The sequence below is a fragment of the Nocardia sp. NPDC050630 genome, from assembly GCF_044457245.1.
Classification (GTDB): Bacteria; Actinomycetota; Actinomycetes; order Mycobacteriales; family Mycobacteriaceae; genus Nocardia.
In genome coordinates, this window is sequence record NZ_JBITGN010000028.1 from 1 (window position 1) to 57,671 (window position 57,671).

Annotated in this window: 48 protein-coding genes and 2 tRNA genes (1 of these 50 running past the window's edge); 31 read left to right on the forward strand and 19 right to left on the reverse strand. The window is 65.0% G+C overall.

Features of this window, described 5'->3' with window-relative positions:
* The first annotated feature begins 118 nt into the window (after positions 1-118).
* Positions 119-1,471 carry an MFS transporter gene (locus ACIBG0_RS37845; RefSeq protein WP_397039750.1) on the forward strand — a complete coding sequence of 451 codons (1,353 nt, stop codon included), beginning with the start codon at positions 119-121 and terminating at the stop codon, positions 1,469-1,471.
* Here ACIBG0_RS37845 and ACIBG0_RS37850 read toward each other — a convergent pair.
* On the reverse strand, positions 1,461-1,964 hold the full coding sequence (locus tag ACIBG0_RS37850) for a hypothetical protein (protein ID WP_397039753.1): 504 nt from the start codon (positions 1,962-1,964) through the stop codon (positions 1,461-1,463). The genes ACIBG0_RS37845 and ACIBG0_RS37850 overlap by 11 nt on opposite strands.
* A gap of 182 nt (positions 1,965-2,146) precedes the next feature.
* On the opposite strand from ACIBG0_RS37850, the gene ACIBG0_RS37855 reads away from it, so the two are divergent.
* The 3 genes from ACIBG0_RS37855 to ACIBG0_RS37865 all read left to right on the forward strand — a co-directional run bounded on the left by ACIBG0_RS37855 (position 2,147) and on the right by ACIBG0_RS37865 (position 8,424).
* Positions 2,147-3,733 (forward strand): DUF4185 domain-containing protein, encoded by a 1,587-nt coding sequence (locus tag ACIBG0_RS37855; RefSeq protein ID WP_397039755.1) that lies wholly within the window; start codon positions 2,147-2,149, stop codon positions 3,731-3,733.
* Positions 3,734-3,818: 85 nt separating this feature from the next.
* Positions 3,819-7,403 carry a hydantoinase B/oxoprolinase family protein gene (locus tag ACIBG0_RS37860; RefSeq protein WP_397039757.1) on the forward strand — a complete coding sequence of 1,195 codons (3,585 nt, stop codon included), beginning with the start codon at positions 3,819-3,821 and terminating at the stop codon, positions 7,401-7,403.
* Positions 7,404-7,491: 88 nt separating this feature from the next.
* Complete coding sequence (locus tag ACIBG0_RS37865; protein WP_397039760.1) at positions 7,492-8,424, forward strand: NAD-dependent epimerase/dehydratase family protein; 933 nt, start codon at positions 7,492-7,494, stop codon at positions 8,422-8,424.
* On the opposite strand, the gene ACIBG0_RS37870 is transcribed toward ACIBG0_RS37865, so the two are convergent.
* Positions 8,412-8,702 carry a TOBE domain-containing protein gene (locus ACIBG0_RS37870; RefSeq protein WP_397039763.1) on the reverse strand — a complete coding sequence of 97 codons (291 nt, stop codon included), beginning with the start codon at positions 8,700-8,702 and terminating at the stop codon, positions 8,412-8,414. The genes ACIBG0_RS37865 and ACIBG0_RS37870 overlap by 13 nt on opposite strands.
* On the opposite strand from ACIBG0_RS37870, the gene ACIBG0_RS37875 reads away from it, so the two are divergent.
* Positions 8,650-9,465, forward strand: a complete 816-nt coding sequence (locus ACIBG0_RS37875; RefSeq protein ID WP_397039765.1) for a hypothetical protein — start codon at positions 8,650-8,652, stop codon at positions 9,463-9,465. The genes ACIBG0_RS37870 and ACIBG0_RS37875 overlap by 53 nt on opposite strands.
* A gap of 19 nt (positions 9,466-9,484) precedes the next feature.
* Here ACIBG0_RS37875 and ACIBG0_RS37880 read toward each other — a convergent pair whose 3' ends face one another.
* On the reverse strand, positions 9,485-10,897 hold the full coding sequence (locus ACIBG0_RS37880) for a CCA tRNA nucleotidyltransferase (RefSeq protein WP_397039848.1): 1,413 nt from the start codon (positions 10,895-10,897) through the stop codon (positions 9,485-9,487).
* A gap of 387 nt (positions 10,898-11,284) precedes the next feature.
* Between ACIBG0_RS37880 and ACIBG0_RS37885 the strand changes: the two genes are divergently transcribed.
* The 8 genes from ACIBG0_RS37885 to ACIBG0_RS37920 all read left to right on the forward strand — a co-directional run bounded on the left by ACIBG0_RS37885 (position 11,285) and on the right by ACIBG0_RS37920 (position 23,798).
* Positions 11,285-11,821 carry an NUDIX hydrolase gene (locus tag ACIBG0_RS37885; protein ID WP_062981726.1) on the forward strand — a complete coding sequence of 179 codons (537 nt, stop codon included), beginning with the start codon at positions 11,285-11,287 and terminating at the stop codon, positions 11,819-11,821.
* Positions 11,818-14,490 (forward strand): DUF6049 family protein, encoded by a 2,673-nt coding sequence (locus tag ACIBG0_RS37890; protein WP_397039767.1) that lies wholly within the window; start codon positions 11,818-11,820, stop codon positions 14,488-14,490. The genes ACIBG0_RS37885 and ACIBG0_RS37890 overlap by 4 nt, the downstream gene beginning before the upstream one ends.
* An 853-nt stretch (positions 14,491-15,343) precedes the next feature.
* The gene (locus tag ACIBG0_RS37895; protein WP_397039770.1) at positions 15,344-19,087 is read left to right on the forward strand and encodes a murein biosynthesis integral membrane protein MurJ; all 3,744 of its coding nucleotides are present in this window, start codon (positions 15,344-15,346) and stop codon (positions 19,085-19,087) included.
* A gap of 342 nt (positions 19,088-19,429) precedes the next feature.
* Complete coding sequence (gene sigM / locus ACIBG0_RS37900; RefSeq protein ID WP_397039773.1) at positions 19,430-20,062, forward strand: RNA polymerase sigma factor SigM; 633 nt, start codon at positions 19,430-19,432, stop codon at positions 20,060-20,062.
* Between the two features lie 96 nt (positions 20,063-20,158).
* The gene (locus ACIBG0_RS37905; protein WP_397039776.1) at positions 20,159-20,974 is read left to right on the forward strand and encodes a hypothetical protein; all 816 of its coding nucleotides are present in this window, start codon (positions 20,159-20,161) and stop codon (positions 20,972-20,974) included.
* Between the two features lie 108 nt (positions 20,975-21,082).
* On the forward strand, positions 21,083-22,069 hold the full coding sequence (trxB, locus tag ACIBG0_RS37910; RefSeq protein ID WP_397039779.1) for a thioredoxin-disulfide reductase: 987 nt from the start codon (positions 21,083-21,085) through the stop codon (positions 22,067-22,069).
* A 32-nt stretch (positions 22,070-22,101) separates the two neighbouring features.
* Positions 22,102-22,428 (forward strand): thioredoxin, encoded by a 327-nt coding sequence (gene trxA / locus ACIBG0_RS37915; RefSeq protein ID WP_364496984.1) that lies wholly within the window; start codon positions 22,102-22,104, stop codon positions 22,426-22,428.
* Positions 22,429-22,601: 173 nt separating this feature from the next.
* Positions 22,602-23,798 carry an N-acetylmuramoyl-L-alanine amidase gene (locus ACIBG0_RS37920; protein WP_397039782.1) on the forward strand — a complete coding sequence of 399 codons (1,197 nt, stop codon included), beginning with the start codon at positions 22,602-22,604 and terminating at the stop codon, positions 23,796-23,798.
* A 92-nt stretch (positions 23,799-23,890) separates the two neighbouring features.
* Here the strand turns inward: ACIBG0_RS37920 and ACIBG0_RS37925 are convergent, their stop codons facing one another.
* From ACIBG0_RS37925 to rpmH, 9 genes are all read right to left on the reverse strand, one after another.
* A complete protein-coding gene (locus ACIBG0_RS37925; RefSeq protein ID WP_397039785.1) occupies positions 23,891-24,622 on the reverse strand; it encodes a GNAT family N-acetyltransferase in 732 nt (243 codons plus the stop codon).
* A gap of 215 nt (positions 24,623-24,837) precedes the next feature.
* Entirely contained in the window at positions 24,838-25,866 is a 1,029-nt protein-coding gene (locus ACIBG0_RS37930; protein ID WP_397039788.1) for a ParB/RepB/Spo0J family partition protein, read from the reverse strand.
* A gap of 25 nt (positions 25,867-25,891) precedes the next feature.
* Entirely contained in the window at positions 25,892-26,845 is a 954-nt protein-coding gene (locus ACIBG0_RS37935; RefSeq protein WP_397039850.1) for a ParA family protein, read from the reverse strand.
* Positions 26,846-27,656: 811 nt separating this feature from the next.
* Entirely contained in the window at positions 27,657-28,385 is a 729-nt protein-coding gene (gene rsmG / locus ACIBG0_RS37940; protein ID WP_397039791.1) for a 16S rRNA (guanine(527)-N(7))-methyltransferase RsmG, read from the reverse strand.
* A gap of 118 nt (positions 28,386-28,503) precedes the next feature.
* The gene (locus ACIBG0_RS37945) at positions 28,504-29,058 is read right to left on the reverse strand and encodes a protein jag (RefSeq protein WP_397039793.1); all 555 of its coding nucleotides are present in this window, start codon (positions 29,056-29,058) and stop codon (positions 28,504-28,506) included.
* Positions 29,059-29,155: 97 nt separating this feature from the next.
* Positions 29,156-30,250, reverse strand: coding sequence for a membrane protein insertase YidC (gene yidC, locus ACIBG0_RS37950; RefSeq protein ID WP_397039796.1), 1,095 nt, complete (start codon positions 30,248-30,250; stop codon positions 29,156-29,158).
* 4 nt (positions 30,251-30,254) lie between these two features.
* On the reverse strand, positions 30,255-30,608 hold the full coding sequence (yidD, locus tag ACIBG0_RS37955; RefSeq protein ID WP_397039798.1) for a membrane protein insertion efficiency factor YidD: 354 nt from the start codon (positions 30,606-30,608) through the stop codon (positions 30,255-30,257).
* Positions 30,605-31,036, reverse strand: coding sequence for a ribonuclease P protein component (rnpA, locus tag ACIBG0_RS37960; protein WP_397039801.1), 432 nt, complete (start codon positions 31,034-31,036; stop codon positions 30,605-30,607). The genes yidD and rnpA overlap by 4 nt, the downstream gene beginning before the upstream one ends.
* Positions 31,037-31,057: 21 nt before the next feature.
* Positions 31,058-31,201, reverse strand: coding sequence for a 50S ribosomal protein L34 (gene rpmH, locus ACIBG0_RS37965; protein WP_084483849.1), 144 nt, complete (start codon positions 31,199-31,201; stop codon positions 31,058-31,060).
* A 620-nt stretch (positions 31,202-31,821) separates the two neighbouring features.
* On the opposite strand from rpmH, the gene dnaA reads away from it, so the two are divergent.
* From dnaA to ACIBG0_RS38015, 10 genes are all read left to right on the forward strand, one after another.
* Entirely contained in the window at positions 31,822-33,786 is a 1,965-nt protein-coding gene (dnaA, locus tag ACIBG0_RS37970) for a chromosomal replication initiator protein DnaA (protein WP_397039805.1), read from the forward strand.
* An 844-nt stretch (positions 33,787-34,630) separates the two neighbouring features.
* A complete protein-coding gene (gene dnaN / locus ACIBG0_RS37975) occupies positions 34,631-35,806 on the forward strand; it encodes a DNA polymerase III subunit beta (protein ID WP_397039808.1) in 1,176 nt (391 codons plus the stop codon).
* A 136-nt stretch (positions 35,807-35,942) separates the two neighbouring features.
* The gene (recF, locus tag ACIBG0_RS37980) at positions 35,943-37,130 is read left to right on the forward strand and encodes a DNA replication/repair protein RecF (RefSeq protein ID WP_397039810.1); all 1,188 of its coding nucleotides are present in this window, start codon (positions 35,943-35,945) and stop codon (positions 37,128-37,130) included.
* A 222-nt stretch (positions 37,131-37,352) separates the two neighbouring features.
* Positions 37,353-37,913, forward strand: coding sequence for a DUF721 family protein (locus tag ACIBG0_RS37985; RefSeq protein ID WP_397039812.1), 561 nt, complete (start codon positions 37,353-37,355; stop codon positions 37,911-37,913).
* Between the two features lie 408 nt (positions 37,914-38,321).
* Entirely contained in the window at positions 38,322-40,370 is a 2,049-nt protein-coding gene (gene gyrB / locus ACIBG0_RS37990) for a DNA topoisomerase (ATP-hydrolyzing) subunit B (RefSeq protein ID WP_397039814.1), read from the forward strand.
* A 47-nt stretch (positions 40,371-40,417) separates the two neighbouring features.
* Positions 40,418-42,940: a DNA gyrase subunit A gene (gene gyrA / locus ACIBG0_RS37995; RefSeq protein ID WP_397039815.1), complete on the forward strand. Its 2,523-nt coding sequence runs from the start codon at positions 40,418-40,420 to the stop codon at positions 42,938-42,940.
* Between the two features lie 198 nt (positions 42,941-43,138).
* Positions 43,139-44,077 carry a DUF3566 domain-containing protein gene (locus ACIBG0_RS38000; RefSeq protein WP_397039852.1) on the forward strand — a complete coding sequence of 313 codons (939 nt, stop codon included), beginning with the start codon at positions 43,139-43,141 and terminating at the stop codon, positions 44,075-44,077.
* Positions 44,078-44,211: 134 nt separating this feature from the next.
* Positions 44,212-44,285: transfer RNA gene (locus tag ACIBG0_RS38005), tRNA-Ile, on the forward strand.
* Positions 44,286-44,314: 29 nt separating this feature from the next.
* The gene (locus ACIBG0_RS38010) at positions 44,315-44,422 is read left to right on the forward strand and encodes a DLW-39 family protein (protein WP_397039816.1); all 108 of its coding nucleotides are present in this window, start codon (positions 44,315-44,317) and stop codon (positions 44,420-44,422) included.
* 24 nt (positions 44,423-44,446) lie between these two features.
* A tRNA-Ala gene (locus ACIBG0_RS38015) sits at positions 44,447-44,519 on the forward strand.
* A gap of 498 nt (positions 44,520-45,017) precedes the next feature.
* Here the strand turns inward: ACIBG0_RS38015 and ACIBG0_RS38020 are convergent.
* The 3 genes from ACIBG0_RS38020 to ACIBG0_RS38030 form a co-directional block, all read right to left on the reverse strand.
* Positions 45,018-45,248 (reverse strand): hypothetical protein, encoded by a 231-nt coding sequence (locus ACIBG0_RS38020; protein ID WP_397039818.1) that lies wholly within the window; start codon positions 45,246-45,248, stop codon positions 45,018-45,020.
* Positions 45,249-45,923: 675 nt separating this feature from the next.
* Positions 45,924-47,168 carry a hypothetical protein gene (locus ACIBG0_RS38025; RefSeq protein WP_397039820.1) on the reverse strand — a complete coding sequence of 415 codons (1,245 nt, stop codon included), beginning with the start codon at positions 47,166-47,168 and terminating at the stop codon, positions 45,924-45,926.
* 39 nt (positions 47,169-47,207) lie between these two features.
* The gene (locus tag ACIBG0_RS38030) at positions 47,208-47,918 is read right to left on the reverse strand and encodes a YoaK family protein (protein WP_397039822.1); all 711 of its coding nucleotides are present in this window, start codon (positions 47,916-47,918) and stop codon (positions 47,208-47,210) included.
* Between the two features lie 154 nt (positions 47,919-48,072).
* Between ACIBG0_RS38030 and ACIBG0_RS38035 the strand changes: the two genes are divergently transcribed.
* The 3 genes from ACIBG0_RS38035 to ACIBG0_RS38045 all read left to right on the forward strand — a co-directional run bounded on the left by ACIBG0_RS38035 (position 48,073) and on the right by ACIBG0_RS38045 (position 51,564).
* The gene (locus tag ACIBG0_RS38035; protein ID WP_397039823.1) at positions 48,073-49,014 is read left to right on the forward strand and encodes an acyl-CoA dehydrogenase family protein; all 942 of its coding nucleotides are present in this window, start codon (positions 48,073-48,075) and stop codon (positions 49,012-49,014) included.
* 694 nt (positions 49,015-49,708) lie between these two features.
* The gene (locus ACIBG0_RS38040) at positions 49,709-50,713 is read left to right on the forward strand and encodes an ATP-binding cassette domain-containing protein (protein WP_397039825.1); all 1,005 of its coding nucleotides are present in this window, start codon (positions 49,709-49,711) and stop codon (positions 50,711-50,713) included.
* 32 nt (positions 50,714-50,745) lie between these two features.
* Positions 50,746-51,564: an ABC transporter permease gene (locus ACIBG0_RS38045; RefSeq protein ID WP_397039853.1), complete on the forward strand. Its 819-nt coding sequence runs from the start codon at positions 50,746-50,748 to the stop codon at positions 51,562-51,564.
* 21 nt (positions 51,565-51,585) lie between these two features.
* On the opposite strand, the gene ACIBG0_RS38050 is transcribed toward ACIBG0_RS38045, so the two are convergent.
* Positions 51,586-51,798 carry a hypothetical protein gene (locus ACIBG0_RS38050; RefSeq protein WP_397039827.1) on the reverse strand — a complete coding sequence of 71 codons (213 nt, stop codon included), beginning with the start codon at positions 51,796-51,798 and terminating at the stop codon, positions 51,586-51,588.
* A 267-nt stretch (positions 51,799-52,065) separates the two neighbouring features.
* On the opposite strand from ACIBG0_RS38050, the gene ACIBG0_RS38055 reads away from it, so the two are divergent.
* Both ACIBG0_RS38055 and ACIBG0_RS38060 read left to right on the forward strand, forming a co-directional pair.
* Positions 52,066-52,593, forward strand: coding sequence for a peptidylprolyl isomerase (locus tag ACIBG0_RS38055; RefSeq protein WP_397039829.1), 528 nt, complete (start codon positions 52,066-52,068; stop codon positions 52,591-52,593).
* 4 nt (positions 52,594-52,597) lie between these two features.
* Complete coding sequence (locus ACIBG0_RS38060) at positions 52,598-53,470, forward strand: rhomboid family intramembrane serine protease (RefSeq protein ID WP_397039830.1); 873 nt, start codon at positions 52,598-52,600, stop codon at positions 53,468-53,470.
* 55 nt (positions 53,471-53,525) lie between these two features.
* Here the strand turns inward: ACIBG0_RS38060 and ACIBG0_RS38065 are convergent, their stop codons facing one another.
* Positions 53,526-53,927: a PH domain-containing protein gene (locus ACIBG0_RS38065; RefSeq protein WP_397039855.1), complete on the reverse strand. Its 402-nt coding sequence runs from the start codon at positions 53,925-53,927 to the stop codon at positions 53,526-53,528.
* 193 nt (positions 53,928-54,120) lie between these two features.
* Positions 54,121-54,384 (reverse strand): cell division protein CrgA, encoded by a 264-nt coding sequence (crgA, locus tag ACIBG0_RS38070; RefSeq protein ID WP_040697865.1) that lies wholly within the window; start codon positions 54,382-54,384, stop codon positions 54,121-54,123.
* A gap of 206 nt (positions 54,385-54,590) precedes the next feature.
* Here crgA and ACIBG0_RS38075 point away from each other — a divergent pair, with 206 nt between their 5' ends.
* From ACIBG0_RS38075 to ACIBG0_RS38085, 3 genes are read left to right on the forward strand one after another with little or no spacing between them, the layout of a single operon-like run.
* Positions 54,591-55,235: an aminodeoxychorismate/anthranilate synthase component II gene (locus tag ACIBG0_RS38075; RefSeq protein ID WP_397039833.1), complete on the forward strand. Its 645-nt coding sequence runs from the start codon at positions 54,591-54,593 to the stop codon at positions 55,233-55,235.
* Entirely contained in the window at positions 55,232-55,921 is a 690-nt protein-coding gene (locus ACIBG0_RS38080; RefSeq protein WP_397039834.1) for a RibD family protein, read from the forward strand. Before ACIBG0_RS38075 ends, ACIBG0_RS38080 begins: the two co-directional genes overlap by 4 nt.
* 26 nt (positions 55,922-55,947) lie before the next feature.
* Positions 55,948-56,406, forward strand: a complete 459-nt coding sequence (locus ACIBG0_RS38085; protein WP_397039835.1) for a deaminase — start codon at positions 55,948-55,950, stop codon at positions 56,404-56,406.
* 254 nt (positions 56,407-56,660) lie between these two features.
* Here the strand turns inward: ACIBG0_RS38085 and pknB are convergent, their stop codons facing one another.
* Positions 56,661-57,671 carry the 3' portion of a Stk1 family PASTA domain-containing Ser/Thr kinase gene (gene pknB, locus ACIBG0_RS38090; protein ID WP_397039837.1) on the reverse strand. It continues 894 nt past the right edge of the window, so 1,011 of the gene's 1,905 nt are visible here — the last part of the coding sequence; its start codon lies off the right edge, out of view; its stop codon occupies positions 56,661-56,663.

Here is a 57,671-nt window from a genome sequence, read left to right on the forward strand (position 1 = left end):
AGCCGTCGAAGCGCATGCGCCGCAGGCGCGAGTCTCGACGGCTCGGACGCGAGACACCAGGGGGCCGCGAACACGCCGCGCCGAAGGCGCGGCAAATCAAACACAGTAGCCTCTGGGCGTGTCTACTGGTCGGCCCGACGGCTCCACTCCTGCGGATGAGCGGCCGATTTCGCTGCAGGCGGCGCTGCGTCAGAGTCCCGGCGTATTGCGGTTGGCGCTGATCCGCTTTACCGGCCAGTTCGGCGATGGCATGTTCCAGGCGGCGCTGTCCGGTGCCATTCTGTTCAACCCGGAGCGGGAGACCGATCCGCTTGCCATCGCGGCCGCGTTCGCGGTATTGCTGCTGCCGTATTCGCTGATCGGGCCGTATGCCGGTGCGCTGCTGGACCGCTGGGATCGGCGGGCGGTGCTATTGGTCGCCAATGTGCTGCGGGCGGTGCTGATCGGTGCGGTGACTGTCGGACTGATGGCGGGCAGTACTGCGACGCCGTTGTTGTTGCTCGCCCTCGCTGTGGTGGGGGTCAGCAGGTTCGTGCTTTCAGGCGTCTCCGCGGCGCTGCCGAGGGTGCTCGATCAGCACTGGCTGGTGCCCGCGAATTCGGTGCTGGCCACGGTGGCGTCCGGATGTGCCGGTGTCGGTGCGGCGGCGGCGGTCGCGATCATCGGGTTGATCGGCGCGGGTGATTTCGCGTCGGCGGTCGCGGTGGCGATCAGTGCCGTGTGGTCGGTCTGCGGTGCGGTATTCGCGGCCGGATTCGGGGCAGGGGTGCTCGGTCCGGAGCCTGGGACCGCGACGCGCGGCAGTGCTGTGCGAGCGATCGCGACGGGTCTGCGTCACGGTGCGGCTGCGGTCTGGGGAGCGGTTCAGGTCACGACCGCGATGGTCGGCATCGGCACGCACCGGATCGTATTCGGCACCAATACGCTGATCATGGTGCTGGTGCTGCGGCAGGCGCCCGTCGACGGCGGCGGCGCGAATACCGGGCTGACCCGGTTCGGACTCGCCATCGGCTGCACCGCGGGGGGGATGTTGGTGGCGGCGGTGGTCGCACCGGTATTGATTCCGCGGCTCGGCCGGTCGCGCACAGTGGTGCTCGGGTTGTTGACCGCGACGGTGGTGCAGTTGGCACTGGTTACCCCGACCGCGCTCGCTTCCTCCGGAAGCGCGGCGCATCGGGCACATCAACTGCTGCTGGTCGCTGCCTTCCTGTTCGGGCTCGCGGGCCAGATCATCAAACTTACCGGCGACGCGACCATGCAGATGGATATCGACGACACCAGACGCGGTCAGGTTTTCGCCTTGCAGGACACCGTATTCAATATCGCGTTCGTGCTTGCGATCGCGCTCACCGCATTGGTGATCCCGGCCGACGGGCGCTCGATCGCAGTGGTGCTCCTCGGCGCCGGAATCTACGGCGCTGGGATCGGGGCCATTGCGTTGAACAATCGGCGCTCGCCGGTCACTGGCTGAACGGCGTTGTCGGGTAGCCGGATGCATCGACCGACCAGGTGCGGTGATCTCGTAGCGCGGCGACCTGTTCGATCGGGGCATGCGGATCCGACCAGCGCGAATCCTGCATAGGCTCAGCATGATTCGGCACGGTTGCGCCGAATTCGGCGGCGGCGAGGTGATCCGGCTCCGGCTCGGTGCGCTCGATCCAGGCCAGCTGTTCGCTGTTCGCATCGGCCGGGTTGCCGGTGATCTGGTGATTCCAGGTGCCGTTGCCGGAAGGGTCGGTGAAGAAATGGTCGGATACACCGTTGTCGTCCAGATCCAGCCCGGCCACATCGGCGATTCCGGTGCCGTGTGAATCCCACAGCATGTCATCGACCAGGCCGTCGCCATCGAAGTCGAGCGCCACCGCATCGACCAGACCCGACCCGGATAGATCCAGGTCCGCCTGACTGGCCCAGACGTGGACCGTGCCGTCACCGGTCCCGAATACGTACTCGATCTCGCTCATATCTGATTGGACGCGACTGCGCCCTATCCGGTTCCACCCTCCGCGCGACTCGGTCGGGTAAGTTGATCTCCCATCGACCCGAATCGACAGGAAGTCAACAAGGAATGGGATTTCGGCCGAGCGGTACGCGTGCGTTCGCGTCGGCGGCCAAGTATCCCTGCGCGCCCGTAATCCTCGGTGTAATGCTCGCCGCAGCGCTGACCGTACCGGCTCCCGTCGCGCAGGCCGCGCAGCATCCGTGGGCGCCGCCGCCGGTGAACAGTTGTGGCGAGATCGGATTCGACCCGTTGAACCGGGCACCGGACCCCAACGCACCGCCGCCTCCGCCGCTGCCGGAGTTGCCCCCACAGATCGATATACCGGTGCCGATTCCCGAGATCACGCCGGTCCCCGTCCCCGATCCGCCGCCGGACAACACTCGGATCGATCCGGAGCCACTGCCACCGGACCCGTGTCGCAACCCGTGCCCGGATATTCGAGACACGTCGAAACCGCCGGACCCCGCCACGGAACCGAAACCGTCCGATCCCGCCACGGAGACGGAACCGGAAGTCGCGCCCGACACCGGATCGAGTTCCGGCTCCGGCTCCGGCTCGAGTTCAGGCTCAGGATCGAGTTCGGGTTCCGGCGCGCTCCGCCTGCCGCGCATAGAGTTCCGCCCGGAGATCGAACCCGTTCCGATCCCGGTGCCCGGCCCCGATGGAATCGAGCCGCAACCCGCGCCGCCGCCAATCGTGCACCCCGCCGAGCCCGGACCGCTGACCGCCGCCATCGCCCCGCCGCTGGTGGAGTCGGTGGAGTTGGTCGGTCAGGTGACCGGGCACGGTTCGGCGAACCGCACCGATATGCGCTGGCAGGTCGATGGCACCGATCTCGGCATCATGTGGGAGACCAAACCGGGCGAGGTCGCCGTGGCCTTCGGCGACACCTTCGGCGAGGGCTGGGAAAGTGGCGGTGTCGGCGGTCCGGACTGGCGCAGCAATGTGCTCGGCTACAGCACCGACCGTGACCTCTCCGATGGCCTCGACATCGACACCATGGTGCAGGACAGCCGGTGTCACGCCACCGAGCTGCTGTCCAGCCGCAAGATCAAGAACTGGGAGACGACCACCATCCCGACCTCCGGGTTCGCGATCGGACAGCGCCAGTTCATGAGTTATATGTCGGTCAACCACTGGAGTCGAATCCCCGGCATGTGGTCGACCAACTACGGCGGACTCGCCTACTCCGACGACAACGGCCGCACCTGGGTCAAGGATCAGCACGCCAGGTGGGACAACTTCTTCGGGCTCGGCCGGTTCCAGGTGACGGCGATGGTGCCGCGGGGCGATTACGTCTATATGTTCGGCACGCCCAACGGCCGGGTCGGCGTCATCGGCCTGGCGAGGGTGCCGAAGACCGAGGTGCTGAACAAGACGGCCTACCAGTACTGGGTTGGTGGAACCTGGGCCCCCGCGGCCGAAAACCAGGCAACGCCTTTGATTCTCGGTATGGCCAGCGAACTGTCGGTGCGCTTCGACAAGGTCACCCGGCAATGGCAGATGGTCTATCTGGATTCGGCGCGCGGTGCGATCGTGCTGCGCACCGCGGCGAGCCCACAGGGCAGCTGGACCGATGGTGTCCAGTTGGTCTCCACCGACGACTATCCGAAGGCCTACGGCGGCTTCATCCATCCGTGGTCGACGAGCGAGGATCTGTACTTCACCATCTCGGCTTGGGATAGCTACAACGTGTATCTCATGCACGCGAAACTCGATCCGCCGCACTGATCGCGCTCGAATCGGGGCCGACCGCGATTCGGTATGGTGCGGATGTGATCGACCAGCGCATACGCATTCCGCACGGGCGGCTCCGGTGACGAGCGAGACACCGGGCTGGCAATTCTGGATCGATCGAGGCGGCACCTTCACCGATGTCGTGGCCCGCCGACCCGACGGCAAGCTCGTCACGCACAAGCTGCTCTCGGAGAATCCGGCGCGCTATGCCGATTCCGCGGTGGCGGGCATTCGCGAAATCCTTGCCGACGCGAAGGGCTCCGCCGGGATCGATGCCGTCCGGATGGGCACAACGGTCGCGACCAACGCGCTGCTCGAGCGCAAGGGCGAACGCACCGTGCTGGTCATTACGCGCGGCTTCCGCGATGCACTGCGTATCGCCTATCAGAACCGTCCGCGGATCTTCGCGCGCGAGATCGTGCTGCCGGAGTTGTTGTATGAGCATGTGCTCGAGGTGGACGAGCGCGTCACGGCGGACGGCACCGTACTGAACCCGCCGAATCTGGACGCGCTCGCCGCCGAATTGAAGCCGCTGTACGACAGCGGTATTCGCGCGGTCGCCATCGTCTGCATGCATTCGCATCTGTATCCCGAGCACGAACAGGCGATCGGCCGGGTCGCCCGCGATATCGGCTTTCCGCAGGTCTCGCTGTCCAGCGAGGTGAGCCCGCTGATGAAGCTGGTGCCGCGCGGTGACACGACGGTGGTGGACGCCTATCTCTCACCGGTACTGCGTCGGTATGTCCAGCAGGTCGCCGACCAGCTCACCGGTGTGCGGCTGATGTTCATGCAGTCCAATGGCGGACTCACCGAGGCCGGGCAGTTCCGCGGTAAGGATGCCATCCTGTCCGGTCCGGCGGGCGGCATCGTCGGCATGGTTCGGATGTCCGAACTCGCGGGATTCGACCGCGTCATCGGCTTCGATATGGGTGGTACATCCACGGACGTATCGCATTTCGCGGGTGAGTACGAGCGGGTGTTCATCACACAGATCGCCGGTGTCCGGTTGCGCGCGCCGATGCTCGATATCCATACCGTCGCGGCGGGTGGCGGTTCGATCCTGCACTTCGACGGCAGCCGCTACCGCGTCGGACCCGATTCCGCCGGGGCGGCACCGGGACCGGCCTGCTATCGCGGCGGCGGACCGCTGACCGTCACCGATGCCAATGTGATGCTCGGCCGAATCCAATCCGCGTATTTTCCACAGGTTTTCGGCCCCGACGGCGAAGAACCGCTCGATGACGCGCTGGTGCGCAACCGATTCGCGGAACTGGCCGCCGAAATCGCGGAACGCACCGGTGACGATCGCACACCGGAGCAGGTCGCCGAGGGCTATCTCGACATCGCGGTCGCCAATATCGCCGCCGCCATCAAACGGATCTCGGTGCAGAAGGGCCACGATGTGACCCGGTACGCGCTGACCACCTTCGGCGGTGCGGGTGGCCAACTCGCCTGTAAGGTGGCCGATTCCCTCGGCATTCGCACGGTTGTAGTGCCGCCGATGGCCGGTGTGCTCTCCGCCCTCGGCATCGGTCTCGCCGATACCACGGCCATGCGCGAGCGTTCGGTGGAGTTGCCGCTGCGCGAGGAGTCGATGGAGCGTGTCATCGAGATCGCCGATGACCTGGAGGCCATCGCGCGCGCCGAACTACTGGGTGAGGACGTACCCGCACATCGGGTGCGCATCGTGCGCCGTGCCCAATTGCGCTACGACGGCACCGACACCACGCTCACCGTCGAACTCACCGAACCGCCACAGATGGCAACGGATTTCGGCGAACGTCATCGCCGCACCTACTCCTTCGTGTTGGACCGCCCGATCGTGATCGAGGCGCTTTCGGTCGAGGCGACCGGACTCACCGAACCACCGGATCTCGCCGACCTCGCCGGGCCGCGCGCGGTCACCAACGAGCCTGAGTCGGTGTGGCTGCATACCGGTGGCGCTCGGCGCGAGGTATTCCTTTATCAGCGTGCGGAATTGGTGCCGGAGAAGGCGGTGCGCGGACCCGCGATCATCACCGAGGCCAACTCCACCACGGTCGTCGACGATGGTTGGCAGGCCGTGGTGAACGACCTCGGCCATCTGATCATGGAACGGGTCGCAGCCGTGGCCGGACCGGAGGCGGGAACCGAAGCGGATCCGGTGCTGCTGGAGGTCTTCAACAATCTGTTCATGTCCATCGCCGAGCAGATGGGGGCACGGCTGGAGTCGACCGCGCAGTCGGTCAATATCAAAGAGCGCCTGGACTTCTCGTGCGCACTCTTCGATCCCGACGGCAATCTCGTCGCCAATGCGCCGCATATTCCGGTGCATCTCGGGTCGATGGGCACCAGTGTCAAGGAGGTCATCCGGCGCAGGCAGGCAGGGGGCATGCGTCCCGGCGACACCTATGCGGTCAACGATCCCTATCACGGCGGCACCCATCTGCCCGATATCACGGTGATCACGCCGGTATTCGATACCGCGGGCACCGAGATCCTGTTCTACGTCGCCGCACGCGGTCATCACGCCGAGATCGGCGGTATCGCGCCCGGTTCGATGCCCGCCAACAGCCGTCGCATCGAAGAGGAGGGCATCATCTTCGATAACTGGCTGCTGGTTGAGGACGGGCGGTTCCGAGAGGACGAGACGCTGCGGCTACTCACCGAAGCGCCGTATCCCTCCCGTAATCCGGCCACCAACCTCGCCGATCTGCGGGCCCAGATCGCCGCCAATGCCAAGGGTGTCGAAGAAGTCCGGAAGATGATCGAGCACTTTGGACTCGATGTCGTCGAGGCGTATATGCGGCATGTGCAGGACAACGCGGAGGAATCGGTGCGGCGCGTCATCGATGCGCTCGACGACGGCGAATACGCCTATGAGACCGATCTGGGTGCGACAATTCACGTTCGGGTCACGGTGGATCGGGAAAACCGTAGCGCCACCATTGATTTCACTGGTACCTCGGCACAGCTCGAAGGTAACTTCAACGCGCCCTACGCCGTTGCGAATGCCGCCGTCCTGTATGTCTTCCGCACGCTGGTCGCCGACGATATTCCGCTCAACGACGGCTGCCTGCGCCCGCTGCGGATCATCGTGCCGCCTGGTTCGATGCTCGCACCCGAACCGCCCGCCGCGGTCGTCGCGGGCAATGTCGAGACCTCCCAGGCGATTACCGGCGCGCTGTACGCGGCACTCGGGGTGCAGGCCGAGGGTTCGGGCACGATGAACAACATCACCTTCGGCAACGATCGCAACCAGTACTACGAAACGATCGGATCCGGATCCGGTGCGGGCGACGGCTTCGACGGCGCGCCGGTGGTCCAGACCCATATGACCAACTCCCGGCTCACCGATCCAGAAGTGCTGGAGTGGCGACTGCCGGTACTGCTCGAGGAGTTCTCGGTGCGGACCGGTAGCGGGGGCTCCGGGCGATGGCGCGGCGGTGACGGGGCGGTGCGTCGACTGCGGTTCACCGAAACGGTGACAGTCTCGACGCTGTCGAGTCACCGCAGGGTGCCGCCGTACGGTATGGCCGGAGGCGCGCCAGGTGGCCTCGGCCGAAACCGGATCGAGCGTGCCGATGGCACGGTGCATGACCTGCGCGGTGCCGATTCGGCGCAGCTCGAGCCCGGAGACGTGCTGGTCATCGAGACGCCTGGCGGGGGAGGGTACGGGAACTGATCACGTTCGGGGTCGTCTCCTGGCATGCTCTCCAGAGTGAGGTAGCTCACATTCGAGTGTGTCACGTCGGAAGGAGCTCAGCTGTCTGATGGACATGAACGACACCAAGAACGTCTTGCTGGCCGGGGCGAGCGGAGTACTCGGCGGCCACATCACCACCGCGCTGCGGCAGTCCGGCTACACCGTGATTTCGCTGTCCCGCGGCGCCGGGGCCGATATCCAGGCCGATCTGATGAATCGCGACCAGTTGTTGCGCGCGGTCGAGGGCCGCACTATAGACACCGTGGTGCACGCGGCGACCGCGCTGCGTAAGGCGCCCATGCGGCACAAGGATATGTACGCGACCAATGCGCTGCGGATCACCGGCACCGCGAACCTGCTGGAGGCCGCACGCGCCGTCGGCGCTCGGCGGGTCATCGCCGAATCCATGGTCTTCGGTTACGGCTACGGCGATTTCGGCGATCACGTGGTCACCGAGGACGACACCTTCGCGCCAACCGGCGACAAGGCATTGGAACCCCACCTCGAAGGCATGCGGGTCAAGGAAGAGCTGATGCTGAATGCCGATGGGATCGAAGGCATCTCATTGCGCTACGGCCTTTTCTACGGCGCGGGCGGCACGGAGGCAATTGTCGAGATGCTGCGCAAACGCCAACTGCCGGTGGTGAAAGATCACGGGCGGGTGCTGCCGTGGGTCGACCTGGCCGATGCGGGCGCGGCAATGGCGCTGGCCGTCGAAGGTGGAAAGCCCGGTGCCGCATACAACATCGTGGACGACGCCCCGCTCAGCTTCAGCGGACACGTCCGGTTGGTCGCCGAAACCTTCGGCACACCAAAGCCATTCACGGTACCCGCCTGGATGATGCGGCCCATGTCATATGCCTACCGCATGACGCAGGCAAACATGCGAGCATCCAACGCCAAGGCGAAGGCGGAACTCGGTTGGACACCGCGCTACCCGTCCTGCGCCGACGGCCTGCGCGCCTTGGCGGCCGACTTGTACAGCGATCAGCAGGGATAGACCTGGACTTCCGTCGCCTTGACCGCGAAGTACACCGAGCGGCCGGGAGCCAGGTCGAGTTCAGCGACAGCCCCCGGGGTGATGTCGGCGTGATCGATCCGTGTATACGGATGAGGATCGCCGCCAGCCCGAGGCGCGTCATTCCGTGGATACGCACAATTGCCCACTTCGTCACAGCCGCGTCCGTGGTCGAGCGCGCCGACGCCAAGTACGCTCGGACCAATCATGGCCACGTACTTCGATCCGACGTCATGGTCACCGATGCGGGCCGTCGACATGGGTAAACGCCTCTTCGATCAATCACTACTCGAACAGTGGATCGCCTACACCACCGCCTGGGTGGATCCATTGGCTGATTTCGGCGCGGGCACGGTGACCGCACTCATGCCGGACGTGCTGATGACCGTGCTCAGCGAGGGCATTCTGAGCCGATTCGGCGGCCAGGAGGTCAGCGCCACCCTGCTCGGCCACGATCTGGACGCGACCCTGCAGGTGCTCAAGGTGCGCAGGCGCGGTGCGCATTTTCAGACCAAAACCGTGCTGTCCCGGCTGCGCTGGGACGATCACCCGATCGAACAGGTCACCGTGATCGCGCACGGCGTTCGGCTGGTGCCCGGCGTGCCGACCAAGGCACGGGTGCAGCAGCTGGATCTGAACGGGACTGTCACCACCGCGGCGCTGGTGGGCTGGCTCGATACCCAGCAGCGCGATTGGAAACTCGACGTCGACCCGAGCGGATTGATCCGGGCGAAACATCGAAGGCGTCCGATCAACGCGTTGGTGGACGCGCAGGTGCGTGACAACCTGCTGACCGTCGATATCCACCGGGCGAACTGGTTGGGCATCAGGATCCCGCGAAAGCTGGTGACCGCACCGGCCGTCCTGCTGGATCGGCTACCGAATGACGCGCGCATCGTGCACGCCACCCGCGAGGGCGATCTGGTCCGATTCCGTGTGGAGCTGCCGGGAATCACCGGATCGTTCGATCTGGCTCAGATCCGCTCGGCCATCGTGGCGGGCACCACGCTGATCATCTTCTGATCGAGGCGGCGAATCCGCGTCAGACCTGGGCTTTCCACCATTCCAGCAGCGCGGCCTCGGCCTCATCCCTGCTGAGCGGGCCGCGGTCGAGGCGCAATTCCTTGAGGTACCGCCAGGCTTTGCCGACCTCGGGACCAGCGAGAATGCCGAGAAGTTCCATGATCGCGGTGCCGTCGAGGTCTGGACGCACCCGATCCAGATCCTCCTGCTCCTGCAGTCTGGCGATCCGCGTCTCCAGCTCGTCATAGGTGGCGCGCAGTGCCGCGGCGCGTCGCTTATTGCGGGTGGTGCAGTCGGCGCGGACCAGTTTGTGCAGCCGAGGTAGCAGCTCGGCGGCATCGGTGACGTACCGGCGCACCGCCGAATCGGTCCACTGCCCCTTACCGTAGCCGTGAAAACGCAAGTGTAGGAACACCAGTCGCGCCACGTCCTCGGTGAACTGCTTGGGATATTTGAGCGCACGCATCCGCTTGCGCACCATTTTCGCGCCGACCACCTCGTGATGATGGAAGCTGACCCCGCCGCCCGGTTCATTGCGCTTGGTATCGGGCTTGCCGATATCGTGCAGCAGCGCGGCCCAGCGCAACACCAGATCCGGATCGCCTTCCTCTAGGTCGATGGCCTGCTGCAACACGGTCAGCGAATGCCAGTAGACATCCTTGTGCTGGTGGTGCTCATCGATCTCCAGCTTCATCGCGGGCACCTCGGGCAGCACCAGCTGGGCAAGCCCGGTCTCGCACATGACATTGATGCCGTCGATCGGATGCTCGGAGGCGATGAGCTTATCCAGCTCGGTGCGCACCCGTTCCGCGGTGATCCGCTCGATCTCGCCCGCCATCTCGGCTATCGCTGCCCGCACCCGCGGCTCCAATTCGAAGCCGAGCTGCGCGACGAACCGCGCCGCACGCAGCATGCGCAGCGGATCGTCGTGGAATGAATCCTGCGGCGCCGCAGGCGTATCCAGCATTCCGGCGAGCAGCGCATCCATTCCGCCGAGCGGATCGACGAATTCCAGCGACCCATCGGCACCGATCTTCACCGCCATCGCATTGACCGTGAAATCGCGCCGCACCAGATCGCCCTCGAGCGAATCACCAAAGGTCACCTCGGGATTGCGCGACACCCGGTCATAGGTATCGCTGCGGAAGGTGGTGATCTCCAGCTGCTGATCGCCCTTCGACGCACTCACCGTGCCGAATGCGAACCCGCCGGTATCCCACAGATGATCGGCCCACCCGCGCAACAACTCCTGCACCTGTTCGGGCCTGGCATCGGTGGTGAAATCCAGATCCGTCCCCAACCGCCCGAGCACCGCATCGCGCACACTGCCCCCGACCAGGTAGAGCTCATACCCCCGCGCGGCGAACAACTCGCCGAGCGGGGTCAACACGTCGGACAACCGGCCCAGCGTGACCGCGGCCGCGGCCAGCAATCGGGTACGTCGATCCAATGCTGCATCCTCGGACTTGGGCGAAACCACGAAGCAGCAGCTTACCGAGCCCGCACAACCGATATTCCAGCGCAACCCACGCAGCGCGCAGATATATAAGGCCAGACGCATCCGGTGCGTCGGAGGTCCCGAGTCGTCGAACATCCAACACCTCCTCGGACACGAACACTCAGGTCGCGACCTCGGCACCCACGCAACTCCAAAGGAGCGAGTCTCACGAGCGAGGAGTTCGCGGCCCGTCTCGCGTCCGAGTGGCCGAAGCGCAGGCGAGGAAGTCGCGAGTCTCGGCCGCTCGGACGCGAGACAGTAGGGGGGCCGCGAACACGCAGCGCCGCAGGCGCTGCAAATCCAACACAGTAGGATTGCGTGGTGTCTCCGGCCGATCGCGCGAACAGTCGACGCCGCCAGCCCCGGCGCCGCGGTTCGGCCGCCAACGCGGCGAAACCTCGCATGCGCACGGTACGGGAAACCTCGGCGGGTGGACTCGTGGTCGACGGGTTGGACGGGCCGAGCGATAAACGCAGTGCGGCGCTGATCGGGCGGACCGATCGGCGTGGCAGACTGCTGTGGTCGCTGCCCAAGGGACATATCGAAGAGGGGGAGACGCCCGAGCAGACCGCGATCCGGGAAGTCGCCGAGGAGACCGGAATCAATGGGATAGTGGTCGCCGAACTCGGCAGCATTGATTACTGGTTCGTCACCGAGGGTCGCCGGGTACACAAGACCGTGCATCATTATCTGCTGCGTTCCATCGGTGGTGAGCTCTCCGATGCCGATGTCGAGGTCACCCAGGTGGCGTGGGTTCCGTTGAGCGAATTGGATTCTCGGCTCGCCTATGCCGATGAGCGGCGCTTGGCCGAAGTGGCGAATCGGATGATCGACCGGATGGAGACCGGCAAGAGATGACCCAGACTTTCCGGCATCGCGCAGCGATTCCGTGGGGGGTGGTGGTCGGGCGACGGGTGGGCCTGTTGCGGATCATCGCGGCGGTCCTGACCATTCTCGGGTCGGCACCGGCGGTTCCGGTATTGCTCGCCCAGCCCGCCGCCGCCCAGCCGACGACGCCCAATAGTTCGTCGTCGCCGAAATTCCTGAAACTCACCCTGGATTCGGTGAATCCGTCCGCGGTGACCACCACCAGCGATCCGATGTTGACGGTCGCGGGCACCGTCACCAATATCGGCGATCGGGTGGTGCAGGATGTCAGCGTCCGCATCCAGCGGGCCGCCGCGGTGTCGACACCGAGTGCGTTGCGCTCAACCTTGCGCTTGGACCAGGTCAATTACGACGTGACCGGTCCGTTCGAAGATGTCGCCGATCGATTGAGTCCCGGCCAGCGCAAACAGTTCACGATCAGCATCGCGTTGCGCTCGAACGGCGGTACGCCCGCGCTCGATATCAGCAAGCCCGGTATTTATCCGCTGCTGCTGAATGTCAATGGTGAACCGGCCTACGGTACCCAGGCTCGCCTCGACGACGCACGGTTCCTGCTGCCGGTGCTCGGCGTGCCGCCCGCGGTCGACATCACCTCCCCGGTGCCCGCCACGCCCGATACCCCGGTGGCGACGACACTGTTGTGGCCGCTGGCCGACCGCCCGCGGCTGGTCGCCGGTGTCACCGGCCCGCTCAATGGGAAGGCCGAGCTCACTGATGATGAACTGGCCGCATCGCTGGGCAAAGGCGGGCGGCTGGATCAATTGCTCGGGGCGTTGGAATCGGTGCTCGGCACCAATCCGGCCAGTCGCGATCGCACGCTGACCTCGGCCATCTGCGTCGCGGTCGATCCTGATCTCCTGATCACCGCGCAGGTGATGACCAAGGGTTATCGCGTACTTGCCAGCCCGTCCGATCCGGACGGTGCGACCAGGGCGGGCACCGGCGCCGACCAAGCCCAGACCTGGCTGGACCGGCTGCGCGCGGTCGCCGCATCGACCTGTACGGTCGCGCTGCCGTTCGCGCAGGTCGATCTCACGGCCCTGGCCGCGGTCGGCGATCCCGAGCTGTCCACTCGGGCGCTGAACGACCCCGCCGATATCGTCGATTCCATCCTGGCCACCAAATCGGTGCGCGGGGTGAGCGTGCCGGATTCCGGCAGTATCGATGAGAGCGCGGGAATGTTGTTGCGCGGCCGCGGTTTCGGGACCGCCGTAGTGGCCGATAGTGCCGCCGTCCCGCTCGGCACCGCCGGCACCTCGACGGATTCGGAGCCGATCACCACCGGACGCGGCGGTAATCAGAGCACCGCCAACCAGACCAGTTCTGCTCAGCCGGTGCCGGAGACGAGCACGCCCGATGTGGTCCGGCTCGCCCAGATCGCCCCGGTGCCCGTCACGCCGGAGCCGACACTGGAACCGCAGTCCAGCGCGTCACCGAGCACATCCGCACCCACCACGAGCGCGGCGCCTTCCAGCACCCAGGCTCCGCCCGCGAATCCGCCCGCCGATCCGGCATTGCATGCGGCGACCTTCGATATCTGGTCCGCGACCGCCCTCGCCGCCGTTGGCTCCAACCCGCCCACCCCGTCATTCACCCCCGCACGCGTGCGCTACGAAGTGACCAACGACTCCCGGATGGCTCGTCTGCAGGATGCACTCGGCGCCATCACTTGGTCCGCGCTGAACCCGGAACCGAGCCGCCCGCGCTCGCTCTTGCTGGTGCCGCCGCAGCAGTGGAGCGCGAACCGGGAAGAGGCCACCGCGATCCTCAAGCAGGTCGACCTGCTGCTGCGCAATAACCTGGCGACCCCTCGCACGCTCACCGAGCTGGTCGCCGAACCGCCCGACGCACAGCCGCACGAACCCGACTATCTGCCGCAAGCCGCCCATGACGCGGTACCGGACCGCTTCGTGTTCCCGGTCCGCGAACAGGGTCATCGGATCACCGATCTCATGCGCTCGCTCGTCGAGGTGCCCGAGAACGAGCCGACGCCGAACCAATATCTGACCCCGCTGCGCGACGATCTGCTGCGCGTACTGACCCTCTCGGACCGGCGCTCCGGCGATTCCGCACAGCCGGATACCTATGCCCAGCGCCGACTCGACCAGACGACACGCACGCTGGACCGGCTCTATGGTTCGGTCACCGTGCTGCCGCCGGGCGGGGTGTACACCTTGGCCTCCGAACAGAGCCCATTGCTTTTGGTCGCACGCAATGATCTGCCGGTCGCCATTCGGGTTCGGTTCCGGATCGAGGCGCCGACGGAGACGAAGATCACCGATCCGGGGGAGGAGACGCTGCCACCGACCGGAAGCCGGTCGTTCCAGATCCCGACCGAGGTCACCGATAGCCGTAACCTGGTCATTCCGATCTCCCTTACCACGTCCGACGGTGTCGCACTCGGCAATCCCACCTCGGTCTCGGTGCGTTCCAACGCTTACGGTCAGACCTTGGCAATAATTACGGCGTGTGCCGGAATACTGCTGTTCCTGTTGGCCGGGCGCCGGTTGTGGCGTCGGTTCCGAGGACAGCCGGATCCGGCCGACGAGGGTTTCGATCCGGGCACCCGACGCCGGGTCAATCGGTACCGACGGGCGCGGATGCGCGTACAGCAGCGGGAGCAGCAGGAGGCGGGATGAGGACGAGGACACCTCGCTCGTACCCAGCTGTCGTCGCTGTGCTCATTCGACCGACCTGTAGGCCCTCGCTTGCCGCCGATCGGTGCCGACCCCGCGCCTCGCATGGCATCGTGGAGGACAATCGGGTAACACCCTGGGCGTCATTCGGCCCGGCGGCGGGGGATGGCATGGCGCAGGAGGCACGATGAGCGACGATGATCTATCCGCTCATCGGCAACCACCTGTTGATCGGCCCGACGGACCCCCGGCCCGCCGGGCGCCCTCGGCACCCTGGGAACGTCGCTTGGCACAGTCACCGGTGGAACCGGAGGACGCGCCGATGACTCCCGATGAACGTTTCGGCGACTCGCCGCGCGTCCCGCAGGTGAGTCGTCCCGGTCAGCCGCAGCGACCGATGCCGCCGCCCCGCCCGACACCGCGCGTCTCGCAGCCGCCCACCGGCCCGATGGCACCACCGTCGGGCGCATTACCCAGGCAACCCCGACCGCAGCAGCGGCCGGTGCCCCGTCCGCAATATCCGGAACCACAGCAATATCCCGAACCCCGCCCGAATCCTGGTCAGCAGTCGCATCCGGGTCAGCGGCAATATCCGGCACCGCCGCAACAGCCCGGCCCCGCCCGACCACGGCCGATTCCGCCCGGACCGCCGGTACCTGGACCGCCGGGCGCGCCGCCACGGGTGCCGCCTCAGCGTTTCGCACCGCCGCCGAACTACCAGGCGCCGCGCCCGAGCTATCAAACACCGCCGCCACAGCCCCCCGTGGCGCGGCAGCCCCTGGTCGAACGACAGCGACCGGTAGAGCATCAACCGCCAGTCGAACGGCGGCAATCGGTTGAACAGCAGCACCGTCCCATGCCTCGCGAGGCTGCGAGGCCGCGGACCCAGGAATGGCCCGCCGCCCCCACATCGACTCCGGTCGCCACCGAAACCAAACAGAACGCGAGTTCGCGCCTGCTGCGCGACTCCGGATCCATCGCGATCGCCACCCTGATCAGCCGCGTCACCGGCTTCGGCAAACAGCTGCTGCTGCTGACCGCGCTCGGCCCGGCCGTCGCGAGTGCCTACACCTCGGCCAACCTGATCCCCAATATGATCACCGAGCTCGTGCTCGGCGCGGTCTTGACCGCGATGGTGGTGCCGACGCTGGTACGCGCCGAACAAGAGGACGATGACGGCGGTGTCGCATTCGTCCGCAGACTGGTGACCGCCGCGTTCGCAGTGCTCGCCGCGGCCACGCTCTTCGCCGCGGCGGCGACGCCGGTGCTGGCGACCAGGGTCTTCGTCTCCTCGGACGGCAAGGTCAATACCGAACTGACCACGGCGCTGACCTATCTATTGGTGCCCGCCATCCTGTTCTACGGCATGTCGGCGCTGTTCACGGCGATCCTCAATACCCGCCAGAACTTCAAACCCGGGGCATGGGCGCCGGTGCTGAACAATCTCGTCGTACTGGTCGTGCTCGGTCTCTATGCCCTCACACCGGGCGAGATCACGCTGGATCCGGTCCGGATGAGCGATCCGAAACTGCTCGTCCTCGGCGGCGGCATCACCCTCGGTGTAGCGACCCAGGCGCTGAGCCTACTGCCCGCTATCAAGCGCAATCAGATCGATCTGCGTCCGCTGTGGGGGATCGACGCACGGCTCAAGCAATTCGGCAAGATGGGTTCGGCCATCATCCTGTACGTGGTGATCAGCCAGATCGGTCTGATCGTCTCGAACCACATCGCCTCGGCCGCCGACGAGGCGGGCCCGGCGATCTATACCAATGCCTGGCTGCTGCTGCAGCTGCCCTACGGCGTGCTCGGAGTCACGCTGCTCACCGCGATCATGCCGCGGCTGAGCCGAAACGCGGCCGCTGATGACACCCCCGCTGTCGTGGACGATCTGTCCGTCGCGACCCGCTTGACGATGATCGCCCTCGTGCCGGTGGTCACCTTCCTGACGCTGGCCGGACCGCAGGTCGGCGAGGCGCTGTTCGGCTATGCGCGGTTCTCCGGCGACGCCGCACGCCTCGGCGAAGCGGTGAGCTGGTCGGCCTTCGCGCTGATTCCGTATTCCCTGGTGCTGATCCATCTGCGCGTGTTCTATGCCAGGGAGCAGGCGTGGACGCCGACCTGGATCATCCTCGGCATCACCACGATCAAGATCCTGTTCTCGGCGCTGGCCCCGGTGCTGGCCAGTAGCAGCGATCAGGTCGTGATCATTCTCGGCGTCGCGACCGGACTCGGCTTCCTGGCCGGTGCCGTGATCGGCGGCTATCTGTTGCACCAGAGCCTCGGCGATCTGCGCATGGTCAACGTCGGACGCACGGTGAGCCGCGTCCTGCTGTCCTCGATCGCGGGCGGTGCGGTCATGCTCATCGTGGACAAGGTGCTCGGACTCGACCGCCTCTCCGGCGGGCCCGGCTCGCTGATCCGGGTGATCATCTCGGCCATCGTCATGTTCGCGGTCGCCTTCGGGCTGATGCGCCTGGCCGGTATCCCGGAGATCGTCGCGATCACCGTCGCGATCTCGCGGCGCCTCGGATTCACCCCGCCCGCCCCCGATCTCGATCTCGACGGCCCGGTCGAGGACGAGTACGCGACGCAGGTGTTCCGGCGGCCCGAGCCGTATGTGGCATACCCTGGTTTCGACCCGTACATGGATGCCCAAACCATGGTGCTACCCGTGATCCGAGCTCATACCGTTGACAGCACCGGTATGGGTGAGTTCCCGTACCCTGTTCGGCAGAGAAGCACAAGTGGCGAGTTCGCCGGAACTTCGACATATCAGGGCGAAGGAGGAACGAGGGTGAGCGACGACGCGGCGCTGGGCAGCGTCCCAGCCGCCGAATCTGCTGCGACCAAGTCAGGCGGGCTCTCCACAGATGTTCCGCCCGCCGGGGAGGCCTCCGATCCCGCATACGCGAATCAGGATGCCGATAATGGTTCGCCGGAGCATGATTCGGCGCCCGGAACCGGTGAGCAACCGCGGGAGGCCCCGCAGCGCGATCCGATGTACGACACCGGGATGATCCCGATCCCGCCGCAACTACCGCCGATGGACGAGGCCGGTCGAAGAACGCCGCGCGGCCCCAAGCTGATTCCGGGCGCTTCTGTAGCGGGCGGCCGCTACCGGCTGCTCGCGAGTCACGGTGGATCCCGCGGACTCAAGTTCTGGCAGGCGCTCGACATCAAGCTCGACCGCGAGGTCGCGCTCACCTTCGTCGACGCCGATCAGAAGGCCACCGACAACTCCGGGCACGACGGTCCGCAGGCCATCCTGTCGCGCACGCTGCGCTTGGGCCGGATCAATTCGCCGGGCCTGGCTCGCGTACTGGATGTGGTGCGTGGCAGCTCCGGCGGCATCGTGGTGGCCGAATGGACGCCGGGCCGCTCGCTGCGCGAAATGGCCGAGACGGTGCCGTCTCCCATCGGTGCCGCCCGTGCCATCCGCGCACTGGCCTCGGCCGCGGAACTGGCGCATCGCGGCGGTGGTTCGCTGTCCATCGACCATCCGGACCGGGTCCGGATCAGCGCCACCGGTGACGCGGTACTCGCCTTCCCCGGCACGCTGTCGGATTCCGACGCGCAATCGGATGTGCGCGGCCTCGGCGCCATGCTCTACGCGCTGATCACCGCGCGCTGGCCGATCCGCGCCGGCGGCATGACCGGTACCGCCGCGACGGTCGGCGGGCTGCGGCTGGCCGATTTCGGTTCCGACGGCACCCCTGTCGAGCCACGGCAGATCCGGCCCGAGGTGCCGTTCGAGATCTCGGCGGTCGCGGTGCGTTCGCTGGAATCGAATAAGGGTGTGCGCACCGCGGCGACGGTGCAGCATGTACTCGAACAGGCATCCGTGGTCGACCAGAAGACCGATTTCATCCCGGTGCTGCGCCTCGGGCAGCGTCCGCCGAGCGGTGCCGAGGAATCACTCGCCGATCCGGAATTGCTTGCGGCCGAACGGGAACGCTCGCAGCGGATGATGTGGATCATGGTCGGGCTCGGCATCCTGGCCGCGCTGGTGGTCGGCATCATCATCTGGTGGATGGTCAGCGTCTTCGCACCGACCGCCTCGGATGCACCGCTCAACGAGCAGCGCAATATCGGCCTCACCACGAACAGTTCACCCGCGCCCGCGCCGACCTCCGGTGGTACGACGGGGACGGCCGCGGGTGGGGTGCCGGTCCCGGTGACGAGTGTGTCGGTCTTCTCCCCGGAGGGCACGCCGGACAATGTCAGCGGTACCGGTGCGGTGCTCGATCACGATCCGGGCACCGTCTGGCGCACTGATCAGTACTTCCAGCAGTTCCCGGCGCTCAAGAAGGGCGTCGGGCTGCTGGCCACCCTGCCGAGTCCGGCCAAGCTGACCAGCGTCTCGATCGAATCGCCGAGTGCGGGCACCTCGGTCGAGATCCGCACCTCGCCAACGGCCTCGCCGACGCTGGACCAGACTCAGTTGATCGGTTCGGCACGACTAGAGAACGGCATCACCGAAATCCCGGTCCGCGGCGATCAGGCGGCCCGTTATGTGCTCGTATGGATCACCGGGCTCGGCAACTCCGGTGGCCAGTTCCAGACCTCGATCGCCGAAATCCGCTTCGACGCCGCGGCATGACCACTCTCCGAGTTCTCAGGCCGTACCAATAAGTGCAGCTGGGGCCGCATTCCGGTCCTTTATGAAGTGCCCGTTGACTTTTCGGGCTTGCTCGACGAGTTACCGATGTTCTTGCGAATGTTCTCGCATCCCGCCCGCCGGTGTCGACTCCCCGGGCTTGCGCGCCGATTCAGCCCTGACTGCTCTGGTTGCTGCCAATTCTTTACTAACGATATGATCTAGCCGCGCTCTCACAGCAGGGGGAGCTCCCCGGGTTCTGGTTGTTCGATCCTGGATGCTGCGAAATTTCGATGGTGGTCGCTCGTGTCCGTCATCGCCGTGAGAGCTGTCCAAGGGGTTGGTTTGCCGTCCGAACTGAGCGAGGATTCCCACCAGGGGAAGTCGCGGCCTGTTGCGTTCCGCGAGCGTTCGTTCGTTCCCGACGAGCTCACCGACGTCGAATTGCTGCAAGCCCATGTGCGCGGTCAGCGGCATGCGTTCGCCGAACTGCTGCGCCGCCATAACGACCACCTCTGGCAGACCGCCCTGCGCACCTCCTACACCCGCGAGGACGCCGCCGATTCGCTGCAGGATGCCCTGCTCTCGGCACACCGCACCGCCGCCACTTTCCGCGCCGAAGCCGAGGTGCGCAGCTGGCTGCATGCCATCGTGGTGAACGCCTGTCTGGACCGGATCCGGCGCAATAAGACCCGCCGTGCGGTCTCGCTGTCGCCGGAGACGATGCCGGAACCGAAGGACACCCGCGACGATATCGCCGAACTGGAAATGTCGCTCGTCGTCGACCGTGCCCTGTTCACGCTGCCCGAGGAGCAGCGCGCGGCGCTTGTCGCGGTGGAACTGGAGGGGCGTAGTGTCGCGGAGACAGCGGCGCTGCTCGGCGTCCCGGAGGGCACCATCAAGAGCCGATGCGCGCGCGGTCGGCAGCGGCTCCAAGAACGTTTGGAATTTCTGCGTGATCCGCGGAACCGGAAGTAGTTGAGCTGCGTCATTAATAGTGACGGACAACCAGACGATGTACAGGCAGTGCCCGCGCCGTGCGGGCCGGCATCTACTCGAGAACCCGGAGGTGCGATGGCGAACCGATCCGTTCCGCAGCCTCCGTTCTCCCCTGAACTGCTCGCCGACCTACACGCCGACAATGTGGCGCCGGAGCTGAGTGAGCAGCTGTGGCCGGTGGTCCGCAATGATCCGGACGCGCTGCGGTTCCTGAACTCACTCGATGACGTCAGCGCCGAATTGCGCGCGCTCGGCCGGGACGAGCGCGTCATCCACGCTATGCCCGCCGATATCGCGGCCCGGCTGGAGGATTTCGTCGAAGGCCTCGATGCGGCGCAGGAGCCGAACCAGCGGGCCGCAACCGTCCATCGGCTGCCATCGGTCACCGCACAGACGACATCATCGACCGCGGCGTGGCCCGAATCCGCCGATGATGCAACGGATTCCGAGCACAAGGCGCCCATCCCGCTGCCGCGACGCCGTACCCGCAACCTCCGCTGGCCCGCCGCCGCGGCCGCCGTGATCGCGGTCGTGGCCTGCGTCGCGGTGGTGATGGACGCGCTGCGCGGGCACGAAGAGGCTCCCAGCGCCCAGCCGACCACGAGCAATGTCCAACTCGGTGATGAACTCGACACCACCGTCGCACTCAGCGCCCTCGGTCGCAATGACGTCACCGGCACCCTCGGCACCCCGGCGGCTCTGAATCGTTGTGTCCATGCCAACGGCCTGGACCGCAACGTACTCGGTTCGACCAACACCACCTTCCAGGGCAAGGACGCCGTGCTTATTCTGCTCACCGGTCCGCGCCCGCACAAGATCACCGCGCTGGTCGTCGGAATCGGTTGCGGCGCCGAGGATCCGCAGCAGTTGGCCGTCACCGATATCGGTTAGGGAGTGGGCGAGGTCACCTCGTGCGGTTGTCCCACATCACGTCGGGAACAACACCGTTTACCCTGTTGTTGACCGACACGTCTAATGAATCTCCCTCGGAAGGGTCACATGAGCAACGCAGTTCGCGACTTGATCATCGTCGGCTCCGGACCCGCCGGCTACACCGCCGCCGTCTACGCAGCCCGTGCCGAACTCCAGCCCCTGCTGTTCGAGGGCACTCAGTTCGGCGGCGCACTGATGACCACCACCGAGGTCGAAAACTTCCCTGGCTTCCGCGCGGGCATCATGGGTCCGGATCTCATGGAGGAGATGCGCGAACAGGCCAAGCGGTTCGGTGCCGATATCCGGACCGAGGATGTGGACGCGATCGACCTGAGCGGTCCGGTCAAGACGGTTACCGTCGGCGATGAGACCTACCAGGCCTACGCCGTCATCCTCGCCATGGGCTCGGCCGCGCGCTATCTGAACGTCCCCGGTGAGCAGAAGCTGCTCGGCCGCGGTGTCAGTGCCTGCGCCACCTGTGACGGCTTCTTCTTCAAGGGCCAGGACATCGTGGTGGTCGGCGGCGGCGACTCCGCCATGGAGGAAGCGACCTTCCTCACCAAGTTCGCCAGCAGCGTCACCATCGTGCACCGCCGCGAGGAATTCCGCGCCTCGCGCATCATGCTCGAGCGTGCCAAGGCCAACGAGAAGATCAAGTTCGTACTCAATGCCGAGGTCGCCACGGTCAACGGCGATACCAGCGTGACGAGCCTGACTTTGCGCGATACCCGCACCGGCGAGACCTCCGAGCTGGCCGCGACCGGCCTGTTTGTGGCGATCGGCCACGATCCGCGCAGCGAGCTGGTCAAGGATCAGGTAGAGCTGGACGACGAGGGCTACGTGCAGGTGCTGCACCCCACCACGGCGACCAAGGTTCCCGGTGTCTTCGCCGCGGGCGATCTGGTCGACCACACCTACCGCCAGGCCATTACCGCCGCGGGAACCGGCTGCCGCGCCGCGATCGACGCCGAGCGCTGGCTGGCCGAACAGGGTGACATCACCTCGAACACCCTGGGTCACGCGGGCAACCCAGTTGCAGTGCCCGCCAACTGATCTCATCACTTTTGCACTACAAGGAGATACCCATGTCCGAAAACACGGTCACCGTGACCGACGCGTCCTTCGCCGACGATGTGCTGCTCAGTGCGAAGCCGGTACTCGTCGACTTCTGGGCCGACTGGTGCGGTCCGTGCAAGATGGTCGCCCCGGTGCTGGAGGAGATCGCGGGCACGCACGCGGATAAGCTGACCGTGGCGAAGGTCGATGTGGATGCCAATCCGGGCGTCGCCCGCGATTATCAGATTCTCTCGCTGCCGACTATGATGCTGTTCTCCGGTGGCAAGCCGGTCAAGCAGATCGTCGGAGCGAAGGGCAAAGCCGCCCTGCTGCGTGAACTCGACGGCATCATCTGACGTATTCGTCAAACAACGCCGTCAATCGACGACGCGCCGTAGGATGCCTGGACGCCGGGAATTGCTGTATTCCGGTCCGGGTCTGAGACAATCGACCGACCTCCGGTCGTGCGACGGTGTTAGCCATCGCATGAGTGGGTACCCGGGTTGACGGAAGGAAAGGGCTCTCACGCATGCACCGACTTCGTCACGGCGATACCGGTCCAGCCGTCGCCGAGGTTCGGAGCACCCTGGCAAGTCTCGGGTTTCTGCATACGCACTCCGCCGCGACAGATCACACTGATGCGCGAGAGTACTGGATGGACACCGACGCTTCCTTCGATCGCCAGCTCGACTCGGCGGTTCGCGCCTTCCAACAGCACCGCGGACTGCTCGTCGACGGCGTCGTCGGACCGGCTACCTACCGCGCGTTGAAGGAAGCCTCCTATCGCCTAGGTGCCCGCACGTTGATCTACCAGCTCTCGGCGCCGCTCTACGGCGACGATGTGGCAACCCTGCAGCGCCGGCTGCAGGACCTCGGTTTCTATGTGCACCGCGTCGATGGTTACTTCGGCCCGCACACACATGAGGCGCTCACCGCATTCCAGCGGGAGATCGGCTTAGCCGCGGACGGCATCTGCGGCCCGGATACGCTGCGCTCGCTCGAGTTGCTCGGGGCGCGCGTCACCGGCGGTAATCCGCATAGGATCGCCGAGGAAGAGGTCGTGCACCGGGCCGGGCCGCAGCTCACCGGCAAGCGGATCGTCATCGATCCCGGCCTCGGCGGCCCGGATAAGGGCTTCGGCGTACCCACCGAATACGGCGATGTCTACGAGTCGGAAATCCTCTGGGATCTGGCCAGCAGGCTGGAGGGCCGGATGGCCGCCACCGGCATGGAAACCTTCCTGTCGCGGCCGTGGGGCGCCAATCCGACCGATGCCGAGCGCGCGGATACCTCCAATGCATTCGACGCCGATCTGATGATCTCGCTGCGCTGTGCGACCAATCCGAGCCCGTCCGCCAACGGTGTGGCGAGCTTCCACTTCGGCAACTCGCACGGATCGGTATCGATGATCGGCCAGGTGCTTGCCGGCTTCATTCAGCGCGAGGTGGTCGCGCGGACATCGTTGCAGGACTGCCGGACTCACGCACGCACCTGGGATCTATTGCGGCTCACCAAGATGCCGACGGTCCAGGTCGATATCGGTTATCTGACAAACGAATACGACGCGTCGGTACTCACTAATCCACGGATGCGCGATGTGATCGCCGAGGCCATCCTCATCTCGGTGAAGCGGCTGTATCTACTCGGCCAGGACGATCAGCCAACGGGCACATACACTTTCGCCGAGTTGCTGGCGGAGGAATTGGCCGCCGCCGACCGGATGTAGCGAATTATTTTCTGGCTCAATAGATTACAAATAATTCCAATACGAGTGCGCCCCTGCCGTCGGCAGGGGCGCACTGTCGTTCGACCGGAGCCTCATGGGGCTCCAACGCGGAAGGGGACCGTCAGGGAGGCGGCGGCGAGCAGCTGATCGAGCGCGCGCTCGACATCTTCCTTCCAGCCGTGATCGGAGTCGAGCTCCAAGCGCAGCCGGGGGAAACGATAATGCGGCGCCACCACTTCGAAGCCCACGTCCTCCAGGAAGTCGGCCTCGATCATGCAGGTCTCCGGCGAACATTCGGTCGCCTTACCGGCCGAGGCCGCGTCCCGGACCGGTGACCCGATCCGCTCCATCAACCGCATCGAGCCGAGCGAACGATCCGACATCGCGGTCGCCGGGGGATCGGTGCGAATCCCGAAGGCCTCCAATGCACGCACACCGCGACGCACCAGATCGGCCACCACGGCCGTCATGAGGCGGTGGGCTATGTCGGCATCCTTATACGGGAATTCGGCCCGCAGCGTGGTCAGCAGGACCGCATCCGGGCTGACCGGTGAGGTGGGGAAGAGGCCGGCACGGGGCACCGCGCTCGGTGGCGAATACAGCGCACACCCCGCGACCTTGCCGTCCACGTTCGCGACCTGACCACACGAACCCCACTCCAGCATGACCGTGGACAGCCAGGCTTCCTTCTCGAAGACCGGATCGCTGAAGTCACGGGAGGTCGCGGCCACGGCCGGATCGATCTCCCAGAACACGCAACGCCGCGCATGCGCGGGTAACTTGTCGAGTCCGCCGAGGGTTAGTCCTGTGACGCTGGTCGACACCGCTCTGCTCAGCCTCCAGCTATCCGATTCATCCACACTCACGCTGCATTCACTCGCCAGCAAGAATATGCGATCAAAGCGAACCCGCCTCATTCCACGTCGCTGTGCTGTTGGTAAGGAGCCCCTCCGTAGGTCGAATTTCTGCGCCGTCACAGTGACGTTTCGACGCGGAACACCTACCTACCGGAAACACACGGCTATTTTTGCCACTTCTGTCACTTGCCGAGCTGCTGCTGCTCCATCATGCCCACGATGCGTTCGAGGTCTTCGACCGAACCGAATTCGACGACGATCTTGCCCTTCCGCTTGCCGAGGCTCACGGTGACGCGAGTGTCGAAGGATTCCGACAGCCGCTCGGCCACATCCTGCAAACCCGGCATATGAATCGGCTTGCGCCGGGAGGTAGGCGGAGCGGCCTGATCCGGATCCCGGTTCGCCAGGGTGACGGCTTCCTCGGTGGCCCGGACCGACAGTCCCTCGGCAACGATACGGGCGGCGAGTACCTCTTGGGAGTCGGCGCCTGCCTCGAGGCCGAGCAGCGCGCGAGCGTGTCCGGCGGAAAGTACGCCAGCCGCAACCCGGCGCTGCACCGGGATCGGCAGTTTCAACAGGCGAATCATATTCGTCACCACAGGTCGGGATCGACCGATTCGGGCGGCCAATTCCTCATGGGTGACATCGAATTCCTCGAGCAGCTGCTGATAGGCCGCCGCCTCTTCGAGCGGGTTCAGCTGCACCCGGTGGATATTCTCCAAGAGGGCGTCCCGCAGCATCGCGTCGTCTGCGGTCTCGCGGACAATGGCCGGAATCGCCGCGAGCCCAGCCTCCTGGCAAGCGCGCCAACGGCGCTCGCCCATGACGATTTGATACTTGTCCACCCCCGGCTCGAGCCGACGCACCACGATGGGCTGCATCAGGCCGAATTCCTTGATGGAGTGCACCAGTTCGGCGAGCGCCTCTTCCTCGAAGACGTGGCGCGGCTGCTTGGGATTCGGTTCGATCTGCTCGGGCGGAATTTCGCGATAGGTCGCACCGCCATCCGACAGCTGCTCGTCGCTGGGGTCGGGAACCCGGTGCAGGAAGGCGGAGGCCGGTTGCGGTCCGATCGGATCTACGCCGATGACGACATTGGCTGCGGCACTGCCGAGTCCGGGTGTGGCACCTAGTCCCGGTGTGGCCGCCGGTCCCGTCGGAATCAACGCGGCAAGTCCGCGGCCTAGCCCGCCCTTCTTTGCCTGAGTCATCGGCTACCGACCCTTTCCTCGTTCGTCATTGCGCGCGTTCTGCCGCACCCGGCCGAATCGCCGTGCGCGCGGCCATTTCGCGACCGGCGTCCAGATAACTCATCGCACCCCGGGAGCCTGGATCATAATCGAGCACCGTCATGCCATAGCCCGGCGCCTCGGAGACCTTCACACTGCGAGGGATAACCGACTTCAGCACCACATCGCCGAAGTGCCCGCGTACTTCCTCGGCGACCTGGTCGGCCAACTTGGTCCGACCGTCGTACATCGTGAGAATCACTGTCGAGACATGTAGTTCGGGATTCAGGTGCGCCTGCACCAGACCGATATTGCGGAGCAGCTGCCCGACGCCCTCCAGCGCGTAGTACTCGCACTGGATCGGGATCAGCACCTCCTTGGCGGCGACGAGCGCATTGACGGTAAGCAGACCGAGCGACGGCGGGCAGTCGATCATCACGTAATCGATGTCGTACCCGGCGATATTGGCCTCCTGGATGGCGGCCTTGAGTCGCCCCTCCCTGGCCACCATGGAAACCAATTCGATCTCGGCACCGGCAAGATCAATGGTCGCCGGAATGCACAGTAGGCGCTCGCTGTGCGGGCTCTGCTGGATCGCTTCGCGTACCGAAACCTCGCCGATCAGGAGTTCATAACTCGACGGGACGCCCGAGTGATGTTCGATGCCCAGAGCGGTACTCGCATTGCCCTGGGGATCGAGGTCGATCACGAGAACCGTCATCCCCGTATGCGCCAGGGCGGCCGCGAGATTCACGGCGGTAGTCGTCTTCCCGACGCCACCCTTCTGATTGGCGATGGTGATGATCCGTTGCTCGTGCGGTTTCGGCACTGTCACCTTTCCTGGATGCAATATCTGGCTTGCGCGTTGGGCTTCGGCCGCTATCGGGGTCTCACTGGGGGAGATGTGCCCGAACGGTGTGCTTCCAAATGCCTCCGCATCGAAGGTGCTGGAGTCCAGCATCCCCGGCACGCGCGACGTTGTTTCCCGTGAAACATTCGCCGGACCGCTCGACATAGACAGCTCCTAACGCGAGAACCTCAGATCACGTGCGCCCGACCGAATTCGACGCCGTGTCATCACTAGCTGTGTCGGATCGAACTTGATGCTCAATCGAGACCGCGGCGCCTCGATCGACCGAGCGGAGCTTCCGCCGCTGCGACACCCAGATCCCTCCGTGGCACCAACGCTCACGCCCGACGCTCACTAGCTTGCCAGCACTCAGCGCGATAAGAAAGCTGAATCGCGGCTTCGCGCAAAGGACACGCAAATCAGTACCGGATCGCGTCGCCGCGAACGAGATTGACGTGCCCGATTCGCCGTTTCACATGAAACATGATGCTCCGGACCGACGCCCCAGTTCGGTTCAACGTAGAGCTCCGGACCGACGCCCGAGTTCGGTTTCACATGAAACATGAAGTCCCAGACCGGCAGCGAAATTCGGTTTCACATGAAACGCTGGTGATCGAGACGTGTCCGTCGCTGCATTCCAGAGTGATCCGGGCGCACAATCCAATGTGGTTCCAAAGATTCCGGCGTTACGCCGATGCGCCTCAGTGTCGGCAGCTCTTTCCGAGACACTCGGGAGCGGAAGCGGGTATCTCGAGCCCCGTCGCTCTCGTGTCCAATGAGCGTCGCGCAATGGGGATCATCGATTACCCCACCCGATGGCACCAGGTTCGAATCGTCACGTGAAGTTTGGTGTTGCAGCGACGACGACACCGACGCCTGGGCGCGCCGTTTCACATGAAACATTGCCGCGAATCGGATAGTGCTACTTCGACTTCCGCGGCGATCTGCCGCCCCGACGGGAGGGACGCTCAGCGCGCGGCAGCCGCTCGGCACTGATCACCAGAGTGGGAGTAGAGACGAGTCCGGCGCCGCATTCCAGCACGGTCGCATTTCCGGCGCCCGCCTTCGCCAATGCCTCACTGTCGCGCTCGAGTTCCTCGGCCGCACTGACTCCCTTCAACGCGAGCATCCGTCCATGATCGCGTAACAGGGGGAGCGACCACTGCGCCAGTTTCGCCAGCGGAGCGACCGCTCGAGAGGTCACCACATCCGCACCGCCCGCTTCCTTCATCACGCCCGACTGCTCCGCCCGACCGCGCACCACCGTCACATCCAATCCGGCCGACTCGATGAATTCGCTCAGAAAGATGGTGCGGCGCAACAGCGGCTCGACCAAGGTGATCCGGAGATCCGGACGCGCTATCGCCAAGGGGATTCCGGGCAGTCCGGCGCCGCTGCCGATATCGACCACGGTGGCGCCCTCGGCCATCAACTCACCGACCACGGCACAGTTGAGAATGTGCCGATCCCATAGCCTCGGCACCTCGCGGGGACCGATCAGTCCGCGATCGACACCGGCGGCGGCGAGGGCGGCGCAGTACCGACGCGCGAGATCTAGCCGGTCCCCGAATACCACCGCGGCCGTGACCGGGGGCTCCAGTTCATTCGGCAACGCGGTGATGCCACCGAGATCTCGTTCCACGTGAAACATCCTTCCGAACTCGAGTCGATCAGTGCGGCGATGGGGCCGGGGGAGAAGAACGCATTAAGACATGAAGAGGGCCTCCGGTCCGAAGACCGGAGGCCCTAATCCAATCACAGAGCGCGAATCAGGCAGGCACCACGACGACGTGCCGATTCGGTTCCACGCCCTCGCTCTCACTGCTGACACCATCTACCGCGGCGACCGCGTCGTGCACGATCTTCCGCTCGAACGGAGTCATCGGCGCCAACGGCTCCGGCTTACCGGATTCCAGCACCCGCTGCGCCGCTGCGGTACCCAGCGCACTCAACTCCGAGCGACGCTTAGCGCGCCAGCCAGCCACGTCGAGCATGAGCCGACTGCGCACCCCGGTCGCCTGCTGCACGGCCAGGCGGGTCAGTTCCTGCAATGCATCGAGCACCTCGCCGTTGCGACCGACCAGCTTCGAAAGATCACGGCCGCCATCGATACTCACGACGGCACGGTCACCCTCGACATCGAGATCGATGTCGCCGTCGAAGTCGAGCACATCGAGCAACTGCTCGAGGTAGTCGCCCGCGATTTCACCCTCTTCGATGAGGGCTTCCTCGGCATCGGTGGATTCGGCCCCCGCATCGGCTTCGCCGCTCACCATCGTCGTCGTCGCCACAGTGGCGTCCCCTCCGTCGGTTTCAACAGTCATTTGATTTCCTTCGTCTGCTCATCGCGCGCGACCGGCGACCGGCGCCGATCGGAGAACGCGAACAGGGTTGCTCAGAGTCCCGCGGGCGCACGCTGTGTCAGCGCCGTCGCTTCTGATTGGGTCGCCCGCGGCTGCCTGGTCGCTTCTGCCCGCCCGAACGCCGCTGTCCCGCCTTGGTCGGGGACTTCGCGGTGCCGTTCGTCGACGGTGCCGCGTCGACCGCATCCACGGCATCGGCATTCGCATCGACGGGTGTCTCATCGGCGGGTGACTGCTTCTTCTTGACATTGACCGGCTTCGCACCGGGCTTCGGCGCGTTCTGTGCGCGCTGCTCCAGCTTCTGCTGCTTCTTGACTTCCTCTTCCTTCGCCATGCGGCCGAAGACGAGGTGCTGCTGTCCGTAGGTCCAGATGTTATTGGAGACCCAGTAGAGCAGGATGGCGATCGGCAGGAAGGGACCACCGACCAGCACGCCGAGCGGGAAGACCCACAGCGCCAGCTTGTTCATCATGGCCGACTGCGGGTTGGCCGCAGCCTCCGGACTCTGCCGGGCAACGGAGGCGCGCGCGTTGAAGTGCGTCGCCAGACCGGCGATCACCATCAGCGGGATGGAGACCAGCGCGATACTCAGCTTGGTCGGCACACCGCCGTAATCGGCGAAGGCCTGCAGCTGGCTCGGCGGGCTGGTGATGAAGGCGGAGATGGGGGCGCCGAAGATACGCGCGCTCAGGAAGGACTGGACGTCGGTGGCACTGAAGACGTAGTTCGGCGTGTGCGCATTGTCGTAGGCCGACATGCTGAGCTGGCCGATGCCGGTGCCGGTGCGGTTGAACGAACGCAGCACGTGGAACAGACCGAGGAAGACCGGCACCTGCGCCAAGATCGGCAGGCAGCCCATCAACGGGTTGAAGCCGTGATCCTTCTGCAGCTTCTGCATTTCGGTCGCCATCTTCTGGCGGTCGTTCTTGTACTTCTTCTGCAGCTCCTTGATCTGGGGCTGCAGCTCTTGCATCTGCTTGGTGGTGCGCACCTGCTTGACGAACGGCTTGTAGAGCACCAGGCGCAGCGTGAACACCAGGAACACCACGGCCAGTGCCCAGGTGAGACCGTTGTCCGCGCCGAACGCGAACCCGAAGACCCGATGCCAGAACCAGAGGATCCAGGACACCGGATAATAAATGAAGTCGAGCACGGCTCTATGCACTCCCGTCGTTCGTATCGCCGATCACCGCGGGCGGTGATCCTTTACAAGCGTGTGGCGCCGAGGTCTGCTGGTCGGCGGCTGACTCGTTCCGTTCGCGTATTTTTCGCTCCGGAACGGGATCCCACCCACCAGGGTGCCAGGGTGCGCATTTCGCCAATCGCACGACCGTCAATCCGAGGCCGACGAACAGCCCACGAGTGCGTAACGCGGTCACCGCGTACTCGCTACAGGTCGGGGTGAAACGGCACACGGGCAGGCGCATGGGGGAGACATACGTCCGGTAGAGCTCGATCAGGAAGATCACCGTGTTCGCGGGTAGCCGAGCAACGGTGGAGCGCGTACTCATCCCACACCGGCCACGGTAGCCGATGTGCCCACGATCTCGAGCTTGCGCAGCGCGCCACGTAGCTGACGGAGCAACTCTGTCGAGTCGGTGGTCGCGGCGCCGGGCAATGCACGGATCACGATGTCGGCATCGGCGGGTAGCTCGGCGATCACCTGACCGCACATATGACGCAGGCGGCGGGCGACGCGGTGTCGAATCACCGCGTTGCCCACCGCCTTGCTGACAATCAATCCGAACCGCGGACCGCCCACACGGACCAACGATCCGGCCTCTGCCGCATCGCTTCGTCGTCCACTCGCGCCCATGCTTCCGTCATACCCGTGCACGAGCACGTGTACGACCAGATCTCGCCTCCCGATTCGCTGGCCGCGGCGCACCGTCCGGGAGAAGTCGGCACGATGATGCAACCGATACGGCTCAGGCAACACCCGAGCGTCCGAGAGCGAGGATCAGGCAGTGAGGGACTTGCGGCCCTTGCTGCGACGCGCGGAAACAATGGCGCGACCAGCGCGGGTGCGCATCCGGAGACGGAAGCCGTGGACCCGCGCCCGACGACGGTTGTTCGGCTGGAACGTCCGCTTGCCCTTGGCCACGGTCAACACTCCTCGAGTAGGTGGGCACCGTTCGGCGCCCAAAGCTTGTTAGTAATACGTCTTTTGCGCGATGAATCGCGAGGTGGTCATCATCGATGCGCGTCGGTCCTGGCGCACGAGGTCGATACGACCTGACACGGTCAGCACAGGACCGCCACCGCACCAAGGGGTGACTGTACGAGGGTACTGATCGGCAAAGTGCGGGTCAAACTCGGCCCACCCGTCCCGCGGCCTGCTGGAACTGTTCCACGGGAGTCACGCATCCTGGGTATAACCGTGAGTTCGTCCACACCCCTAGCCGTCGGCCGTCGCGCGAGCTAACCTACGTTGCCAGAAGATTGCTGCAGAACCGCAGGTCCAGGCCGTATAGCGGCGTAGCGCAATCTCGTTTCACATTTCCCCAGAGTTCTCCACATCTGTGGATAATTGTGTGGAAAGACCCCTCGAGTGGCATATTCGTAGGGCCGACGGTGCCACGCCGCCGCCCGGATGGGGGACCCGGGCAGCGTCCGAACCGGTTACGGACGTACGCGGAATCACAAACATCGACTCAGCCACGACCGATACTCCGCAGGCTCCGACCGTCTGCTCCTATCGCCTACTTCCGGGGAGGAAACTGCATGGACGACGAGCAGAACGTGTTGGCCAACGTATGGCCGGAGGTGGTCGCCGAGCTCACCACCGGCTCGGCCGATGGTGCCATCCCGCCGGTCTCCCGGGCACAGCAGGCCTGGCTGAAACTGGTCAAGCCGCTGACCGTGGCGCAGGGCTTCGCCTTGCTCTCGGTGCCGTCGTCGTTGGCCCAGGAGGCCATCGAACGCGATCTGCGCGAACCCATCCTGCGTTCCCTCGGCCGTCGTCTCGGTCCGCAGGTCGAGGGCCTCGGCGTCCGGATCGCGGCGCCGGCGACGCAGCCGATCGAACGTCCCGGCAACAATCCCCGCCATGCGCGCATGACGAGTCGGCCCGAACGTGGCCGCGACAGCGGGCGCGGTCCGGCCGGTTATCCCGCGCCCGACTATCCCGGACGCAATGACTACGCGCCGCCGCGTTATGCACAGCCCAGCGATTACTCGGCGGCGCCCGACTACTCGGCCGGACCGGACTATGAGGCCGCGCCCGAATACCCGGGCGCACCGGACTACCTGCCAGTCCCCGGCTATGAAGTCGCAGGGGAGTATCCGACCGACGAATACCCGAGCCGTAGCGACTATCCGAACCAGACCAATGGCGAACGGCAGGAGCCGCCGCCCTCGCCCCGCCGCGAATCCGGACTCCCGCCGCGACGCGATTCCGCGCCGCCGGGGCAGGAGTCACTGTTCAATCCGGAGCCGACACTGGAACCGGTGCGTGCGCAAGGCCGGGCGCCGATGCGGGAGGCGGCGTCCACGCGGGAGTCCCGAACGAGCACCGATCCGGCCATCGCCGCCGCGCACGAATCGGTCCGTGAGCCGCTCTCGGACAACTCACACGACGACGAACCGGTCGTAAATGTGCGCAATTCGTGGCCCACTTACTTCACCAAGTCGCAGGAGAATCCGGCTCCGTCGAATTCCTCGGCGAGCCTGAATGCGAAGTACACCTTCGAGACCTTCGTCATCGGTGCGTCGAATCGCTTCGCGCACGCGGCGGCGGTCGCGATCGCCGAGGCACCCGCACGCGCCTACAACCCGCTGTTCGTCTGGGGCGCCTCGGGGCTGGGCAAGACACATCTGCTGCACGCGGCCGGACACTATGCCCAGCGGCTGTTCCCCGGCATGCGGGTGAAGTACGTGTCGACCGAGGAATTCACCAACGACTTCATCAACAGTCTGCGTGACGACCGCAAGGTGGCGTTCAAGCGTCGCTACCGCGAGACCGACATTCTGCTGGTCGACGACATCCAGTTCATCGAGGGCAAGGAAGGTATCCAGGAGGAGTTCTTCCACACCTTCAATACCCTGCACAACGCCAATAAGCAGATCGTGGTGTCTTCCGACCGGCCGCCCAAGCAACTCGCCACGCTGGAAGAACGGCTGCGGACCCGGTTCGAATGGGGGCTGATCACCGATGTGCAGCCGCCGGAGTTGGAGACGCGCATCGCGATTCTGCGCAAGAAGGCGCGGATGGACCGGCTCGATGTACCGCACGATGTGCTGGAACTGATCGCCAGTCGGGTGGAGCGCAATATCCGTGAGCTCGAGGGCGCGCTGATCCGAGTGACGGCCTTCGCCTCGCTGAACGGCCAGCCGCTGGATCTGCCATTGGCCGAGGTCGTACTGCGCGATCTCATGCCGGATACCGCGACGCTGGAGATCAACGCGGCGACGATCATGGCCGTCACCGCCGAGTACTTCAACACCACGCTCGAAGAGCTGACCGGCCCCGGTAAGGCCAGGCCGTTGGCTCAGGCCCGGCAGATCGCCATGTATCTATGCCGGGAACTAACCGATCTATCGCTCCCCAAGATCGGCCAGGCCTTCGGTCGCGACCACACCACGGTCATGTACGCGGAGAAGAAGGTGCGCAAGGAGATGACCGAGCGGCGCCGCGTATACGACCAAGTACAAGAACTAACAGCCCGGATTAAACAGCGTTCGCGCTGATCGGCAACTAACACCTCGGCACCGCCCCTGACCTGGGGCGGTGCTTTTTTATGCCCTGTGGAGTCCTCGAGGAATTCTTGTGGAGTCCTCGAGGAAACTGCGAGTTGTGCACCGGTTCGTCCACAGGCTGTGCCCATGATCGAGGATCGGTTGCTAACAGGGGTGGAATCAACAGAGTCCACAGCCCGCCCCACACACAGGCCTTGACCAGTGCGGGGCTCGGTCAGCGGGTTGGGGATTCCTCGAGGAATCCTTGTGGAGTCCTCGAGGAATCCTCGAGCTATCCACGATTCGGTGCACACGTGTGAACAACCTGGTGAATCAGGTGGAACAACTCGAGGAGCACTCGAGGATGAATGAGGAACAAACCTGGAACGTCCACAGCCCCCCTTCGTTCATCCTCGAGTCACCCAGTAGTCATCCCCACCGCACCACGCCCCCGGACCTGCGGATTCGGCCGTAGTCCACAGATTCCACAGTGCCTACTACTACTTCAGTTCTTCTTCTAGAAGATCTCTCTTCAAAACAGGGTGTGTGGAAAGTCGATCGGTGAGCATCGGCATCCGAGCCACTCGCGCAGACAAGCAAGGAGAGGCAGGGACGACACATCCGCGCGTGCTTCACCCGTACCTGTTCTCCTTGCTCGATATTTCGGAGCGCGGATCGTCTTCGCTACACAGAACAACCGGAGGGTCGGGCTAGGTTCAACTGGTCCGGACGAGTACGGTTCAATGTCGGTCGCCTATGCCAGACTGCAAGGCGGCAGGTACAGCACCCCCTTTTCGAGAATCAACGCTGACTGAGCCGACAGAGATCACGGAACCGGGAGAGGACAGATCGGGCGATGGAGCTGGCGAGTATGAAATTTCGGGTCGCCCGAGAGGATTTCGCCGAGTCCGTTGCATGGGTGGCACGCAGCCTCCCGTCACGGCCTCCGGTTCCCGTACTCGGCGGCGTACTACTCGTGGCCGGTGAGGACGGACTCACCGTCTCCGGCTTCGACTACGAGGTCTCCGCGCAGATGCGTGTCGCGGCCGAGGTCGCCGGCCCAGGTGAGGTGCTCGTCTCCGGCCGACTGCTCGCCGATATCACCAAGGCGTTGTCCAATAAGCCCGTCGATGTCGCTATCGACGGCACCCGCGTGCTGATCACCTGTGGCAGCGCGAAATTCTCGCTGCCGACCATGCCGGTCGAGGACTATCCCCAGCTGCCCGAGGTGCCCCAGCAGACCGGTGAGCTGAGCGTCGATGTCTTCGCCCAGGCGGTCGGGCAGGTCGCGGTTGCCGCTGGGCGTGATGACACGCTGCCGATGCTCACCGGTATCCGGGTCGAAATCGAGGGGCCGCAGGTCGTACTCGCGGCCACCGACCGATTCCGCCTGGCGGTCCGCCACATCGAATGGCAGCCCGCCCGCACCGATATCGAGACCTCGGTGCTCATTCCGGCGCGCACCCTGTCGGAGGCCGCGAAAACGCTCGGCCCCTCCGACGCCCCCGTGCAGCTTTCACTCGGCACCAGCGGTGGCGCGGACGGTCTGCTCGGCATCGTGAATGCGGGCCGCCGGACCACCACCCGACTGCTCGACGCGGAATTCCCCAAGTTCCGGCAATTGCTCCCCAAGGAGCACACCTCGATCGCGACCCTGCCGGTCGGCACACTGACCGAAGCCATCAAGCGCGTCGCGCTGGTCGCCGAGCGCGGTGCCCAGGTGCGGTTGGAATTCACCGACGAGGGGCTGCTGCTCTCGGCGGGCGGCGATGACGCAGGCCGTGCCGAGGAGTGGCTGGAAGCCGAATTCCGTGGCGAGGCACTGACAATCGCGTTCAATCCGGGCTACCTCATCGACGGACTCTCCGCGCTGCACGCCGATCGGGTCACTTTCGGCTTCACTACACCGAGCCGCCCCGCGGTGCTTCTGCCCGCGAGCGACGAGGAACCCAAGGTGACCGAGTCGGGTGCGTTCGCCGCATTGGAGAGCCCGTACATCTACCTGTTGATGCCGGTTCGGCTGCCGGGCTGAGCATCGGCGGCGATGCGATTTATCCACAGTTCGTCCACAGACAGTGGATGGACCACAAGATGTTGTGGTCTGGGTCCGATTCGTCGCCATAAGCGGCGAAAAACGGCGATGACGACGGCCGGAGCGGAGTAGACGGGTGTTCATCCGGACGCTGTCACTGCGCGACTTCCGCTCCTGGGAGCACGCCGAGCTCGAATTATCCCCAGGCCGCACGGTTTTCCTCGGGTCCAATGGCAACGGGAAAACGAACCTACTCGAGGCGGTCGGCTACCTCGCTACCTTGGGCTCACATCGGGTCGCCGCCGACGCACCGCTGATTCGGATCGGCACCGATCGCGCCAGGATCGGCGCGACCGTCGTGAACGCGGGCCGTGAACTGCGCATCGATCTCGAATTGAACCAAGGCGCCGCGAATCGCGCGCAGATCAACCGATCTCCGGTGCGTAGGCCGCGAGAGATCCTCGGCATTCTGCAGACGGTGCTCTTCGCACCGGAGGATCTCGCCCTGGTCCGCGGCGATCCAGGCGAACGGCGGCGCTTCCTCGACGAGTTGTGCACAGCCAGATTGCCCCGGCTGGCCGCGGTGCGCGTCGACTACGACCGGGTACTGCGACAGCGTTCGGCGCTGCTGAAATCCGCTGGCCGTCAGGCCCGCTCGAAGGCGGAACTGAGCACCCTGGACGTATGGGACGGACATTTGGCGACCCATGCCTCGGTCCTGCTCGCCCAACGGTTGCGCCTGGTCCACGATCTGTATCCCTATCTCGCCCAGGCGTACTCGGCGATCGCGCCCGAATCACGCCCCGCCGCAATCGGCTACCGCAGCGCGAACCTGCCGCCGGAGTTCCTGGATCCGGCGCGGGCGCCGCAGTCCGATGACGCGGAGGCGCTGGAGGCGAATATGCTGCGCGAATTGGCGGCGGCGCGGCCGAAGGAACTGGAACGCGGGGTCTGTCTGGTCGGCCCGCACCGTGACGAGCTGGATCTGATGCTCGGCACCGCTCCGGCGAAAGGTTTTGCCAGCCATGGTGAGTCGTGGTCGTTCGCGCTGGCGCTGCGGCTGGCGGCGTTCGAACTGCTGCGTGCCACCGGCGCCGAGCCGGTACTGCTGCTCGATGACGTCTTCGCCGAACTCGATCGCCGTCGGCGCACGGCACTCGCCGAGGTCGCGGCCGGCGCTGAACAGGTGCTGATCACCGCCGCCGTCCCCGAGGATGTGCCCGTGGAACTTTCCGCGGTGCCGCTGAGGGTGGAGACGAACGGCGATGCCGACGGCCGCATCTCCCGAATCGCCGACACCGAAACTCCCACCGCGACCGCCTGATTCGCACGGCCTATTCGGGCCTGAAGTCAGTGCGTCTTTTCGTGGGTCTGCTCTGTAAGATCACCCGCGGATGCAGTGCAACGCCGTGGCTACCGCGCACGAACTGATCTCATATGAACTCGCTGGGTACGGCCAGAACTTTCGCGCATCCAACCGTCGGCTCGGTGATGAAGATTCGATACATCTACGACCGGCAAAGGATTCGGGGAGAGAGGCGGACCGGTGAGCGATCGAACAGCGTCGGATGCTTCGGCGTCCGAGCCGGAACCGGAGCTGCGGGGCATCGATCTGGCGCGGCGCGCGCTCGAGGAGGCACGGGCGGCCGCCAAGGCGAGCGGTAAATCAGTTGGGCAGGGCCGGGCATCGCCGCGTCGGCTGCGCACCGGAGCCCGCCGCCGCACCGGCTGGTCGGGCGCGCGGCCCGATGACCGTGATCCGCAGTTGCTTTCGAGCCTGACCGGCGCCATCGCGAAGAACCGAGGCTGGTCGGCCAAGGTCGCCGAGGGTATGGTCTTCGGCCGCTGGACCGGTGTGGTCGGTGAGGACATCGCCTCGCATGCGACTCCGATGACATTGAAGGACGGCGTGCTGAGCATTGCCGCCGAATCCACGGCATGGGCCACCCAACTGCGCATGCTGCAGGGCCAGATCCTGGCGAAGATCAATGCGGCGGTCGGGCAGGGCGTCGTCACGTCTTTGAAGATCACCGGTCCAACGGCGCCGAGCTGGCGCAAGGGCGAGCGGCACATCAAAGGTCGAGGTCCGCGGGACACCTACGGATAAGCGACCGTCCTGATACGTAGATCGGTTTCACGTGGAACGCCGCGCTGTCATCGAACAGCCTGCGCCCCGTAGGCTGGACTACGGTGCGGTCACCGCTGACGAGGCCTGGATCGCGGCTCTGCCACACAGGCAACTCTCAGACCGACTCTGATGGACTCAAAGGGGTTGAAGGCGGAGCCGACCCATGCTCGACCGATTTCTCGCATCCACGGAGCCGTCAGGGGTGTCGTAGGTGCATTGTGGCTTGGGTCTACCAGTAGGATGGTGGGGTAACTAGCGGCGAACCTTCGGCGCGTTCCGTACAGCCCGCGCGTGGACCCGTATTTCACGACCAGAATCAGACCGGGGCCCCACGTGTGCTGTCGACCGCTGCACCAGGGATCAGCAAGTAAGGAGAGCTACCGACCAGTGGCTGCCAAGGACTCCAACGCAACGGGCTCGACCAACGCGACATCGGGCAAGCAGGACTACGGTGCCTCCTCCATCACGGTGCTGGAAGGCCTGGAGGCGGTTCGCAAGCGCCCGGGCATGTACATCGGCTCCACCGGCGAGCGTGGCCTGCATCACCTGATCTGGGAAGTCGTCGACAACTCCGTCGATGAGGCGATGGCGGGCTACGCCACGAAGGTCGAGGTCACACTGCTCGCCGACGGTGGTGTGGAGGTCGTCGACGACGGCCGTGGCATCCCGACCGGTATGCACGCCCAGGGCATCCCCACCGTCGAGGTGGTCATGACCCAGCTGCACGCGGGTGGCAAGTTCGACTCCGACTCCTATGCGGTGTCCGGTGGTCTGCACGGTGTCGGCATTTCCGTGGTCAACGCGCTGTCGCACCGGCTCGAAGCCGAGATCGACCATGACGGTTACCACTGGAGCCAGACCTACAAGGACGCCAAGCCCGGCAAGCTCGTGCAGGGTGAGCCGACCAAGCGGACCGGCACGACCATTCGCTTCTGGGCGGATCCGGAAATCTTCGAGACCACTACCTACAACTTCGAGACGGTCGCCCGCCGGCTGCAGGAGATGGCATTCCTGAACAAGGGCCTCACCATCGTCCTCACCGATGAGCGGGTGAGCGATACCGAGATCACCGACGAAGTGGTCAGCGAGACCGCCGAGGCGCCCAAGCACGCCGACGAGCAAGCGCCCGCGCCCGCGCACAAGGTGAAGACCCGCACCTACCACTACCCCGGTGGGCTCGAGGACTTCGTCAAGCACATCAACCGGACCAAGCAGCCCATCCACAACTCGGTGGTGAGCTTCACCGGCAAAGGCACCGGCCACGAGCTCGAGGTTGCCATGCAGTGGAACTCGGGTTACTCCGAGTCGGTGCACACCTTCGCGAATACCATCAACACCCATGAGGGCGGCACTCACGAGGAGGGCTTCCGCGCGGCGCTCACCACGGTGGTCAACAAGTACGCCAAAGACAAGAAACTGCTCAAGGACAAGGACGGCAACCTCACCGGTGACGACATCCGTGAGGGCTTGGCCGCGATCGTCAGCGTGAAGGTCGGCGAGCCGCAGTTCGAGGGCCAGACCAAGACCAAGCTCGGCAACACCGAGGTGAAGTCGTTCGTGCAGCGCACCTGCAACGAGCACCTCTCGCATTGGTTCGAGGCCAACCCTGCCGACGCGAAGACCATCGTGAACAAGGCGGTCTCCTCGGCACAGGCCCGGGTCGCGGCCCGCAAGGCGCGTGAGCTGGTGCGGCGCAAGAGCGCGACCGATCTCGGCGGCCTGCCCGGCAAGCTGGCCGACTGCCGGTCCAAGGATCCGAGCAAGTCCGAGATCTACATCGTGGAGGGCGACTCCGCCGGTGGCTCGGCCAAATCCGGCCGCGACTCGATGTACCAGGCGATCCTGCCGCTGCGGGGCAAGATCATCAATGTCGAGAAGGCCCGCATCGACCGCGTTCTGAAGAACAACGAGGTGCAGTCGATCATCACCGCCTTCGGCACCGGCATCCACGACGAATTCGATATCGCCAAGCTGCGCTATCACAAGATCGTGCTGATGGCCGACGCCGATGTCGACGGCCAGCACATCTCGACCCTGCTGCTGACGCTGCTGTTCCGCTTCATGCGGCCGCTCGTCGAGCACGGGCACGTGTATCTCGCGCAACCGCCGCTGTACAAGCTGAAGTGGCAGCGCTCCGATCCGGAGTTCGCCTACTCCGATCGCGAGCGTGACGGTCTGCTCGAGGCGGGGCTCGCCGCGGGCAAGAAGATCAACAAGGACGACGGTGTCCAGCGCTACAAGGGTCTCGGCGAGATGAACGCCAAGGAGCTCTGGGAGACCACCATGGATCCCGCGGTGCGGGTGCTGCGTCAGGTCACCCTCGACGATGCGGCCGCGGCCGACGAGCTGTTCTCCATCCTGATGGGCGAGGACGTCGAGGCACGTCGCAGCTTTATCACCCGCAATGCCAAGGACGTTCGCTTCCTCGACGTGTAACCGGCGTGACGTGAGCTTCCACGTCCGGTGCCAAAGGAGACTTTTAGATGACTGAAACCACCCTGCCACCCAATGGCGGAGCGGGTGACCGGATCGAGCCGGTCGATATCCAGAACGAAATGCAGAGCAGCTATATCGATTACGCGATGAGCGTGATCGTCGGTCGCGCGCTGCCGGACGTTCGCGACGGCCTCAAGCCGGTGCATCGCCGTGTGCTCTACGCGATGTACGACAACGGCTACCGGCCCGACCGCGGCTATGTGAAGTCCGCCCGTCCGGTTGCCGAGACCATGGGTAACTACCACCCGCACGGTGACGCCTCCATCTACGACACCCTGGTGCGCATGGCCCAGCCGTGGTCGCTGCGCTATCCGCTGGTCGACGGTCAGGGCAACTTCGGCTCCCGCGGCAATGACGGCGCGGCCGCCATGCGCTACACCGAATGCCGCCTGACTCCGCTGGCCATGGAGCTGCTGCGGGAAATCGACCACGAGACAGTCGATTTCACGCCGAACTACGACGGTCGCTCACAGGAGCCGACCGTTCTCCCCAGCCGTGTGCCCAACCTGTTGATGAACGGCAGCAACGGCATCGCGGTCGGTATGGCGACCAATATTCCGCCGCACAACCTCAACGAGTTGGCCGAGGCGATCTACTGGGCGCTGGAGAACTACGACGCGGACGAAGAGGCGACCCTGGCCGCCTGCATGGAGCGGGTGAAGGGGCCGGACTTCCCGACCTACGGCCTCATCGTCGGCAGTCAGGGCATCCAGGATGCCTACACCACTGGTCGCGGTTCGATCCGGATGCGCGGTGTGGTCGAGATCGAAGAGGACAATCGCGGCCGCACCACGATCGTCATCACCGAACTGCCGTACCAGGTCAATACCGACAACTTCATCAACTCCATCGCGGAGCAGGTGAAGGACGGCAAGATCGCGGGCATCTCCGACATCCACGACGAGTCTTCGGACCGCGCGGGTATGCGGATCGTGGTCACCATCAAGCGCGACGCGGTTGCCAAGGTTGTGCTGAACAACCTCTACAAGCACACCCAGCTGCAGACCAGCTTCGGCGCGAACATGCTCTCGATCGTCGACGGGGTGCCGCGCACGCTGCGTCTGGATCAGATGATCCGGCTCTACGTCGAGCATCAGTTGGAAGTCATCATCCGCCGGACCAGGTACTTGCTGCGCAAGGCCGAGGAACGGGCGCACATCCTGCGCGGTCTGGTCAAGGCGCTGGACGCACTGGACGAGGTCATCGCGCTGATTCGGCGTTCGGCCAATACCGACACCGCGCGCACCGGCCTCATGCAGTTGCTGGATATCGACGAGATCCAGGCCACCGCCATCCTCGATATGCAGTTGCGTCGACTGTCCGCCCTGGAGCGGCAGAAGATCGTCGACGAATTGGCCAAGATCGAGGCCGAAATCGCCGACCTCAAGGACATTCTGGAAAAGCCGGAGCGCCAGCGCGCGATCGTGCGTGATGAACTGGCCGAAATCGTCGAGAAGTACGGCGATGAGCGGCGCACCAAGATCGTGGCCAATGACGGCGATATGGCCGATGAGGATCTCATCGCCCGCGAGGATGTGGTCGTCACCGTCACCGAGACCGGTTACGCCAAGCGCACCAAGACCGACCTGTACCGCAGCCAGAAGCGCGGCGGTAAGGGTGTACAGGGCGCGGGGCTCAAGCAGGACGACATCGTCAAGCACTTCTTCATCAGCTCCACGCACGACTGGCTGCTGTTCTTCACCAATAAAGGCCGGGTGTACCGGGCCAAGGCCTACGAACTGCCCGAGGCCAGCCGGACCGCGCGCGGTCAGCACGTCGCGAATCTGCTCGCGTTCCAGCCCGATGAGAAGATCGCCCAGATCATCCAGATCAAGGGCTACGAAGATGCGCCCTACCTGGTGCTCGCCACCAAGAACGGTCTGGTCAAGAAGTCGAAGCTGTCCGATTTCGATTCCAACCGCAGCGGCGGCATCGTTGCGGTGAATCTGCGCGACGACGACGAATTGGTCGGCGCCGTACTGTGCTCGGCCGATGACGATCTGCTGCTGGTCTCGGCGCGCGGTCAGTCGATTCGCTTCTCCGCCACCGATGAGGCACTGCGTCCGATGGGCCGGGCCACCTCCGGTGTGCAGGGCATGCGATTCAATACCGACGATGAACTGTTGTCGCTCAATGTGGTTCGCGCCGACACCTATCTGCTTGTCGCGACCTCCGGCGGTTACGCCAAGCGGACCGCGATCGAGGAGTACACCCCGCAGGGTCGCGGCGGTAAAGGCGTATTGACTATCCAATATGACATCAAACGTGGCACCCTGGTCGGTGCGCTCATCGTCGATGACGAGGATGAGTTGTACGCGATCACGTCCGGCGGTGGCGTAATCCGGACGGCGGCGAAGCAGGTTCGTAAGGCTGGACGACAGACCAAGGGCGTGCGATTGATGAACCTCGCCGATGGCGATACGTTGCTTGCTATCGCGCGCAATGCCGACGAACCCGATCCTGATTCGATCGTCGGCGGAGACGGCGACACCGGTTCCTCTGAGCAGTAACCCCCCAGCGGCGGCAACGAACGGATCTAAGGATTCCCATTGACCACGAATCAGCCGAACGACGAGCGGCACCAGACGAACGGTGTAACCGAACGGATCGCACCGTCACCGATTCCGCCGCGGCCGATCCCACGGCCGGTCGCATCGGCCGAGAACGGCCAGCCGAATGGCCCGCAGGGAGGAGCTCAGCCGCACGAAATGCACAGCCAGCAAGGCGAAGTCGCGTTCAAGGCGCCGGAGTCGAGCTCGGGTGCGGATAAGTCGGAGGCATTCGATCAGCGGGCGGCTCGGCCGGGTAACTCCGGCGATTCGACCGCGCCGCAGCCGGGCGAGCGCTCGGGATCGAACGGCGGCGGCCAGTCGCCCTTTCAGGAGGGCTGGTCGCAGCTGCCGCAGCGGGAGCCGCAGTCGAACCTGTACCGGCCCGGGCAGTCGCCGGTGACCGGTCGCCCGAATTCCACCGGTGGTGGGCTCGGCGGTGGCGGGCTCAGCGGCGGCGGTGGCGGTGGTGGGCTCGGCGGTGGCGGTCTCGGTGGTGGCAATGCCCGTACCACCGCGGATCTCGCGGCCAAGGCGGCGCGCAAGGAAGCGGCGATGGTGAAGTCCGTCGGCATCGACGGACCGACCCGCAGCATCGCACGCCCGGAACTGATCAAGGACATGCCGGACCTGTCCGAGATCCGGCATCCGCTGCCGGTCGAGACCCCGGCGGGCCCGCAGGCCACACCGGTGTCGCCAGCGGTTCCGGTCGCCGTCGCGGCGGCCGTGGCCTCCGGTGAGCCGTTGCGGGCCACAGTGCAGATCCGCCGGATCGACCCATGGTCGACGCTGAAGATCTCGCTGGTGATCAGCGTGGCCATGTTCTTCGTGTGGATGCTCGCGGTCGGTCTGCTCTACATCGTGCTCGAGGGCATGGGTGTGTGGGAGCGGCTCAACAGCACCTTCACCGATATGGTCTCCTCGGATAGCGGCTCGGTGGGGTTGGTCGATGCCGGTTCCGTATTCGGCTATGCGGGTGTCATCGGGTTGATCAATGTGGTGCTTTTCACCGCATTGGCGACCGTCGGCGTCTTCATCTACAACCAGTGCTGTGACCTCGTCGGCGGTATCCAGGTGACCCTGGCCGACCCCGACTAGAACGGTGTCCGCGCGGCCGGTCGCTGTCCTCGCGCAGGGCGGTGACCGGCCGTTTTGGTCATCAGCAGCCGGGTAAGGTAATCTCGTGCCTCGGTTCGGTTAGCAGCTCCGGCGGGTACCCGAACAGGAAATAAGGGCCTATAGCTCAGGCGGTTAGAGCGCTTCGCTGATAACGAAGAGGTCGGAGGTTCAAGTCCTCCTAGGCCCACTCCCGAACATCACAGTAGGGTGGGAATCATGAAAATTCTTCTCACGATCGGTGTCGTTGTCGCGGTTCTCATCGGAATCACCAAGCTGCGCAAGCGCGACGATGCGGACCTGTGGCACGAAGTCACCACCCGCTGAACTGTCTTCGGACAGTAGGGATTCGGGGCCTTAGCTCAATTGGCAGAGCACTGCCTTTGCAAGGCAGGGGTTAGGGGTTCGATTCCCCTAGGCTCCACAAACTGGGAGGCGAGTGCTCGCGGTGAGCGCTCGCTTTTGTTTGTTTCGCGTGTTTTTTGGGGGCGGAGCCCCCAAGCCCCGCCCCGGAGGGGCTTCGCCCCCCGGACCCCCTACGTGCCTGGCTCGCTTGTATGGGGGAGTGCTCGGTCCACAGCCACAGCCACAGCCACAGCCACAGCCACAGCCACAGCCACAGCCACAGCCACAGCCACAGCCACAACCTGTGCGCTGTCTACGTCTCGCGCTCAGTCTCGAATCCAACGCCTAGCTCGCTGGCCGGATGTTGCGCTCAGCCTGGACTTCTGCGCTCGCTCGCCTACCTGAATCGCGCTCAGTTGCTCCCCCGATTCCTGGTTCGTCCGCGCATATGCCAGGCGCGGCGAGGATGTTCACACATGGCTCGCCTGTTTGGATGTCGCGCCGGCCGCTCGAGGTGGTTTGCCTGGGGGCGTTGGACCGACAGATGGTGCGCTCAGAGGGCGACCGGCGCGGCAGGCTAGACCGTTGAGAGCGGTGGCTCGTCGAGATTTTTCTGGTTCTGTCCAGGGGTCGTCCCATCCTCGGCGGCGTTGTCTGCTGTCACGGTGGTGGTATGCAGGCGGAGGGGGAGGGTGGTCAGGCGCCGGATCAGGAGGCTTTTCCGCCATGTGAGCTTGCTGGCTGGCATCTCGAGTGACATTTCCGGGATGCGGGCCAGTAGGCGGGTGAGGGCGATCGTTGCTTCCATGCGGGCCAGGGCGGCGCCGATGCAGTAGTGGATGCGTGGCCGAAGGCGATGTTTCGGGTGTCGGTACGGGTGGGATCGAATTGGTCTGGAGTGGTGAATCGCTTCGGGTGGCGGTTGGCTGCTGCGATGGAGATGATGATGAATTCGTCCGGTTCGATCGTGCACCGTGTTCGGTCATCACGGCCTGCCCTTGCGGCGATCCGCTCTTCTTGCTGATGGTCGGCTCGACGTAGGCCTGTTCGGCCACGTCGTGATCAACGATCATCCAGCCGCGCACTCCGTCCAAGCGGACGCGATGAATCGGGCCGCGCTGACGCAAAGCCTCGTAGACCTCGTGCGGATGTTGGTAGAACGCATCGGTCAGCTCGAGGATCTCATCCGCGGGGCTCACTTATTCATACATCCTTTCCTGGTTCGAACAGTTTCGGCCCTGGTGTGCCTTGGACATCACGAAATTTCGCGCTCATCAATCGCTTTGGAGTGACGCGACATGCGATGGCGGTCGCTGCGTCCATGGGGGTCGGCGTCACACCCAATGGGTGGACCGCCGACGGGTGAAACTCTGCGCATAATCGACAGGCCAGCAACGTGCAAGGTCGTGCGGTTAGAGCGATGTGCCATCTTGCACAGGTTTGCCGTAGGCAGTCGGATATCCGGACCGAGCCCCGGTCCGATTCACAGGGCGACCGAGGCTCGCTTCAATTGGGTGAGCATTGTTTCATCGGGCCAGAAGCGGGCTTCGAAGCGAATGGGCGACATGCCGGGAACCGGTGTGAGGCCGGTTATTTCGAGGGCCGCCGTAAGCGGTACTGTGCAAATTGGGACGGCGCTGTTGTCGGTATCGGAACTGGCGAACATGAGGTAGTCGGCGGCGGGGAGTAGGTAGTCGACGCCTTTGCCCCAGACGGTGTAGGTGTATGGGCGGGTGTCGGTGCCTGCCAGCTTTACCTCGCCTACGATCGCCATCTTCAAGCTGTAGTGGGTGAATTCGAGGTCGCGTTCGAGTGCCTCGTTGAGCCAGTCGGCCTGCGCGGCGTATTCCCGGATGGCCAGGTGGTATCCGGCACGCACGGCGGTTCGGTGTTGTTCGTGTCGGCCCGCACGGTCGAAGGGGACCACGGTGTTGTCCTCGTCGAGGGTGTAGCCCTGGGGCGAAAGGCGGTGGCGCGCGTCGACGTACTGCTGCTCGACCTGACGGTAGATGCGGGCGAGCAGATGTGGGATATCGGGGACAACGATCAGAGTGTCTCTATCGGGCATGAAGACGACCGGCCGGCGGCCGGCGTAGCGCTGCCTGAAGCTCGCCAACCATCCCGGAGCGAGCGGCCAAGAGGTCAGGTATGCGCTGCCCTCGTGATCGGTGCGGCTGAGGATGGCATTGCCGCGCGGATTATGCGGTTGCGCAATGGCTTCCAGATTTTCGCGAGCCGCCGCGAAGACCTCGTCGGCCGAGACCGGCCAACTCGCCAGGATCGAGTGGTTGATGACGGTTCGGGAGTCCGCCTGGTCGATCGCGACCAACTCGTCTACGAACGGAAATACCGGACGGCTGACGAACCGCGCGGCTTCGTGGGTGACCAACGGCTTGCGGTGCAGCAGATCGTCGAGCGCCGCTTGTTTGTACGTGGCCGAACGCAGAATCGGGCGCAATAGCGGACGAGCTTGCTCCCAGGTGAGCAGGTGCACATATTCGTCGCCACCCACCAAATTCAGAAACCGCGCGATGCGCGCCGCCCGCCCCGCTCCGGAAAGGCGAACAGCGTCGTAATACACGTTGCCCAGTCCGATCTCGGATCCATCGATCAGATCGATCCGTAAAGCCTCGGCGTCATACCCTGCGACCTCTTTTCCGACGTCGGACAAGTGCCGCAGCACAAGTGTCGCAAGGCGATCCGGCGTCAGCTCATCGAAACTCCCCACCGGACAACGGTATCCGCCGCATTGGCGGCGCGCACAGGGTCAGCTCGTCGTGGGTGGGCCGTGACGGTCCAGGTGCAGGTAGGTGTAGCCGGTAGTGATCAGGCACACCACGGTGGCGGTGATCAGCATGGCCCAGCCCGCGACGAGCAGGCTGAGCAATCCGCCCAGGAGCGCGCCTGTGCAGAAGGCGGCATAGAGCAGGAAGTAGCCGAGCCAGTCGGCGTAGTCGCCCCCGCCGATATGGCGTTCGATGCCCTGGCCCATTTTGACGAGGGTGCCGGTGACGTAGCTCAGCGGAATCGAGACCTCGCCGTTCTTGACGAACGATGTGTTGAGCGCGCCGACGCCGAAGGCTACGAACAGGATCGGGATGAGATCGATATTGGTGGCGTTGGTCGCCCAGTAGAGGATGCCGTCCAGCAGGGACGCCACGGCGAGGCTGAGTGTGGTGAGCAGAGTCGGGCCGTGCGGATGACCGGACCAGTAGTGTCTGCGGCACCAGGAAGCCACCACGACGCCGGCGAGGAACGAGAGCATGAGCAGGGCGGCTGCGACGGCGATATCGGGCTCGTCGTGGAAATAGCCGAGCACGGCGCGCTCGGTATTGCCGGTCATGAAAGTGACGAAGTAGCCCTCGGTATGCATGAAGGCCGCGGCGCCGATGAGACCGGCCAGTGCGGCCAGTACCCACGATAGCCGCGCCTCGGCGTCGTAGAGTGCCCTTCGGCGCGCGAGATCTGGTTTCGTCACTGGTCAGGCTCCTCAGGAGGGGGATGACCAGTCAGTGATACCTGGTGATCCTGAGATTCTCCTATCGCATCGCCGACCTTCCGGGTAAGGATTGCGAGGTCGTCGCTGGGTTCAAGGGGTGAGCAGGGCGATGATTGTCGGTTAGCGTGCACGAGTGGACTCTGTGTTCGACTACCTGCTGACCGAGGCGCTCGATCCGACACCGCTCGAGTCGATCACCGATGCGTGGAGGCGGCACCGCGCGGTTGCCGAGCGGTTCGACACCACGATCGATATCGCGATCGCCGGTGGTTTCGCTGCGGATCGACTGGGTTTCGCATTCCTGTCCGGATATCAACAGGCCCTGCGGGCGTTGCTGCCCGAACTTCCCGCCGATGAGCTGGTCGCGGTATCCGCGACCGAGACGGGCGGCGCACATCCCTCGGCGATCACGACCCAGGTGACCGAGACAGACGGTGGCTGGCGGGTCAACGGCACCAAGACATTCACCACCTTGGGCCTACTCGCGCGTCGGATGTTGGTGATCGCCAGCGCGGGCACCGCGGCCGACGGCCGCAATCAACTGCGTGCGGTGCTCGTCGATGCGACTCAGCCTGGCGTCAATGTGACGAATCTGCCCGGCGTACCGTTCGCACCCGAAATCCCGCACGGCTCGGTGTCATTCACCGATGCCGCGGCCGAACCGCTGCCCGGCGACGGCTACTCGGATTTCCTCAAGCCGTTCCGCACCATCGAAGACGTCCATGTGCTCGCGGCCGTCCTCGGCTGGCTGGTTCGGGTCGCGCGCGAGTCCGGCTGGTCGCGGGCGACGTTGCAGCGGTTACTCGCGGCGGTGGCGTTCGTGCGCGGCCTCGAGATGGATCGGCCGACTTCGCCCGGCGGTCATATCGCATTGGGTGGTGCGTACGAGTATTTCGAGCAGACGCTGACGGAACTGGAGCCCCTGTGGGCTCAGGCCGATCCGGTCGTTCGCGAGCGGTGGGAGCGGGATCGTCGGTTGCTGGCGACCGCCGGAAAGGTACGGGCGCAACGGTTGACGGCGGCGTGGCGATCGGTGGACATTGCCGGGAATACAACGGTGCCGACAAATAGCTGACCTGCCCGGAAATGGGGAGCGGGCCTCGGCGAAGGGGGGGAGTTAGCCGAGGCCCGCGTAAGGTCGGCCCGGGGGGGAGGGGCCGACGTGAATGATCCTACGCGATGATCCGGGTTTGTGTGTGCGTGGGGATCACCACTTTCCAAGATTTTTCGGGACGGCTCACCTGCGACAGGCGCGGACGCCGCCCCGAGAGCCGAACCGGTCGGTTGACGGCCTGTTCGTCGATTCCCTGACTGTTGTCAAAAATGTTGTCGCGCAGGGATTTACGACCAGGTCCGAGCTCACTTCGCGGTAGAGACAAATGTGAAAACCATGCCGACCGGTTGCTGCGCGTCCAGAATCGCCCTGTGGGTTCGTCAGTTGGGCGGTGGATTCGGTCGGATTTGTCGCGTGTCGTTCGGGCGCGGGCATGTCGGCCACGCGGATCGCGAGTAGCAACCGGGCCCGAATCGGGTAGTGCGCTACGCGCGATCGGACCGGTGCCGGGCGCGAAGATCGAATCGGTCGCATCCCGAACCGGCACCCCCGAGCACCGCCCGGAACGGGATGCGACCGTTTTGCGTTCGGTCGCCCGTTAGATCGGTGGGAAAGCCCAGGCGGACGAAAAATCACCGGAAATTGTCGGTGCCTAGGGCAATACTGACTCGAGTAACGAGCCACCTCGCCGGAGCGAGCGAACCGCAGGAGAAACATGCCCGACGCAATCGTCGCCGAGGGTCTGGTCAAGCGATACGGCCAGTTGGTCGCCCTCGATGGACTCGACTTGGCGGTGCCCGAGGGCACCGTCACCGCATTGCTCGGTCCCAACGGCGCGGGCAAGACCACCACGGTCCGGGTGTTCACCACCCTGCTCACTCCCGATGCCGGCCGCGCGACCGTCGCGGGTATCGATGTGCTGCGCAATCCGCAGGCCCTGCGCTCGCGCATCGGCGCGTCCGGGCAATATGCCGCCGTCGATGAATATCTCACCGGATTCGAGAACCTGGAGATGGTCGGTCGGCTCTATCACATGGGCGTGCAGCGCAGTAAGGAGCGCGCGCGGGAATTGCTGGAGCGCTTCCGACTGAGCGATGCCGCCGACCGGCCGGTCAAGGGCTATTCGGGCGGTATGCGCCGACGGCTGGACCTGGCCGGTGCGCTGGTGGCCAATCCACCGGTGCTCTTCCTGGATGAGCCGACCACCGGACTCGATCCGCGTGCGCGCCTCGACCTCTGGGATGTCATCGAGGAACTGGTGGCCGGCGGCACCACGCTCTTGCTCACCACGCAGTACATGGAGGAGGCCGACCGGCTGGCCGATGCCATCGCGGTGATCGACCACGGCAAGGTGATCGCTCGCGGCACCGCGGATGAACTCAAAACCATGGTCGGCGGCGACCGCATCGAACTCACCGTCGACCACGCCGACAACCTCGCGACCGCCCAGGAGGCGCTGAAGGGATTGGCTGACGGGGAGATCCATCTCGAACCCGGACTGCGCCGGATCACCGTTCCGGTGAGCGACGGATCGCAGGCGCTCGTCGATGCCATCGGCCGACTGAGCACCCACAATGTGCAGATCCACGACGTCGGTCTGCGTCGTCCGTCACTGGACGATGTCTTCCTCACGCTCACCGGTCACGAGGCCGAGGAGTTGATCAACGGCAATGGCGACAAGCCTGCGGATCGGCTCGAAGTAACGGAAGGACGCAAGTGATGACCGTGGCCACCGTGGACACCAGAACTCGCATGCCGCTCGGCGAACGCCTCGTCATCGTCTGCACCGACAGTGTGACCATTGCCAAACGCAATGTCATCAAGATCAAGCGGGTGCCCGACGTGCTGATCTTCTCGACGCTGTCGCCGATCATGTTCGTGCTGCTGTTCGCCTACATCTTCGGCTCGGCGATCCAGGTGCCCGGCATGTCGGGCGGTTACCGGGAGTTCCTGATCGCGGGCATCTTCGCGCAGTCGGTGGTGTTCGGCGCGACGTTCACCGGATTGGGCCTGGCCGAGGATATGCAGAAGGGCATTATCGACCGATTCCGCTCGCTGCCGATGGCGCCGTCGGCGGTACTGGTCGGGCGCACCATCAGCGATGTGGTGATCAATGTGGTCAGCCTGGTGGTGATGTCGGTGACCGGTTATGTCGTCGGCTGGCGGATTCGCGGATCATTGCTCGACGCGGTGCTTGCCTATGTGCTGTTGCTGCTGTTCGCGTATGCGATCTCGTGGATCATGGCCGTGGTCGGCCTGCTGGTCCGCGCGCCCGAGGTGTTCAACAACGCCAGCTTCATGGTGATCTTCCCGCTGACCTTCCTGGCCAATACCTTCGTGCCGCTCGAAAATCTGCCGACGGCGCTGCGGGTATTCGCCGAATGGAATCCGGTTTCGGCGGTCACCCAGGCGACGCGCGATCTGTTCGGCAATACCAGTCCGATGGCGCCGAAATCGGACGCCTGGTCCATGCAGCATCCGGTGGCGACCACGCTGGCGTGGGTGCTGGTCATCCTGGCGGTATTCATTCCGCTCGCGCTGCGGCAGTACAAACGCACCGTCAGCCGCTGACTGGCTCCGAGCTCGCGGTCGTCAGCGACCGTTGTCCGCGCCGGCACCCGCCAAGGGGTTCGGTGCGGAACCGTTGCGGGAGTATCCGATGCGCGGCGGGGCAGGCGCCGGTTGCGGCGGTTGGGGGCGCTTGCTGCGGACCAACCAAGCCACGCCACCGGCCAGCGTGACGACGACCGCGGCGATCAGTCGGTTACGGGAACGTGCGGAGGTGAGTAGGCGCCCCAAGGTCATTCGACAACTGTGGCACATGACGGCGCATCGCGCAGTAGTGCCAGATCACAGCCGCACCCGGCCCGATGCTCATCCGCCTCTCCGCGTATTCGGGCACCAGACGCGAGTGTCATAGCAGCGAGGGCGGCCGACTGCGACGTCATGGTCGAGTCAGCCCTGCCCCAAGTGCCCGCGAGATCGTTGTCTCGATGCACAGAATCATGTGATCCCTGCGTGGCTAGGGGCCGGTGTGGCGAACTCGGGTGTCTCGCTGACTAGCATGACGGGGTGACCTCACCGAATCAGACCGCCGTGGCCACGCTGCATACCAACCACGGTGATATCAAGATCGCGCTCTTCGGTAACCACGCCCCGAAGACGGTGCGGAACTTCATCGGCCTGGCCGACGGATCGGCACCGTACACGACGCAGAACGCCAGCGGCGGCAGCTCCGGTCCGTTCTACGACGGCGTGAGTTTCCACCGGGTGATCGACGGGTTCATGATTCAAGGTGGTGACCCGACCGGTACCGGACGCGGTGGACCCGGCTACGAATTCGGCGACGAATTCCACCCGGAGCTGCGCTTCGATCGCGGCTACCTGCTGGCGATGGCGAATGCCGGACCGGGCACCAACGGTTCGCAATTCTTCATCACCGTCGGCGCGCAGCCGCATCTGAACCGCAAGCACACCATCTTCGGGGAGGTCGTCGACCCCGATTCGCGCAAGGTCGTCGATGCCATCGCGACCACGCCGACCGATCGCAACGACCGTCCCAAGGAAGCCGTCACCGTCTCCAAGATCACTATCGAATAATCCGATGAATGCTCAACCGCCCGCACCGACGTGCGTCCGCCACCCCAATCGTCCTACGGGCCTGGCCTGCACTCGGTGCGGGCGGCCGGCCTGTCCGGAATGTCTGCGACCCGCGGCGGTCGGACAGCACTGCGTCGACTGCGTCCGTCAGGGACAGCGTGAGGTCCGGCCGGTGCGCACTGTCGCCGGTGCGACGCAGACCGCGCGGACCCCGATGCCCTACGTCACCTATGTGCTGATCGCGCTGAACACGATCGTCTTCGCGGTCACCGCGGGCCAATCGAAGAGTCTGGTGGAGAACACCGGGCATTCCGCGCTCTACATCGACTGGGTGCTGTATCCGCCCGCCGTCGCGCACGGTCAGTATGTACGGCTGATCGGCTCCGGCTTCCTGCACTACGGCCCGATTCACCTGCTACTCAATATGTTCGCGCTGTATGTGGTCGGCCGCGGTATCGAGCCGGTGCTCGGTTGGGGGCGCTATCTGGTGGTCTACCTGGTGTCACTGCTCGGTGGTTCGGCCGCCGTCATGCTTTTCGCCAGGGATAGCCTCACCGCCGGCGCATCGTGTGCGGTCTACGGACTGTTCGGCGCGATCACGGTGGTCCTGATCCGGGTGCGACAGAATCCGAATCAGATGCTGATCCTCATCGGCATCAATGTCTTCATCAGCTTCTCACTGCCCGGTATCTCGTTGGCGGGACACCTCGGCGGACTCGCCGCGGGCACCCTTGCCACACTCGGCATTCTTTTCCTGCCGGAGTGGTTACGCGCGAAAACCCAGGAGAACGCACGGCTGATCGGCTGGGCGGCAATTGCCGCGGTCGCCGTGACGGCCCTCGCCATCATCGTCGCCGCGGCCATATCACTGCGGTAGCTGCGTCACTTGGCGGTTGCGGTGTGCGTTGCCGCCTCGCACATTCGGTGCGCGGCTACTGCGCCAAGCCGTGTGCGACGAGGGTTTCGAAGACCTCGTCTGGACTGCTGCCGAGGTCCCAGCGGCCGAAGATCAGCAGGCGTTCGTCGCCGTGGTGCTCGACATCGATTTCGAGCATCGGATTTTTGCGGCCGAGGCGGCGATAGCCGACGACTCGGGCCCGCATTATCTGATCGCGGGAGTATGCGGTCGGTCCAGTGAGACCGCGAACCACTAGTCGTGGCTGTGGATCGGCGGTAATGCTCAAACGCGGGCGCTGTCGGAATCCGATTCCGGCCAGCGCCAGCAGGCCGGCCGCCGCCAATCCGATCAGCAGTCGACTCGGTCCGTCCTTCGCGAGTATGGCGGCACCGGCGAGCACCACGCCGCCGATGGTGACCGCGATGAGTGCGGCCATCGGCGTGGTCCAGGTGGTGCGTGGTTCGGGAAGCGGATCAGACGAATCGGATTCGGGATCCACGTATCACTTTCCCCAATCGTTCCTCGAGTTGTCCACATAGTTATCCACAGGTGTGCATTAATGACACGTCTGTAATCCGGCCGCTGGCGACTGCGTGCAGGTCGCTCGAAACGACCAGCGATCGGGCAGGTCAGCGCCACCGCATGGTCATGATCAGGCCGACGACCATCAGACCGAAGCCGATCAGGAAGTTCCACGCCCCGAGATCCGCCATCCAGGTGATGCGGTCGTTGGCCAGATAGTAGACGAGCAGCCAGACCAGCCCGGCCAGCATGAAGCCGAGCATGATCACGACGTACCAGACCGGAGACGGCCCGGCCTTCACCTTGACCGGTGTGCGGCTGGCGGGATTGATCGTGTAGTCGGTCTTCTTACGGACCTTCGACTTGGGCATGTCGTCCTCGTGTTCGGCGTTCAGGTCGGGTACCGGCGGGGGAGGATTCGGTTGAATTATGGCCGAGCTCGCGCACCACAGAACCCGATCCGGCGAGGGCCGAGACGGTCCGGGTGAGGGCTCAGGTCCCCTCCGGTCTGCCTCTAGGCTATCCCAACTGGTAATGCGCGCGACGGTCCGCCGGTTCGCCACGTAATCTCATCGGCATGCGTGTACTGGTCGTCGACAACTACGACAGCTTCGTGTTCAACCTGGTGCAGTACCTCGGCCAGCTGGGTGCCGAGGCCGTGGTCTGGCGCAATGACGACCCGAAGCTGGCCGATCTGGACGCGGTTGTCACCGAATACGACGGCATTCTCATCAGCCCCGGTCCGGGCACTCCGGATCGGGCCGGCGCGAGCATCGATCTGGTGCACGCCTGCGCCCGGCACAACATTGCGTTGCTCGGGGTCTGCCTCGGCCATCAGGCCATCGGCGAGGCCTTCGGCGCCACGGTGACTCGCGCGCCCGAGCTGCTGCACGGCAAGACCAGCTCGGTCTTCCATCTCGGCGCTGGTGTGCTGGCCGGTCTGCCCGACCCGTTCACCGCGACTCGATACCACTCGCTCACCGTCCTGGAGAACACCTTGCCCGCCGATATCGAAGTGATCGCGCGCACCGAATCCGGGATCGTGATGGCCATGCGGCACCGCACGCTGCCGATTCACGGCGTGCAGTTCCATCCCGAATCGGTGCTGACCCAGGGCGGACATCGGATGTTGGCGAACTGGCTGGAGATTTGTGGCGAGCGTCCGTCCGAGGGCCTGGTGGAGATGCTGGAGGCGGAGGTCGCGGCACTGGTGACCCAGTGACGCAACGGCCCTATGTGCTGCTGTCCGTCGCGGTCAGCATCGACGGATACATCGACGATGCGACCCCGCAGCGGCTGAAGCTGTCCAACGCCGCGGATTTCGATCGGGTGGATCAGGTGCGGGCGCAGTCCGATGCGATCCTGATCGGTGCCGAAACGTTGCGGCGCGATAATCCGCGATTGCTGGTCAACAGTGCCGACCGGCGGGCCGCGCGGGTTGCGGCCGGGAAGCCGGGGTATCCGTTGAAGATCGCCGTGAGCGCACGCGGTGATCTGGATCCCGAGCTGAATTTCTGGCACCACGGCGGTGACAAACTCGTCTACACCACACAAGCCGGTGCGTCGAAGCTCGGCGATCGACTGGCGGGTCTGGCTGAGGTGGTCGCGCTCGGTGACGATATCGACCTCGGTGCGTTGCTCGACGATCTCGGTCGCCGCGGCATCGCCCGGCTGATGGTCGAGGGGGGCACCCGCATCCTCACACAGTTTCTCGCGGCGGAGCTGGCCGACGAATTGCAGCTGGCGGTCGCGCCGATCATCGTCGGACACGCCGCCGCGCCGCGCTTCCTCGGCCCCGCCGCATACCCGCAACACAGGATGCGTTTGGCCGAGGTCACTCGGATCGGCGATGTCGCGCTGCTGCGCTACCTGCCGCGACAGTCCGGCGATGCCGCGCATGAGTGCTGAGTTTCCCCGACCGCGGAGGTCTCTCGATGTCGGCTGACCGGAACGATATCCAATTCATGCGGCGGGCAATAGAACTGGCACGGCTGTGCCCGCCCAGCTCGACCGCGTTCTCTGTCGGCGCGGTCATTGTGGCCGACGGCGTCGAGATCTCGACCGGCTATTCGCGCGAGACCGACGTGAAGGTCCATGCCGAGGAGTCCGCGCTCGACAAGCTCGACGCGGACGATCCCCGGCTGGCACGCGCGACGATCTACAGCACCCTGGAACCGTGTTCCCAGCGCGCCACCGCGACCCGCCTGCCGTGCACCGACCGGATTCTGCGGGCCGGGATCGCACGCGTCGTCATCGCGTGGCGGGAACCGACGACTTTCGTGACCAATTGCATCGGGGTGGAGCAGCTGCGCCAGCACGGCGTCGAGGTAGTCGAATTGACGGAGCTGGCCGAGGAGGCGATGTCGATGAATCGCCACCTGGATCTTTCCTGATCGCGGACCTGCCTCGGTATGAATTCGCTGAGCTGGTTGTCGTCGAGCTGGCCGCCAAGTCGAACTCGCCGATCATCCCGACCAGCGGTTCGGCTTCGATCACCGGCATGCGCTCGAGCCGGTGACGCTTCATCGGATAGAGCAGCTCTTCGACATCCGCATCGGCGCCGATCCACGCAGGCCCATTGTGTCGCGCCGATCGGACCGCGCGGTCCGCCTCCGCGCTACTCAGGCCCCTGACCTGGGCACAGCTATCAGGGCGGACCGAGGACGTAGGTGGTGATCGATACCGTTCCGTTCTTCCCGAGCGCTGATCCGGCCGCGGGCTGCTGGCTGACAACCCGACCGACGCTGTTCGTATCGAACGTGCCCTGGGTGGATTGGCTGATCTGTGCCGATGTGCCGGTCCAGCCTGCCTGCCGCAGTTTGTCCACCGCCTGCGCCGTGGTCAGGCCGATCAGGCTAGGCATGACGATGTCGCCGCTGGAGACCTGCACGGTGACCGTGGACCCCTTGTCCGCGGTGGTGCCGCCCGATGGTGTGGTCGCGATGACCTCGCCCTTCGGCTTGGCGGACGGCACCTCCTGGATGGTGATCTTGAATCCGGAGCTGTCCACCAGATTCGGCTGCGCGACGCTGATGTCTTGACCGACCACATTCGGCACCCGGATCTGCTCCGGCCCGGAGCCGAGGATCACGACGATGGCGCGATCGACATCCACACGCGAACCTGCCGAGGGATCGGTGCCGATCACCTTGTCCGTCTCCTGCGCACTCGACGGTTTGCGCTGCACATTCGGATCCATCCGCAACCCGCTGGCGTTGAGCTGCTGTTCGGCCTGCTCCTGGGTCATGCCGTCGAGCCGAGGAATCTGCACCTGCGCCGGTCCGGCGGAGACCTGCACGGTAATCGTGCTGCCCTTGTCGACCCGGGAGCCGCCGAGCGGCTGGGTGGAGATGACATTGCCGGTGGCGACCTTGTTATCCGGCTTCTGCTGGATGGCCACCGTGAAGCCGAGCTTCTGCAGCGAATCCTGGGCCTGTTGCGCGGATTTGTTCGAAAGGTCGGGTATGGCGACCTGATCCGGGCGTGCGCCCGGCCCGATCAATACCCAGAACAGGGCGAACGCCACGATGACCGCCGCGGCGGCGCCGAGCGCGATATAGACATTGCGGCGCGGACTCGCCGGTTCGGCGGGTTCCTGCTCGGCGGTGTCGTCATTGCGTTCGACGGTACGGAAGTTGCGTGGCGCCGGTTCGTTCGA

What these genes read in the sequence shown, in the direction of transcription:
- ACIBG0_RS38000 (WP_397039852.1), top strand. Translation starts at nt 43,139, where the DNA reads ATGCACAGCCAGCAAGGCGAAGTCGCGTTCAAGGCGCCGGAGTCGAGC.
- ACIBG0_RS38065 (WP_397039855.1), bottom strand. Translation starts at nt 53,927, where the DNA reads ATGGCCGCACTCATCGCGGTCACCATCGGCGGCGTGGTGCTCGCCGGT.
- ACIBG0_RS38075 (WP_397039833.1), top strand. Translation starts at nt 54,591, where the DNA reads ATGCGTGTACTGGTCGTCGACAACTACGACAGCTTCGTGTTCAACCTG.
- ACIBG0_RS38045 (WP_397039853.1), top strand. Translation starts at nt 50,746, where the DNA reads ATGCCGCTCGGCGAACGCCTCGTCATCGTCTGCACCGACAGTGTGACC.
- ACIBG0_RS37855 (WP_397039755.1), top strand. Translation starts at nt 2,147, where the DNA reads ATGCTCGCCGCAGCGCTGACCGTACCGGCTCCCGTCGCGCAGGCCGCG.
- ACIBG0_RS37875 (WP_397039765.1), top strand. Translation starts at nt 8,650, where the DNA reads ATGGCCACGTACTTCGATCCGACGTCATGGTCACCGATGCGGGCCGTC.
- ACIBG0_RS37945 (WP_397039793.1), bottom strand. Translation starts at nt 29,058, where the DNA reads ATGACTGTTGAAACCGACGGAGGGGACGCCACTGTGGCGACGACGACG.
- ACIBG0_RS37890 (WP_397039767.1), top strand. Translation starts at nt 11,818, where the DNA reads ATGACCCAGACTTTCCGGCATCGCGCAGCGATTCCGTGGGGGGTGGTG.
- trxB (WP_397039779.1), top strand. Translation starts at nt 21,083, where the DNA reads ATGAGCAACGCAGTTCGCGACTTGATCATCGTCGGCTCCGGACCCGCC.
- ACIBG0_RS38050 (WP_397039827.1), bottom strand. Translation starts at nt 51,798, where the DNA reads ATGACCTTGGGGCGCCTACTCACCTCCGCACGTTCCCGTAACCGACTG.
- ACIBG0_RS37865 (WP_397039760.1), top strand. Translation starts at nt 7,492, where the DNA reads ATGGACATGAACGACACCAAGAACGTCTTGCTGGCCGGGGCGAGCGGA.
- ACIBG0_RS38085 (WP_397039835.1), top strand. Translation starts at nt 55,948, where the DNA reads ATGTCGGCTGACCGGAACGATATCCAATTCATGCGGCGGGCAATAGAA.
- ACIBG0_RS37935 (WP_397039850.1), bottom strand. Translation starts at nt 26,845, where the DNA reads ATGCTGGACTCCAGCACCTTCGATGCGGAGGCATTTGGAAGCACACCG.
- ACIBG0_RS38060 (WP_397039830.1), top strand. Translation starts at nt 52,598, where the DNA reads ATGAATGCTCAACCGCCCGCACCGACGTGCGTCCGCCACCCCAATCGT.
- ACIBG0_RS37905 (WP_397039776.1), top strand. Translation starts at nt 20,159, where the DNA reads ATGGCGAACCGATCCGTTCCGCAGCCTCCGTTCTCCCCTGAACTGCTC.
- gyrA (WP_397039815.1), top strand. Translation starts at nt 40,418, where the DNA reads ATGACTGAAACCACCCTGCCACCCAATGGCGGAGCGGGTGACCGGATC.
- dnaN (WP_397039808.1), top strand. Translation starts at nt 34,631, where the DNA reads ATGGAGCTGGCGAGTATGAAATTTCGGGTCGCCCGAGAGGATTTCGCC.
- dnaA (WP_397039805.1), top strand. Translation starts at nt 31,822, where the DNA reads ATGGACGACGAGCAGAACGTGTTGGCCAACGTATGGCCGGAGGTGGTC.
- ACIBG0_RS37920 (WP_397039782.1), top strand. Translation starts at nt 22,602, where the DNA reads ATGCACCGACTTCGTCACGGCGATACCGGTCCAGCCGTCGCCGAGGTT.
- ACIBG0_RS37930 (WP_397039788.1), bottom strand. Translation starts at nt 25,866, where the DNA reads ATGACTCAGGCAAAGAAGGGCGGGCTAGGCCGCGGACTTGCCGCGTTG.
- trxA (WP_364496984.1), top strand. Translation starts at nt 22,102, where the DNA reads ATGTCCGAAAACACGGTCACCGTGACCGACGCGTCCTTCGCCGACGAT.
- ACIBG0_RS37850 (WP_397039753.1), bottom strand. Translation starts at nt 1,964, where the DNA reads ATGAGCGAGATCGAGTACGTATTCGGGACCGGTGACGGCACGGTCCAC.
- yidD (WP_397039798.1), bottom strand. Translation starts at nt 30,608, where the DNA reads ATGAGTACGCGCTCCACCGTTGCTCGGCTACCCGCGAACACGGTGATC.
- ACIBG0_RS37895 (WP_397039770.1), top strand. Translation starts at nt 15,344, where the DNA reads ATGCCTCGCGAGGCTGCGAGGCCGCGGACCCAGGAATGGCCCGCCGCC.
- rsmG (WP_397039791.1), bottom strand. Translation starts at nt 28,385, where the DNA reads ATGTTTCACGTGGAACGAGATCTCGGTGGCATCACCGCGTTGCCGAAT.
- ACIBG0_RS37870 (WP_397039763.1), bottom strand. Translation starts at nt 8,702, where the DNA reads ATGTCGACGGCCCGCATCGGTGACCATGACGTCGGATCGAAGTACGTG.
- ACIBG0_RS38020 (WP_397039818.1), bottom strand. Translation starts at nt 45,248, where the DNA reads ATGGAAGCAACGATCGCCCTCACCCGCCTACTGGCCCGCATCCCGGAA.
- ACIBG0_RS38040 (WP_397039825.1), top strand. Translation starts at nt 49,709, where the DNA reads ATGCCCGACGCAATCGTCGCCGAGGGTCTGGTCAAGCGATACGGCCAG.
- ACIBG0_RS38010 (WP_397039816.1), top strand. Translation starts at nt 44,315, where the DNA reads ATGAAAATTCTTCTCACGATCGGTGTCGTTGTCGCGGTTCTCATCGGA.
- crgA (WP_040697865.1), bottom strand. Translation starts at nt 54,384, where the DNA reads ATGCCCAAGTCGAAGGTCCGTAAGAAGACCGACTACACGATCAATCCC.